This window comes from Brevundimonas sp., assembly GCF_046299535.1.
GTDB lineage: Bacteria > Pseudomonadota > Alphaproteobacteria > Caulobacterales > Caulobacteraceae > Brevundimonas.
Map to the genome: position 1 here is coordinate 1 of NZ_JBKBIB010000012.1, position 53,044 is coordinate 53,044.

A 53,044-nucleotide genomic window follows, 5' to 3' on the forward strand; every position below is an offset into this window, starting at 1 on the left:
CCCGATCCGCTGCCCCACGCCCATGTGGTGACGACCACGACGCACAAGACCCTGCGCGGCCCCCGTGGCGGCATGGTGCTGACCAACGACGGCGACATCGCCAAGAAGATCAATTCCGCTGTCTTCCCCGGCCTGCAGGGCGGGCCGCTGGAGCATGTGATCGCGGCCAAGGCCGTGGCCTTCGGCGAAGCGCTGAAGCCCGAGTTCAAGGGCTATGCGCAGCAGGTGGTCAAGAACGCCCAGGCCATGGCGGGCGTGCTGGTGGAGCGTGGCCTGGCCATCGTCTCGGGCGGCACCGACAGCCATCTGATGCTGGTGGACCTGCGGCCCAAGGGCGTGACCGGCAAGGCCACCGAGCACGAGCTCGAGAAGGCCCTGATGACCTGCAACAAGAACGGCGTGCCGTTCGACGACGCGCCCTTCACCATCACCTCGGGCGTGCGGCTGGGGACCCCGGCGGGCACCACGCGCGGTTTCGGCGAGGACGAGTTCAGGCAGATCGGCCACTGGATCGCCGATGTGGTCGTGTCCATGAAGGGCGGCGACGAGGCGGACACGGCGGTGGCGGCGGGCGTCGCGGCCCAGGTGCGGGAGCTGACGCACAGCTTCCCCATCTACCGGTAGGCCCCGGCCATGAAGTGCCCCTTCTGCGGAAACCCGGACACCCAGGTGAAGGACAGCCGCCCGTCGGACGACGGCGCGGCCATCCGGCGCCGCCGGGCGTGTCCGGGCTGCAGCGGACGCTTCACCACCTTTGAACGGGTGCAACTGCGCGAACTGGTCATCGTCAAGCGCAACGGGCGGCGCACCCCGTTTGATCGCATGAAGCTGGAGCGCTCGCTGGGCATCGCCCTGCGCAAGCGCCCTGTGGACCCGGACCAGATCGAACAGCTGGTCAGCCGCATCGTGCGCCAGCTGGAGAGCCTGGGCGAAACCGAGATCCAGTCCTCGACCGTGGGCGACTTCATCATGAAGGCGCTGAAGGGCGTCGATGAGGTGGCCTATGTGCGCTACGCCTCGGTCTACAAGGATTTCCGCCACACCGGCGACTTCGCGAAATTCCTGGGTTCTGAAGGATTCAGCGATCCCGACAAGGATCGGTGATGCGCGTCATCCTGAAACTGGCCACCTCGCTGGACGGCCGCATCGCCACGGCTACAGGCGAGTCAAAGTGGATCACCGGCGAGGCGGCGCGCGAGCAGGGCCACCGCCTCAGGGCTGCTCATGACGCCGTGCTCGCAGGCGTCCAGACGGTGCTGGCCGATGATCCGCAACTGACCGTGCGCCTGCCGGGACGACCGGTGGACCAGCCGCTGCGCGTGGTGCTGGACAGCCGCCTGCGAACGCCGGCGACGGCGAAGCTGGCGGGTGAGGGGACACTGATCCTGACGGCGGCCGAGCCTCGCCCGGTGGGCGGTGCAATGGTCGAGCAGGTCGAGGCCGGCGGGGACGGTCGTCCCGCCGTCGATGCTGTCCTGAAGGCGTTGAAGCGGCACGGCGTCGGCTCGGTCCTGATCGAGGGCGGCGGGCAGGTGGCGGCGTCGTTCATCGCGGCCGATGCAGTGGACGCCCTGGAATGGTTCCGGGCCCCGATCCTGCTGGGCGGCGACGGGCGGCCGTGCGTGGCGGCGTTGGCCATGGCGCAGCTTTCCGACGCGCCGCGCTTCCGGCGCCTTGCGGTTGAGCCTCTGGGCCCCGACCTGTGGGAGCGTTACGAGCGAGCGCGATAGAAATGTTCACTGGAATCGTCACCGATATCGGCCGCGTCAGGAGCGTCCGCCAGACCGAGCGCGACCGGCGCTTCGAGATCGCCACGGGGTGGAATCCGTCAACCATTGATATTGGAGCGTCCGTCAGTCACTCGGGCGTCTGCCTGACGGTGGTGGAGCGGGGCGACGACTGGTTCGCGGTGGAGGTGTCGGGCGAGACCCTGTCGAAGACGACCCTGGGTGGCTGGACCGAAGGGACCGGCGTCAATCTGGAGCGTGCGGCCCGACTGGGCGACGAGATGGGCGGCCACATCGTCTCGGGGCATGTGGACGGGGTCGGGCGCGTGGTCTCCATCACGCCGGAGGGCGGATCGCACCGGGTGGTGGTGGAGGCGCCGACGCCGCTGCATCGCTTTATCGCCGCCAAGGGCTCGATCACGGTTGATGGCGTGTCCCTGACCGTCAACGGCGTGGACGGACGGACCTTCGACCTGAACATCATTCCCCATACGTGGGAGGCGACCACCCTGGGGACGTTGTCGCCGGATTCCCCCGTTAATCTGGAAATCGACATGCTGGCGCGCTACTTGGCCCGCTGGCAGGAGACAGCGTGATGCACCCGGCGGCCAATGTGAACGACAGCCCCGTCAGTCCCATCGAGGACATCCTCGAGGACGCCCGCAACGGGCGGCCCTACATCCTGGTGGACGCCGAGGACCGTGAGAACGAGGGCGACGTCATCATCCCGGCCCAGTTCGCCACGCCGGACCAGATCAATTTCATGGCCAAGCATGCGCGCGGGCTGATCTGCCTGGCCATCACGGCCGACCGGGCGCGGAGCCTGCGTCTGCCGCCCATGTCGGCCGAGAACCGCGAGAGCATGGGCACCGCCTTCACCGTCTCCATCGAGGCGCGCGAGGGCGTGACCACCGGCATCAGCGCCGCAGACCGCGCCCGTACGGTGCAGGTGGCGGTGGACCCTAACCGGGGCCCTGACGATCTGGTGTCGCCGGGGCATGTGTTTCCGCTGGTGGCCCGGGACGGCGGGGTGCTTGTGCGCACCGGCCATACGGAGGCCGCGGTGGACATCAGCCGCATGGCCGGCCTGACGCCCGCCGGGGTGATCTGCGAGATCATGAACGACGACGGCACCATGGCCCGCATGCCGGATCTGGTCGCCTTCGCCCAACTGCACGGGCTGAAGATCGGCACCATCGCCGACCTGATCGCCTATCGCCGCCGCACGGAGCGGTTCGTGGAGCGGGTGCTGGAGACGCCGTTCGAAAGCGTGCACGGCGGGCCCTTCCGCCTGATGCTGTACCGCAACGCCATCGAGGGCGTGGAGCATGTGGCGCTGGTCCACGGTCAGGTCGACCCGAACAAGCCGACCCTGGTGCGGATGCATCAGGTGGACTTCGCCGCCGATCTGCTGGGCCATGTGGAGGCGCGCCAGAACTATGTGCCCAGCGCCCTGAAAGCCATCAGCGAGCCCGAGCGCTACGGCGCGGCCGCGGGCGTCACCGTGTTTCTGCGCGACCCCGAGCTGAAGGGGCTTGCCGAACGGCTGACGGATGGCGACAAGCCCGGCGCGAACGATCGCGCCCTCAAGGCTTACGGCGTGGGCGCCCAGATCCTGCTGGACCTGGGCGTGCGCGACATGATCGTGATGAGTTCGACCCGGCCCAACCCCACGGCCATTGAGGGTTACGGTCTGCGCATCGCAGGCTGGCGTGACATGGATGGAGAACCCCAGTCTTGACCGATCCCCTGCGTATCCTGATCGTCGAGGGACGGTTCTATGACGACCTGTCCGACGCGCTGCTTGAGGGGGCCAAGGAAGCCTTGAGCGCGCGGGGCGCCACGTTTGACGTGGCCACTGTGCCCGGCGCGCTCGAGGTGCCGCTCGGCATCGCCCAGGCTGAGGAGATGGGCCGCAGCCCGCTGGGCGTGCGCTACGACGGCTATGTGGGGCTGGGCGTGGTCATCCGCGGCGAGACCTATCATTTCGAGATCGTGGCGGATCAGTCCGCAGCGGGCATCATGCAACTGGGCCTGAAGGGCCTGGCGATCGGCAACGGCATCCTGACGGTGGAGGACGAGGACCAGGCCTGGACCCGCGCCCGCTTTACCGAGGGGGACAAGGGCGGCGGGGCGGCGCGCGCCTGTCTGGACCTGATCGACCTGCGTCGTCGTCTGAGGGAGGGCCGGCTGTGAGCGAGGCCAACAGCCTGAAGTCCGTCATGGCCCAGCTGGCCGAGGCCGAGAAGCAGCGGGCCGAGCCCGGCCTGACCTCGCGCCAGCGCCGGGCCCGCACCGTGGCGCGTCTGGCCGCCGTGCAGGCGCTGTACCAGATGGAGCTGGGCGGGCAGGGCGTGGACACGGTGGTGGACGAGTTCCTCAACCACCGCTTTGACGCCGACATGGACGGCGAGCCCCTGGCCGAGGCGGACGAGGTATGGTTCGCCGAGATCGTGCGCGGCGTGGTGGCGGGCCAGAAGGCCATCGACACCGCCGTGGTGACGCGCCTGGCCTCCGGCTGGCGCATCGAGCGGCTGGACGCCACCCTGCGGGCGCTGCTGCGCGCCGGGGCGTGGGAGCTGCGCGAGAAGCCCGAGGTGCCGCGCGAGATCGTCATCGACGAATATGTGGAGCTGGCCAAGGCGTTCTTCGATGCGGCCGAGGCCAAGTTCGTCAACGCCGCCCTGGACGGCGTCGCCCGCGATGCCCGGGGTTGATGCGGCGGACGAGTTCGAGACCATCGAGCGGCTGTTCCGGCCTCTGGCGCATCCGCAGTGGGGCCGCAGCCTGATCGACGACGTGGCGGCCCTGCCGTCGCGTCCGGGTCACGACCTGATCCTGACCAAGGACGCCATGGTCGAGAGCGTTCACTTCCTGCCGGACGACCCGATGGACACGGTGGCCAGGAAGCTGCTGCGGGTGAACCTGTCGGACCTGGCGGCCAAGGGGGCAGAGCCGTTCGGCTATCTGCTGGCCTGTTTCTGGCCCGAGGCTTCGGGCTGGTTGGAGCGGGAAGCTTTCGCGGCGGGTCTGGCCGAGGATCAGGCGAAATTCGGCGTGTATCTGCTGGGCGGCGACACGGTGGTCACGCCGGGACCGGCCAGCTTCAGCCTGACGGCCCTGGGCTGGATACCGCAGGGGCGCGCTGTGGCGCGCGCCGGCGCGGCGCCGGGCGATCTGATCGTCGTGACGGGCATGATCGGCGACGGCTTTCTGGGCCTGAAGGCGGCGCGGGGAGAGCTGGCGCTTGAGGACGAACGGATCGCAGCCCTGACCGCTCACTACCGGACGCCGGAACCGCGGGTGGACTTCGCACTGGCGGTGCGTGAGTACGCGGCGGCGGCGCTGGACGTGTCGGACGGCCTGATCGCGGACATGGGCCACATGGCCCAGGCGAGCGGGGTGGGCATCCTTATCGACCTCGAGAAGCTGCCCCTGTCCCGCGCCGCGACCGCCTGGCTCGAGACGCGGGTTGATCCCATCGCGGCCCTGACGGAGCTGGCTACAGGTGGGGACGACTATGAAGTGATCATGGCCGTCGCGCCAAACGCCATCGACGGGCTGAAGCGCGAGGCGGACGCCCGGCATTTGCGCCTGACGGTCCTTGGCGTCGTGACGGAGGGGGAGGGCGTGGTCGTACGCTACGGCGGCGAGATCGTCGAGGTCACGCAGACGGGCTGGCGGCACGGTTAGAGGCGCAGGAAACGGTTTCCTAACGCCGCTCGGCTAAACGGCTTGCATGCGCCGCCGTGACCTCATCGCCGCCGGAACCGTGCTCGCCGTCTCCGCGACGGCGGCCTCCGCCGCGCCGTCCAGCGACGCGCCGCCGGAAGCGGCGACCCTGAACCTGGTTCCTGTGGGCTTGCCGGTCATCAGCGAAGGGCGTCTGAGGAATTACGTCTTCCTCAATCTGCGTCTTCATCTGGCGGCGGGCAAGACGGCTGAAATGGCCCGTCCGCACGATCCCTTCATCCGCGACGCCCTGGTCAAGGCTGCTCACCGCGTGGATTTTTCCGCTGCAGGCGACTGGACCCGCCTAAACGAGCGGGCGGTGATCGCGGCGGCCTTCGCCGCGGCCCGGGTGGTCGCCGGCGAAGGCCTGGTCGCCTCGATAGAAGTGGTCAATCAGGCCCCCCGTCGCCGGACAGGCATGCGCGCCGACTAAACGCTGTTGCGCGAGTCGATCGCCTTTGGCACTTTCCTGCCGCAATTCCCGCGTGGCCGCAGCCAGCGGCCGGTGCGCACGGGGGGACCGGAAGGCGGACAAGTCCGGAAAGGACGCCGCGCCAAGGGTCCGCGCGCAGATACTGCATAAAGGGTTGAAACGCTTATGACGTCATATCTGTGGCTGGTCATAGCGGCGGGGCTTCTGGGGGTGCTGTATGGCGCCGTCCAGACCGCGTCGCTGCTCAAGGCCGACGCCGGCAACGACAAGATGCGCGAGATCGCCGCGGCGATCCAGGAAGGGGCCTCGGCCTATCTCAAGCGCCAGTACACCACCATCGGCATCGTCGGGATCGTGATCCTGATCGCCGCCTATCTGCTGATCGGCCCATATGCGGCCGTCGGCTTCGTCATCGGGGCGGTGCTGTCCGGCGCCGCCGGATATGCGGGCATGTTGATCTCGGTGCGGGCCAATGTCCGCACGGCCCAGGCGGCCTCCCGAAGCCTGGCGGGCGGGCTGGACCTTGCATTCCGCGCGGGCGCGGTGACCGGCATGTTCGTGGCCGGCGGCGCCCTGATCGGCGTGGCGGGCTATTACGCCTTCCTGACCGAGGGCATGGGTCTGGACCGCGTCGGGCGCGAGGTCATCGACGGTCTGGTGGCCCTGGGCTTCGGCGCCTCGCTCATCTCCATCTTCGCGCGTCTGGGCGGAGGCATCTTCACCAAGGGCGCCGACGTGGGCGGCGACATGGTGGGCAAGGTCGAGGCCGGAATTCCCGAGGATGATCCCCGCAACGCCGCCACCATCGCCGACAACGTGGGCGACAACGTGGGCGACTGCGCGGGCATGGCTGCGGACCTGTTCGAAACCTATGCGGTGACGACCGTGGCGACGATGGTGCTGGCCGCCATCTTCTTCCGCGAATCGCCGCTGGTGGAGGCCATGATGCTGCTGCCGCTGGCCATCGGGGGGGTCTGTATCGTCACCTCGATCATCGGCACCTTCTTCGTGCGTCTGGGCAAGTCCAGCAACATCATGGGAGCCCTCTACAAGGGGCTGATCGCCACGGGGGTGCTGTCGATTGCGGCCCTCTGGTTCGTGGTCGACCAGCTGGTCAGCGAGCCGGTCGTCACCTCCAACGGCCTGACCATCGAGGCCATGAGCCTGTTCTGGTCCGGCGTGGTCGGCCTGGCGGTGACCGCCGCCATCGTGGTCATCACCGAGTACTACACCGGCACCACCTATCGCCCGGTGAAGTCGGTGGCCAAGGCCTCCACCTCGGGTCATGGCACCAACGTGATCCAGGGTCTGGCGGTCTCGCTGGAATCCACGGCGCTTCCCGCCCTCACCATCATCGTGGGCATCGTCGCCACCTACCAGATGGCGGGATTGTTCGGCATCGCCATCGCCACGACCACCATGCTGGGCGTGGCTGGCATGATCGTGGCTCTGGACGCCTTCGGGCCCGTCACGGACAACGCCGGCGGCATCGCCGAGATGGCGGGTCTGCCTGCCGACGTGCGGAGCTCCACCGACGCCCTGGACGCGGTGGGCAACACCACCAAGGCCGTCACCAAGGGCTACGCCATCGGGTCCGCGGGCCTCGGCGCCCTTGTGCTGTTCGCAGCCTACACCGAGGATCTGAGGTATTTCTCGGCCAATCCGGCGGACTATCCGTTCTTCGCCGACATGGGGCCGGTCGCCTTTGACCTCTCCAACCCGTACGTGGTGGTGGGCCTGCTGTTCGGGGGGCTGCTGCCCTTCCTGTTCGGCGGTATGTCCATGATGGCGGTGGGCCGCGCGGCCGAATCGGTCGTGACCGAGGTGCGCCGACAGTTCCGCGAGAACCCCGGCATCATGACTTTCGAGGTCAAACCGGAGTACGGCAAGGCGGTCGACATCCTGACCAGGTCGGCGATCCGCGAGATGATCGCGCCGTCGCTGCTGCCGGTGCTGTCGCCCATCGTGCTGTTCGTTGCAGTCATGCTGATCCAGCCGGACAAGGCCAACGCCTTCGCCGCCGTGGGCGCCATGCTGATGGGTGTGATCGTCACCGGTCTGTTCGTGGCCATCTCCATGACCTCGGGCGGCGGCGCCTGGGACAACGCCAAGAAGCTGATCGAGGAAGGCTACACCAGCCCCGACGGCGTTCTGCACGGCAAGGGCTCGGAGGCGCACAAGGCCGCCGTGACCGGCGATACGGTGGGCGATCCCTACAAGGACACCGCCGGACCTGCGGTGAACCCGATGATCAAGATCACCAACATCGTGGCGCTTTTGCTGCTGGCGGTGCTGGCGACGGGAAACATCGGCTGACCGTTAAAACCCGGGCGGCTCGCCGCCCGGGACCTGCATTCAAAAAGCCCCGGAGAGCAATCTCCGGGGCTTCCTTTTGCATCAGGTGAAACGAAGCGGGCCTTGTCAGTCCGTCGGGCGGCGACGGCCGGGGTCGTCATCCTCGGTGCGCGGCAACTGGCCGCGGCCGACGTTGCCCAGCAGTTGCTCGATGACGCTGAGTTCGCGGCCCCGGGTCGGGGTTTCGCGACCGTTCATGGCGATCTGGCGGCCATCTTCCAGGCCGAGAAGGCGCACGCCCTGGACCTGGTCGCTGCCGTCCGCGAAGGTGATCTCGGTGATGCTGCGGCCGGCCACCTGGGTCGGGTTGTAGGTATACCGCTCGGTGGTCTGGCTGATGTAGTACCAGACGCTCTCGCCCTCGAAGGTGGATCGGGTGGACGGCGAGCCCAGCTTGGCCAGCACGGTTTCACGCGTGTCCACGCCCGCTTCGATCTCGTTGGGGGCGACGTCGATCATCTGAAAGCCGTGGCGTCCGATCTGGGGCGCACAGGCCGTGGCGCCGGCGGCGAGGGCCGCCGCGATCAGAACAGGAGTGAATCGGGACATGGAAACGGACCTCGAATGGATCGACGGCTTTGACCTAGCGGTCCCGGAGCATTAGTTCAACGCCGAGACCGGACAAGGGGCCAAGAGTTGCTGCGGAATTTGTTTAAATCCAGGCCGTCCAGACAAGCAGCTGAACGGCTGTACGCCACCTGCGCCGCCCAGGCCCGGAGTCCCGTGTTCTACACGGAAATGGGCGTGCCTGACCGCATAGACGCACGGTTCGAGCTCTACACCCTGCATGTGCTGCTGGTGCTGCTGCGGCTGAGGCGAGAAGGCCAGAAGGGCGCGGATACGGCCCAGGACCTGTTCGACACCTATGTGTCGGCCCTGGACAACACCCTTCGGGAACTGGGCGTCGGCGATGTGGCGGTGGGCAAGAAGATGCGCCGTCTGGGCGAGGCCATGTACGGGCGCATGACCGCCTATGAAAAGGCCATTGTGGCTGGCGATGAAGAGGCCTTGGCGACGGCGCTGGGTCGCAACATCCTGGAGGCCGGCGCGGCCACTCCGGAGACACGCCTCATGGCCGCCTACGCCATGCGGACGCGCGCATCCCTGGCGGACCAGCCATTCGAAGCCGTGCTGACCGCTCCGGCGTGGGCCAGTCCGACGCCGGCGGCCGCATGACCCTCCCGCCGCCGCCCTTCAGCGAGCCCTTGCGTCTGAACCAGATCGGCGCGGGGGTGACCCGCGACCTGGAGCCGGACGAGGCCGCGCGCGCGCGCATCGCCCGGACGCTGGATCTGATCGAACTGCCGGTTTTCAAGGCGCGCGTGACCGTGAAGCCCGCAGATACGGGCTGGACCCTGTCGGGGCAGGTCACGGCCCATGCGGTGCAGCGGTGCGGTCTGACGCTGGAGCCGCTGCCCGCTGACATCGACGAATCATTCGCCATCCACATGGTCGAAGCCGACCCGCGCGCGCCGCTGGAGGTGGACGTGGATCCCGAAGACGACGGTCCCGACGTGGTCGAGGACGGTGTGATCGATCTGGGCGTCTATGCAGTGGAGCACCTGGCCCTGGCGCTGGATCCGTTTCCCCGCAAGCCCGGGGCGGTATTCGAGCCGCCTGATCAGCCAGCCGAGGAATCGCCCTTCGCCGTCCTGAAACAGTTCAGGCAGCCGGACTCTTCCGGCGACACCTGACGTTACGTCAGGCGGTTTCCATCATCGAACGAGGCCGCTATCGTGGCGCGCCTCGAACCACGAAGCGCCGCCTGGCAGGGCGGGCGCACGGAGCGACATCCAAGTTGGCGTCATCATTGATCATCTCGCTTGACGGCATGGGCGGCGACCATGGACCGCCCGTGACCGTGGGCGGCGTCCGCGAATACCTCAAGCAGCACGGCGGCGAGGGGATTCGCTTCCTGCTGCACGGCGACGAAGCCGCTCTGGCCGCCGAGGTGAAAAAGGCGGGTCTCGGCGACGTCTGCGAGATCCGCGCGACGGACAAGGTCATCGCCATGGACGAGAAGCCCGCCCAGGCCATGCGTCGTGGCAAGGGCTCGTCCATGTGGAACGCCATAGAGGCGGTGAAGGACGGCGAGGCGGCGGGCGCGGTGTCCGGCGGCAACACCGGCGCTCTGATGGCCATTTCCAAGCTGCTGCTGCGCATGTCCGCTACGGGGCTGGAGCGGCCGGCCATCGTGGCCAGCTGGCCGACCCTGAACGGCATCACCGCCGTGCTGGACGTGGGCGCCAACATCACCTCGGACGCAGAACAACTGGTGGATTTCGCCATCATGGGCGAGGCGTTTCACGCTGCGGTCCATGGTTCGACCAACCCCTCCATAGGCATCCTGAATGTGGGGTCCGAGGACATGAAGGGCCACGAGGAGGTGCGCGAGGCCGCCGCCATCCTGAGGGATAATCCCTTCGGCCTGAATTACCACGGCTTCGTCGAGGGCGATGACATCGCCAAGGGGACCGTGGACGTCGTGGTCACCGACGGCTTCACCGGCAATATCGCGCTCAAGACCGCCGAGGGGACGGCGCGGTTCATCTCCCAGATCATGCGCGACGCGCTGACCTCCAGTCTTCAGGCCAAGGCGGGCGCGCTGCTGGCCCTGCCGGCGCTGAAGCAGATGCGGGCGCGGATCGACCCGGGCTCCATCAACGGCGGCCCGCTGCTGGGGCTGAACGGCATTGTGGTGAAGAGCCACGGCGGCGCTGACGCCCGGGGGTTCGGCAACGCCATCCGCGTGACCGTCGATCTGGCGCGCAGCGACTACACGGCCAAGGTGGGGGCCAATCTGAAACGGCTGGACGCGGTGCTCCACAGCGCCCCGCCAGAACCGGTGGAGACAGTTTCGTGAGCGTTACGCGCAGCGCCGTGACCGGCGTGGGTTCCTATTTGCCCGACAACATCGTCACCAATGAGGATCTGTCCAAATTCGTGGACACCACTGACGAATGGATCGTCGAGCGCACCGGCATCCGCCAGCGGCACAAGGCTGCAGACGACCAGCCCACCAGCGATCTGGCGGTCCAGGCGGCCCTTCGCGCGCTCGAGGCGGCGGGGCGCACGGCGGCGGACATCGATCTGATCGTGGTGGCCACCACCACCCCGGACATGACCTTCCCGTCGGTGGCTTCCATCGTCCAGCGCAAGCTGGGGGCGCCGGTGTGCAACGCCTTCGACATCCAAGCGGTGTGCTCTGGATTCGTCTATGCGCTCAGCGTGGCGGACGGCTTCGTGGCGCGGGGTCTGGCCCGATGCGCCCTGGTCATCGGCGCCGAGGAGATGACGCGCCTTATGGACTGGACCGACCGGTCCACCTGCGTGCTGTTCGGCGACGGGGCGGGCGCGGTGGTGCTGGAGCCCGTGGAAGGGCAGGGGACACCCGCCGACCGGGGCGTGCTGGGGTTCGCCCTGCGCTGCGACGGCAACAAGACGGACCTGCTTTACGTGGATGGCGGCCCGGCCTCCACCGGTACGGTGGGCCACCTGCGCATGGCCGGCAATCAGGTGTTCCGCCACGCGGTGGTGAACATCGCCGAGGCGGTCACCGCCGCCTGCAAGGCGGCCGATATCGAGATCGCCGACGTGGACTGGTTCGTGCCGCATCAGGCCAACCAGCGCATCATCAAGGGGGTGGGCGACCGTCTGGGTCTGGACGAGGCCAAGGTCATCCTGACCGTGGCCGATCACGCCAACACGTCTGCGGCTTCAATTCCGCTGGCGCTGGACACGGCGGTCAAGGATGGCCGGATCAAGCCCGGCGACCTGGTTCTGATGGAGGCCATGGGCGGCGGGCTGACCTGGGGCGCGGTGGCGTTAAGGATGTAAAACAGGCGGTTGCGCTTTGACTCTGGCGCATATTGTCGTCACATGGCGAACCACCCGGGGCCTGATGGAGGGGAGCAACCGATGGCCGAAACTGTGACGCGCGCGGATTTGTGCGAGGCGGTTCATGAGGAACTTGGCCTGTCGCGACAGGAGTGCTCCAACCTCGTCGAGCGGACCCTTGACCTGATCGTGGATTCCCTTGAGCGGGGCGAGACGGTCAAGTTGTCCGGGTTTGGCGTGTTCCAGGTGCGCGAGAAGCGCGCCCGCATGGGCCGCAATCCCAAGACCGGGGCCCCCGCAACCATTACGCCCCGTCGGGTCATCAGCTTCCGCGCTTCGCAGATCATGAAAACCAAGGTGGACGGCGCCGCCGCCGAGTGATCATGACCAAGGGCCCCAACGCCTTCCGCACCATATCGGAAGCGGCCGAAGAGGTCGGGGTTCCCCAGCATGTCCTGCGGTTCTGGGAGACGAAATTCGCTTTCGTGGCGCCCCTCAAGCGCGCCGGCGGACGCCGGTTTTATCGCCCCGACGACATTGCGGTGTTGAGGGGCGTCCGGCGTCTGCTGCATGAGCAGGGCCTCACCATCAAGGGGGTCCAGCGGCTTCACAAGGACCGGGGCCTCAAGGCGGTCGCTGGCTTTAGCGGCGAGGACGCCGCTTTCACGCCGTCGACCGAATCGAATCATGTCCCGGCCCGGCCCGCCGCGGGGCGCGACACGGCCCGCCTACGCGCCGTTCTGGCCGATCTGGAGGCCGCGCGGGCCCGTCTGGACCACGTGCTGCGGCGCTGACGGAATTCTTCTCGATTAGGGTTTGCGGGCGCGCGGCGGCCCGTCTATAGGGAGCGCCTTCGGAGCGTGGCGCAGCCTGGTAGCGCACTTGACTGGGGGTCAAGGGGTCGCAGGTTCGAATCCTGTCGCTCCGACCATTTCCTGAAAATGAAATGGATCGATCCGGGGCCGCTTTCGAGCGGCCCCGCGATTGCCTAACCTCGCTCAGCCCACTTCAGCAGAGGGATCAGGGGCACGCCCCACAGGGTTCCGGCCAGGGGGTAGAAGATCAGGTCGATCCAGAAACTGTCCGGCAGGGCGTCGGCCACCACCGTGGCCAGCCAGATGTAGAACGCCAGAAACGTCAGGGTGGCGAAGGCGGCGATGATGCGGCGGGTGCGTCCGGGCATGGCGGTCATCGCTTGTTCCGGGTCAGGAAATAGACCAGCAGCACGATCACCGATCCGGCCATGGCCCAGGCGACCCAGCGGATGTCGCCCATGGGGTGGGCGCCGAACACCCGAACCGCCAGGAACCAGCCGCAGGCCGCGCCGGTCAGGGACGCCAGCAGGGTGCGGGCGATGCCCCGTCCGCCGGTCAGCAGGTCGGCGACCCAGCCCAAGGCCAGGGCGCCCGTGACCGCCAGGATGATGTCCAGATACTGCACGTCTCGCTCCGTGATTGCGGCGATCGCCCGAAGCGACCGCATGTCGCTGTGCGGATTTGCGACTGGTCCTTACGCCATTCCGTGGGCATAGGGGAAACATCGGGTCGCACGGTCCGATCTTTACTCCTTTAGTGAACGACGGCTGTCCAATGAACCGTTTTTCCGCATGGGATCGCTCGCGTCCGGTAGCGATCTGGCTGTTCTGCGTGGCCGCCCTGGTGTTCGCCATGGTGGTGGTGGGCGGGATCACCCGGCTGACGGGCTCGGGCCTGTCCATCACCGAGTGGAAGCCCATCATGGGCGCGGTTCCCCCGCTCAACGAGGCGGACTGGAACGAGGCCTTCGCCCTGTATCGGGAAATCCCCCAGTACCAGCAGGTCAACGCCGGCATGACCCTGGGCGAGTTCAAGGGCATCTTCTGGTGGGAGTGGATCCATCGCCAGCTGGGCCGCCTGATCGGCCTCGCCTTCGCCCTGCCGTTCCTTGTGTTCCTGGCCCTGAAGATGGTCCCCGGCCGGCTGGTGCTGCGCTGCGTGGTGCTGCTGGCGCTGGGCGGGCTGCAGGGCCTGATCGGCTGGTGGATGGTGTCGTCCGGGCTTAGCGAGCGGGTCGACGTGGCGCCCGAGCGCCTGACGGTTCACCTGGGCCTGGCCTTCGTCATCTTCATGGGCCTGATCTGGACGGGGCTGGAGGCGTGGTTCGGCGAGGACCGCACGCGCTCGCCCGCCGGGTGGAGCCGGTTCGCAGCCGCCGTGCTGGGCGTGGTGTTCATCCAGAGTCTGCTGGGCGGGCTGGTGGCGGGGTCCAGGGCGGGCATGGTCTATACGGACTGGCCGCTGATGAACGGCATGGTCATCGCGCCGGTGAACTGGGGGCAGGGGGCGCTGGCGTTTTTGCACGATCAGGCGCTGGTCCAGTTCAATCACCGGATCATGGCCTACGGGCTGCTGGCCTTGACCACGGTCTATGCGGTGCAGGTGATCCGCGCGAAGCTGGCGCAGGGCGCCGGGGCCTCGGCCTGGGTGCTGCTGGCGCTGGTATGGGCCCAGGCGGTGCTGGGGATCGCCACCCTGATGCACGCCGTGCCGCTGTCGCTGGGCGTGCTCCATCAGGCGGGCGCGGCGGTTGTGCTGGGCGCCGCGACGGTGAATCTGTGGCTGGTGCGGCGGTCCCAGCCGCGAATGTTCGGCTGAATTGCCTGGTATTTTAATACCGTATCCAAAAAATTGATAGATTACAGATGTGTAGGCTGATTTGACGCTGAATAACGCCGTTGACGAACGCGGTCGCCCCCTCTATTGACCCCGCTTCCGAGCGGCGTCGGTCCCACGATCTGCGTCCGCGACCCGATTTCGCCTCAGGACACCTGACCATGTTGAAGACCACCACGGCTTCCCTGAAGCCGGCCGAGGTCGAGAAGAAGTGGATCCATATCGACGCCGAGGGCGTCGTTGTGGGCCGTCTCGCGACCTTCATCGCCAACCGCCTGCGTGGCAAGCACCGCCCGGACTACACCCCGCACGTTGACTGCGGCGACTATGTCGTCGTGACCAACGTCGACAAGGTGGTGTTCACCGGCAAGAAGTCGACCGACAAGGTCTACTACCGCCACACCGGCCACCCCGGCGGCATCAAGTCCACGACCCCGGAAAAGGTCCTGGGCGGACGCTTCCCCGAGCGGGTGCTGGAAAAGGCCGTCGAGCGCATGCTGCCCAAGGAAAGCCCCCTGGCCCGCAAGCAGATGACGCACCTGCGCCTGTTCGCCGGCGCCGAGCACACCCATCAGGCCCAGTCGCCCGAGACCATCGACTTCAAGTCGGCCTCGCCCAAGAACACCCGGAGCCAGTAATGACCGACGTGACCAACGAAACGACGGCCGCCACCGGCTTCGACGCCCTGAAGGGCATGGGAACCGCCGCGGAAGAGGCCATCATCCGCGAGCCCCAGATCGACGCCCAGGGCCGCGCCTACGCCACCGGCAAGCGCAAGAACGCCATCGCCCGCGTTTGGATCAAGCCCGGCTCGGGCAAGATCACCATCAACGGTCGGGATCAGGAAGTGTACTTCGCCCGCCCCGTGCTGCGCATGATGATCGTCCAGCCCATGCAGCTGACCGACCGTGAAGGCCAGTTCGACGTGATCGCCACGGTCGAGGGCTCGGGCCTGTCCGGCCAGGCCGGCGCCATCCGCCACGCCATCTCCAAGGCCCTGACTCACTACGAGCCGGACCTGCGAAAGGTGCTGAAGCCGCATGGCCTGCTGACCCGCGACAGCCGCGTGGTCGAGCGCAAGAAGTACGGCCGCGCCAAGGCCCGCCGCAGCTTCCAGTTCTCGAAGCGCTAAGCCGCTCACGCGGTTTGGATTTTGGGCGCTTCGGGGAGACCCGGGGCGCCCTTTTTCTTTGCTGGATCGACCATGACCCACACCATCTTCATCGACGGCGAGGCCGGGACCACGGGGCTGGAGATCCGGGAACGGCTGGAGGCGCGCTCTGATCTGGAGCTGCTGTTGCTCGGTGACCGGCGGCGGGATGTGGACGCGCGGCGCGAGGCGCTGAACGGGGCCGATGCGGTGATCCTGTGCCTGCCGGACGATGCGGCGCGGGAGGCTGTGGCCATGATCGAGAACCCGGCGGTGAAGGTGATCGACGCCTCCACGGCCCATCGGGTCGCGCCCGGCTGGACCTATGGCTTTCCCGAGATGGACGCGGACCAGCGCGCGGCGGTGGCGGGATCGACGCGGGTGTCGAACCCCGGTTGCTATCCTACCGGCTTCATCGCCCTGACGCGGCCGCTGGTGAGGGCCGGGCTGGTCCCGGCGGATCATCCGGTCAACGTCAATGCGGTCAGCGGCTATTCCGGAGGCGGCAAGGCCATGATCGCCGAGTTCGAAGGGGAGGGGGCGGCCACCGCCCACCGCGCCTACGGCCTGACCCTGACCCACAAGCATGTGCCGGAGATGACGCGGCATGCGGGGCTGAGCCGGCCGGTGCTGTTCGCGCCGGCCGTGGGGAATTATCGCCAGGGCATGCTGGTGGAGGTTCCGCTGCACCTGTCGGCCCTGCCGGAGACGCCGTCCATCGAGCGCCTGCACGGGGCGCTGGTGGAGGCCTATGCGGGGGCCCGGTTTGTGGAGGTGGCGGACCTGGAGACCACCGAGGCCATGACCGGCATCGAGCCCGAGGGCCTGAACGGCACCAACCGCCTGCGGCTGCACGTGTTCGGCGACCGCAGCGGGGCCCAGGCGCGGCTGGTCGCCCTGCTGGACAATCTGGGCAAGGGCGCCTCCGGCGCGGCGGTGCAGAACCTGAACCTGATGCTGGGGCTGGACGAGGGGACGGGCCTGTCCTGACCCGTCCTGTCTCCTTCTCATGGCGTGGGGAGGGGGACTGCCCGTCGAAGCGGGGTGGTGGAGGGGGCGGCGCAGGCGGTAAGAGTGTGGGATGTCCCTGGTTGAAATCGAGTCGCCACCTCCGTCACGGGCGCTGAGCCGCGCCCGCGCCACCTCCCCATCGCGCCGATGGAGAGGAGAGCTGTTCTGATGGAATTCCAGGACGACGCCTTTGTGCTGTCGGCGCGCGCGCACGGGGACACCGGCGTGGTGGTTGAGCTGTTGACCGAGCTACACGGGCGCCATGCGGCCTATGTGGCGGGCGGGGCGTCGCGGCGCATGAAGCCGTTCCTGCAGCCGGGCGCGCGTGTCGCAGCCGACTACCGGGCGCGGACCTCGGAGCATCTGGGCTCGGCGAAGCTGGAGCCGGTGGGCGAGGGGCCGGCGGCCCTGTTCGACGACCCGCTGGCCCTGACCGGGCTGAACGCGGCGGCGGCGGTGGCGCAGGGCTCGCTGCCCGAGCGCGAGCCGCATCCGGGGGCGTTCCTGGCCTTCGAGGCCCTGATGGCGTCGTTCGCCTTCCCCGACATCTGGCCCGCCGTGTTCGTTCGTTTCGAGGCCGGGCTGCTGGAGGAGTTGGGCTTCGGTCTGGACCTGTCAAAGTGCGCGTCGACCGGCTCGGCGGACGACCTGGTCTGGGTCAGCCCGCGCACGGGCCGGGCGGTCAGCCGCGCGGCGGGTGCGCCCTATGCCGACAAACTGCTGACCCTGCCGCCCTTCATGCTGGGGGCGCAGGCGGGGCTGGGCGCAGGCGATGTGAAGGCAGGCCTGGACCTGACCGGCCACTTTCTGGAGACCTTCGTGTTCCACCCGTTCAACAAGCCCCTGCCGCCCGCGCGCGTGTGGATGCTGGACAAGCTGGCCGAGGCCGGCCGGCTGTAGCCGGACTTCGGCGCCGGAAGGGCCCGACGGATCGATCCGCCGGGCCCCTTGAAACTACCAGTTCCAGGCGTCGTAGATCACCTCGATGATGTAGCCGTCATACTGGTCGATCAGATAGATGTGGTTGTCCACGTGCACCCACATGGTTCCGGCCGGCGGATAGCCGAGCCCGTAGAAGCGGTAGTCGTTGACCCGATAGCGCCAGAAGGTGCTGGGAAGATAATGACCCGCAGACCAACGCTGGCCCCAGTATTGTCGCGGCACCTGATAGTAGCCGTAGCTGGGCGCGAAATAGAAGCCGACGCGAAGGCCGGAGTATCCCCGGAACCACTGATGTTGCCGCCACCAGTTGGCGTGCTGGCGACGCTGCCAGTCCCGGCGCCACTGGTCACGGTTCCAGCGCTGGCGGAACTCGTTGTAATCGCGTCGGTCGCGTCGTGCGTCCGGACGCCCCCCGCGACGATCCTGTCCCCAGTCCCGCCGGTCATCGCGCCGGTTCTGCCCCCGGTCGTTCCGGTTGTCAGGACGGTTGCGATCCGAGTCGCGGCGATCGTCGCGCCGATCCGGCCGTCCCCCTCTCTGATCCGGTCGATCCTGACGCCACTGGGAGCCACCCTGACGAGGCTGGTTCGGGGTCGAGTCACGACGACCATCGCCCCGACCGTCCCGACCGGCCGGGTTTCCACCCGGGCGTCCCTGAGGGGTCGCGTCCGTCGATCGGGGCCGGGAGTCGGGCCTGGGCTGCGTGGGCGGCGTTTCACCGGTCCGGGGAGAAGGGCGACCCTCTGGCCGGGGTCCGCCGGACCTGTCGGGACGCCCTTGTGAGGACCTGGACTCCTGACGGGACTGTCGATCGGATTGGCTCGATTGCGGCCGGGAGTCCTGGCGCGCCTGCCCGCGCGTGGCGCCGGACGAATCGGGTCGGCGAGATTGTTCGCGACTGCTCTCGGCGTTTCGTGCGGAGCGGCGATCCTGGGCCACGGCCTCACCGGCGGTGGCCATGATCGGCACGACCAGTGAGGCGATCGCTGTGGCAACGATGAAGCGTTTCATGCTGTTCATCCTCGATCCGCCGGGGGCGGCGGCTTTTGACAAATGTGACGCCCTGGCCATGAACCTTAACTGAACGTATTTGTCAGTTTCGGCCCTACTTCTTGTTTTTGAAAAGAAAAGCCCCGCCGGTGACGGCGGGGCCTGAATTCGGTGAACTGAGCGATCAATAGACGTTCAGCACGATGTCAGCGATCAGCCCTGAGGCCAGGGCGATGAGGACGATATCGTTGTTGGCGTGCACCCAGCGATAGCCGCGAGGGGCAGGCCGCAGTCCATAGAAGTACGGGTCCCGCACATGGTAGCTTCGGTAGGCGGAGGGCAGGGTGTGCCCCCGTTGCCAGCGATAGCCATAATACCGCGGCTCGACCCGGTAGTAGCCATAGCTGGGCGCGAAGTAATAGCCGCGGCGCGGGCCGCTGTAGCTGCGAAACTCGGGACGGCCGCGCCACCAGTTGGGATTGCCGCGGTCCCAGCGATCGACGCGGGGCGGCGGCGAATGACGCCCGGCCGGCGGACGGGCGGGAGGCCGGGAGTTGCGCCGGTCCTGGCGCCATTCACGCTGATCCTGACGATTGTCGCGTCGGTAGTCCCGACGATCGTCGCGGCGATCCTGACGCCACTCACGGCCATCGCGACGGGACTGGGCCTCGGCCGCGAGGGGGGCGGAGACGGTGATGAGGCCGATGGCGATGGCGGCGGCCTTGGCGAGGGTTTTCATGGCGATCCTCTCGAAGGGGCCGCGACGGAATTCGCGTGAGCGGCCGTTGAACTGTGTCGCCAAGGTCTCGCCCTTGACATGAATTCACCCTGAACGAGAGGTTCAGGTTAATTCCGTGCGCCTGTTGCGACGCTGCACCATCCTTCCCAGATCGAACCGTGACGCTGGAAAGGATCATCATGACCAAGCCCCTGGAACTCTGGTACTGGCCCACGCCAAACGGCTGGAAGATCTCAATCGCGCTGGAGGAAATGGGGCTGCCCTATGAGGTGAAGCCGGTGAACATCGGCGCGGGCGAGCAGTTCACGCCCGTGTTCCTGGCCATCAGCCCCAACAACCGCATGCCGGCCCTGGTCGATCCCGAAGGGCCGGACGGCAAGCCGCTGTCGATCTTCGAGTCCGGCGCGATCCTGCAGTATCTGGGGAACAAGAGCGGCCGGTTTTATCCTGCGGACGTCCGGGCGCGGACCGAGGTGGATCAGTGGCTGTTCTGGCAGGTCGGTGGACTGGGACCCATGGCGGGCCAGACCCATCACTTCCGCCAGTACGCTCCGGCCCTGATCAGGGACCAGCGCCAGATAGCCTACGGGGTGCGCCGCTACACCGATGAGACCAACCGGCTGTACGGTGTGCTGAACACGCGACTGGCGGATCGGGATTATGTGGCGGGGGACTACTCCATCGCCGACATGGCGATATGGCCGTGGATCCTCCCGGGACCGCAGGGACAGGACCTTGAGGCCTTTCCGCACCTGAAGGTCTGGATGGAAAGGGTCGGCGCCCGTCCGGCGGTTCAGGCGGGCAGGGCGGTCGGAAACGACCTGCGCGGCGATCTGGGCGCCCCCGGAAAACAGGCCGAACAGGCGCGAAAGATGCTGTTTGGCCAGCGGGCCCGGTAAACGAGACCTTTCAACCGGATTGAGGAGTTCTGAATCAGGTTTCCAGTATTCAGAACTCCTTTACATAAAAGATTTTGAGAGCCCCTAGCCGTTAACTTTAACTTCAATAGCGCCGGTCTTTGATCGTGTCACAGGACGGGGCCAGAAAGGCCTTCGCAAGGAGATACGGTGATGATCGCGCAAGAACTGGCGCACGACTGTAAGGCCCAGATGGACAGCGCTCTGCCGCTGCCCACTCCGGACATGGACGGCGACGCCCTGTTCCGGCTGGGCATGATGTACTCGACCGGCCAGGGCGGCGCGCCCATGGATCGGGTCAGCGCCCACATGATCTTCAATCTGGCCGCCATGAAAGGCTCCATTGAGGCCCGCGCCTATCGCAAGGAACTGTCCGCAGAGATGGACCGCGAGGATCTGGCCGAGGCCCAGCGCGCCGCGCGCCGCTGGATCGATCAGGGCGCCGTCAGCCTGGCGGCCTAGAAGCGGGTGTAGACGCTGTCGTTGATCGAATAGCTGAAGCTGACCGGCAGCGAGTCGCGAATCTGGCTGAAGAACACCGCCAGCTCCGCCAGGGTGGTGCGGGGCACGTACAGGATGTCGGACCGGCGCAGGGCCACGGCCGTGGTGCGCGGTCCGCTCAGGTCCACCACCCGCATCATGCGCACATTGCCCGGTCCGCGGCGGATCAACGCCACCTGGGAGCGCCGCCCCGTGGGCAGGATGCCGCCGGCCATGATGATCGCCTGCCAGGCTTCGATGTCGCCGGGCATGTCGTAGACGCCCGGGGTGCGCACCTCGCCGTCCACCCACACCTTGAGCGGCCCCGCCTGGGTCAGGGTGACCTCCACCATCGGATGGCGCAGCTGGCTGGCGTAGGCCGTGGCCAGCGACGCCTCCAGTTCGGGCAGGGAGCGGTCCGCCGCCATGACCTGGCCGATCAGCGGCATGGAGATGCGCCCGTCAGGGCCCACGCGCACCGCCCGGTTCAGTTCGGGCGCTGTGGGTGTCTGGATGTCCAGTTCGTCGCCGGGATAAATCAGATACTCCGGCTCGGCGTCGGTCCAGTCGGCGAAGGCGATGTCGGGGAAGCCGGGCGTCTGCGCCGATCGGCCCAGACCCGCGCCGCCGGAACAGCCGGCCAGGGCGCCGGTGGAGGCCAGGGCGATCAGAAGATGGCGGCGATCCATGGACATCAACGACTCGTGCGGCGACTTCGGGCGTCAGGCTGACCCTCCAATCGTAACCGATGGTTAACGCGCAGGGGCGAAGTGTGGACCTGTTAACCCTGTTTGCCGGGATTCGCCGTTCATGCGCACGTCCGCCTACCTGTCGACCCGCCCGCGCTACGGGTTGCTGGACCTGGCGGCCCTGCTTTTCCGCGAGCTGTGGGTGATGGTGGCGGTGTTTCTGGCCATCTGCATTCTCGGCGTCATCCTCATTCTGACATCCATCAACAAGACCTATACGGCCCGGGCCGGGATCGTCGCCACGGTGGGGCAGGAGTACGTCTATCAGCCCACCGTGGGGCCTGAGCGGAACAGCACCAATGTGCCCCAGGTCAACGAGATCGCCCAGGCCGAGGCGGCCATCCTGAACAGCAGCGAGCTGAAGCGCCGGGTGGTCCAGGCCGTAGGCGTGGAGACCGTGGTTGGCGAACGGGCGGCGTCCCGCGCGGCCAGCGCCGAGGCGGCGGAGCGCAGCGCCCTGCGCACCATGATCCGCGATCTGGAAGTATCCACCGCGCCCCTCAGCGGAGTGATCCAGCTGAGCTATGAGGCGCGGGACGCAGAGACGGCGGCGGTGGTCCTGAACGGTCTGCTGGACCAGTATCTGATCTATCGCCGCGAGGTGTTTCAGGACCGCATGACGCCCGCGTTGCAGGAGCAGCGCCAGGTGTTCGAGGATGAGCTGGAAGACGCGGACCACGCCTATGAGACCTTCCTGCGCACCAACGCCATTGGAGACTTCAACACCGCCCGGCAGACGCTGGGGGCGACCTATCAGTCGGTCTTCACCGAGCGGCTGGGGGTGGACGCCCAGTTGAGCCAGGTGTCGAACCGGCTGGCCCGGCTGCGGGTCGAGCTGGGCTCAGTGCCTGCCGAGATCGTGTTGAACCAGCAGCTGAACGTGGCGGCCCAGGACCAGGTGCTGCTGCTGCGCACCGAGCGGGAGAACCTGCTGGCCCGCTATCAGCCCGACGCCCAGCCCGTGCGGGACATCGAGGAGCGGATCGCACAGATGCAGGCCTTCGTGAACACCGGCACGGCGGTGGGGCCGCGCGAGGTGCAGACCGGGCCGAACCCCATCTGGGTTTCGCTGGACACCGAACGGATCCAGCTGACCGCCGAGCGGGACTCCCTGATCGCGCGGCGGTCGGTGCTGGAAGCCCAGCTGAACGACCTGCGCAACCGCCAGTCCCGCCTGACCGAGCTGGAATCCCGCAACGCCACCCTGTCGGCGGACCGGGAGGTGCTGACCAGCAACATCCGCGAGTTCGCCCTGCGTGAAAGCCAGAGCCGTGCGGCCACGTCGCTGGCGCAGAGCGGGGCGGACAACATCCGCATCGTGGAGCGCGCCTCGCCGCCCACGCGGGGGACCAGCCTGCGCATGCCCGGCATGCTGCTGGTGATCCTGTTCGCCGGGTTCACGGCCCTGTGCGTCGGGCTGATCCGCATCTTCCTGCGGCCCGGCTTCACCACCCCGGGATCGGCCGGGCGGACGCTGGAACTGCCGGTGCTGGCGGTGGCCCCTCTGAAGGCCCGCTAAGCGTTCCCCTGAGGGTTGTGATAGCTTCGGCCAAACAGGTGCGCGTAGCGATTCGATGGTCGACCTCACTGCGGAAATGGCGGGACTTTGGGCGGCGCTGGGTCCGGCGTCGGGCCATCGCGGCCGCGTGATCCAGTTCGTCTCCGCCAACCACGGGGAGGGGACCTCCACCGTGGCGCGCGAGTTCGCCCGTCTGGCCGCCGTGCGCGCCCGTCGCCCGGTCTGGCTTGTGGACGCCGACCTGAACGCCCAGCAGCAGATGGAGGCCGTCGGGGCCCAGCCGGACCGCTTCGGCAAGCTGGGCAAGACCGCCTACGCTTCGCCAGACGGCTCCTGCTTCTTCACCGTGTCGCCGCGCCTGACGGCCAGGGACGGACGCCCGGTCGCCCCGGCCCGACTGCTGATCGCCCAGCCCTGCCTGGGCGGCCGGCTGTGGATCACCCGGTTCCGGGGCGAGGTGCTGAAGTCCGGCCAGAGGGTCGAGGCCCTGCACGACGCCGCCTACTGGGACGCCATGCGCAAGCACGCCGAGACCGTGGTGGTGGATGCGCCGTCCGCCGACCGCTCCGACATGGCCGTCAACCTGGCCCCCTATGTGGACGCCACCGTTCTGGTGGTCGCCGCCGAGACCACCCGGGCGTCCGAGCCCATCGCCCTGCGCGACGAGATCGAGGCGGTGGGCGGCCGCATCGCCGGGGTGGTCATGAACCGCTCCACCTACCAGCCGCCGGGCTTCCTGAAGAAGGTGCTGGGTTAGACACTCGGCGAGAAAAAACAGTGCAACGGGAGTGCAACGGCGGCGGAATTGTTGAGCGAAAACAGTTGTGGGCTTGCACTTGTCATCCCGGCCGACGCGAAGCGGAGAGCCGGGACGCGGGCGCTGAACTGTTTTCCGCCCGGACAGCCGCAGGGCTGAGCCGGGCGACTGGCGGTGATTTTCCAGCCCTTGGCCCGGCTCGTCGCACAGCGCCGTCCGGGCCTCCTCGAGCACGATTGGCCGTCCCGTCCCGGATAGCGCCTGCGGCGCTTCCGGGATGACAAGGAGGGCCCCCGGGTGGGCCGGCGGTGCACTCCGCTACGAAAAAACAGTGCAACTGGAGTGCAAGGTCGCCGGAATTGTTCAGCGAAAACAGCGGGGGATGAATTTCGAGTGCAATGAAGCGCCTCCCTTGGGTTTGGCGGCCCGGGGCCGATGGGGAGGCATTGTAGGGGGGCTGGAAAGCAGGCGGTCGAAATCGGGGCGTCAGGGGCGCTGATCCGTTGTGGCGCAAGGGAGTAGGCGCGGGAGATGCGGGATTCAGGCCCGGTTGAGGCGTTTGAGTTCGCTGGCGCCGTAGAACTGGGGCTCGAGGCCCGGCATCCAGGCGAGCTTGCCGAGGCCGCGAACGGCGCGGTCCATCCAGAAGGCGCGGCGGGAGTGGCCGATCAGGGTCATGATCAGGGCCGCGACGCCGAACACGGCGGCCTGTCCGGCCCCGACGATCATCCAGCGGGCGAGGGCGGGCCAGTTCTTCTCTTTCGCCGCCGTCTGGGACGGGCCCTGACCGTAGGCGAAGGCGCGGGTCAGGGCGTAGCTCAGGGTGGCGCGGTGGGGCGGGGCGAACTCCTCAACCCAGGCGTCGGCGGCCCAGCCGAAGCGGCCGCCGCGCGCGGCCAACCCCGCGAACAGGGCGTCGTCCTCGCCGCCGGACTGATCCGCCGAGACATCGAAGGGCGCGGCGCCGGGCAGGGCGATCGCGCGGGTCATCAGGGAGGCGCCGCAGCCGTAGGCGTGGTCGATCAGGCCGCTTCTGGCAGGGCCCTCGCGCCCGAAGAACCGCTCCAGATAGGGCTTGAGCCAGACAGGGGCGCCTTCGGCCCGGCCGTGGATGGGGCTGAAGGTGACGTCAGCGCCCAAGGCTTCGTGGGCCGAGAGGATGCGGGCCAGCCAGTCGGGGGCCGCGGCCTCGTCATCGTCGAGGAAGGCGATCAGGGAGGCTTCGGTGGCGCGCAGGGCGGCGTTGCGGGCCGTAGCCACGCCGGGGGTGGGGACGTGGATATAGACCAGCCGCCACGGGCTGTGGGCGCGCAGGGCCTCGACCCGGTCGCGGGCGGAGCCCTGGGGGTCGTTATCGGCGATGACGATCTCGCACAGCCGGTCGGCGACGCGCGTCTGGGCGAACAGGGAGCGCAGGGCCCGCTCCAGACTGTCCGGACGGCGCAGGGTGGGGACGATGACGGCGACATTGGCGATCATGCCAGCACCTCGCCCACGGTCCTGATGGCCACGCCGCGCGCCTGTGCGTGGGCGACGATGCGCGCCAGCGCGGCGGGGGTGCAGCCGTATTTCGACGGGTTTTCGCGCACATCGTGGGTGTAGAGGATGACCCAGGCGCCCTGATCCACCGCGCGGTCGATCCAGCGCAGGGCCTCGGCCTCGCCGTCCGGACCCTCGATGCCCACGGCGGGCAGCTGGTTCAGGTCCGAGCCGTCCCTGATGATGCCCGAGTGCACGGCGCGCAGGGAGCCGTAGCGGCCCTTCAGCGCCTTCTTGGCCTGTGGCGAGACCTCGCCGTACGGATAGGCGAAATGGCGGGGCGGCGCGCCGAAAGCGGTCAGGACCTCGGCGTTGCGGTCGGCGTCGGCGCCGATGGCGGCTTCATCGGACAGGCCGCAGTCCAGATGGGAATGTGTGTGGCAGGCGATCTCGTGGCCTGCGTCGGACAGGCGCGCGATCTCCGACTGGTTGGCGTAGCGGCCCATGTCGCCCGGCTGATCGAACAGGCCGGCGCAGACATAGTATGTGCCGCGCGCCCCGGCGGTCTCGAGTGTGGCGGCGCCCGCCTCGGCGCCCGAAATCGGCACATCGTCGAAGGTGAAGCTGACCACCGGCCCGTTGTGGGACAGGCGGGCGGGGCGGCGGTGCATGAGGCGCACGACCCGGCGGCGCACCTTGCCGAACAGGCTGGAGTCGGCGTTGTAGGGCTGGGCCTGGGGTTGCTGCATCAGACGGCCTCCGCATAGAGGGCGGCCCGGTAGAGCCGCAGCGAGAAGGCGCGCGGCCCGGCGGGCAGCCAGTCGGTCATCGCCACGGTCTTCAGCAAGGGCCGGGCCAGGCCCATGCCCGGCGCGCGCTTGAGCAGGCGGGCGGCCTTGTAGCTGGGGTAGGTGGAGACGATGTCGGGGTGGCGGGCCACCACCCGGGCGAAATTGGGGGCGGACTGTTCGTATTTGGCGGCCAGGGCCCCGGCGGTGTCCAGACCCATGTGGGTGGCCGGATTGTCCAGATGGACGACGCGGAACCGGCGCGACACGCGCATGGCCCATTCCACATCCTCCCAGCCCCAGCCGGTGAAGGCGCTGTCGAAGGCTTCGGCCGCGAACACGTCGCGGCGGACCAGCAGGTTGGAGGTGTAGACGTATTTCTCAGGCTGGCGGGCGCGTTCCTGATACGGCACGCACTCGGATCGCGCCGCCAGGGCCCGGTGGACGGCGAAGCGGGGCTCGTCCGGGGCCTGCAGCAGGGAGAAGCCGCCGAAGGCGACGGGCGGATCCTCCGTGGCCGCCAGATCGGCCCAGACCTGAAGAAAGCGGCGATGATCCGGCCGCATGTCGCTGTCCAGAAACAGGAAGCTGCCGCCCCGTGCGGCGGCGGCCAGACGGTTGCGGCCTCTGGATCGGCCCTCGTTGGTCTTCAGGTCGATGAGGCGGGCGGGCAGGGCCATGGTCGTGATGGCGGCCTCGACCCGGGCGACCAGATCGGCGTCGCCGCCGCCGTCGGACAGGACGATGACCTCCACCGAGCGGCCGAGCTGGCCCGCCTCGTCGTTGAGGTCGCGCAGCAGGTCGCAGGGGTCGTCCCGGTAGAAGGGGATCAGGACCGACAGGGCCGGGCGCTTGCCCCGCCAGCGGGCGTTGGCGACGGTGCGGCTCATGCTTCGGCTCCGCGGGTTCTCCAGGCGTTCAGGAGGCGGCGGCCGGTGTCGCGCACCCCGGCGGCGTTCACGGTCACGGCGACGACGGCGTAGACCGCGCCGCCGATGGCCGCCTTGGCGATCAGCTCCACGGGGCCGCCGAGGGCCGGGATCAGGGACACCACGCCCGCCATCACCGCGCAGGCGACACCGCAGCGGATCAGGGCCTCCCACGGAATGGGCAGACGCATGACCGTGCGGCCGATGAGGATGGAGGCGGCGAGGCCCAGGGTGAAGCTGGCCGCCGTGGCCCAGGCCGCGCCCAGCACGCCGAAGCGGGGTATCAGGATCAGGTTGAGGAGGACGTTGGCGACGGCCGGGACCGCCATGGTCAGCAGCATGCGGTCGGTGCGGTGGCCGAGGGTGAAGACCTGATTGAAATAGTAGACCGTCACCCCGGACAGGGCAGCGCCCAGGGCGATCCAGGGGGTGATGAGGGCGGCGGCGGAGCGCAGGTCCTGACCGATCAGCACCTCGGCCAGCGGGCGGGCCACCAGCATGACGCCCACGGCGGCGGGCAGGCCGACGAGGACGAACAGGCCCGCCTGTTCCCGGGCGGCGTCCTGAAGGGCGGTGCGGCCGCCGCGCTCCAGCGCCATGACCATGGCGGGCGCCCCCGCGGCGCCCAGCCAGATGAACATGACGTCCAGGGTGCGGTTGGCGATGGAATAGCCCGCATGATAGGCGCCCACCGCCGCCTCGTTCAGGAACACCGCCAGCAGGAAGCGGTCGGTGGAGGCCAGCACCAGCGACAGGATCAGGGACGCGGCGATGGGATAGCCGAAGGTCGCATAACGCTTGAGCCGGGCCGGGTCGGGCCGTCCGCCGCGGGCGTGCTTCAGCTCGCCGGGCAGGATGAAGGGCAGGGCGAACAGGGGGGCGAGCAGCAGGCCCAGCAGGGGCGCCGCGCCGCCGAGACCGGCGAGGGCGAAGATGACGCCGATCAGGAAGCCGCCGATGACGGTGGCCATGTCGAGGCCGGCGGCCTTGGCCACCTCGCCCGAGGCGCGGAACCGCTCCTGCGCCAGCTTGGCGAAACAGCGGACCGGCACGCCGATAAGGGCGACGCCGAGGGCCAGGCGGAAGGCGGGCTCCACCGGCCACAGCATGACGCCGAGGACGACCAGCGGGATGAAGGCGGCGGACAGCCAGAAGGCCGCCCGGTAAAGGCTGGCGAAATGGTCGGCGAGGCCGGTCTCGGGCGTCTCGGCGGCCCAGTAGCGGGCCATGGCCGCCTCGAGCCATGTGAACACCGCCACATGGGCCAGGGTGAACACCGAATAGGCCAGGGCGTAGCGGCCGAAATCCTCGGGGCTGAGCAGGCGGGTGAAGACCACGATGGCCAGAAAGCCCACCACCCCCTGCACGATGTTGGCGGGCAGATAGCCCCAGACGCCGCGCCAGAACATCAGCGCACCGCCACCCGGTCGCCCAGCAGCACGGGCACGGTGACGGCCATGATCCACAGGTCCAGCCAGAAGGACTGGCGCTCCACATAGTCCACGTCCAGCTGCACCCGGCGGCGCACCTCGGCGGCGGTGTGCAGGGGGCCGCGCGAGCCCTTGATGGCGGCCCAGCCGGTCATGCCGGGCTTGATGCGGTGGCGGTGGGCGTATTCGGCGACAAGGCGGGCGGATTCGATCTGGCCGGTCTTCATGCCGATGGCGTGGGGGCGCGGGCCGACCAGCGACATCTCGCCCTTCAGCACATTGATCAGCTGGGGCAATTCATCGAGGCTGGTGGCGCGCAGGAAGCGGCCGACGCGGGTGATGCGGTCGTCGTCGGCGGTGACCTGTCGTGAGGCGGTGGCGTCGGCGGCCTCGTGGCGCATGCTGCGGAATTTCCACACCACGATCTCTTCGTTGTTGAAGCCGTGCCGGCGCTGGCGGAACAGGATCGGGCCGGGGCTGTCCAGCCGCACCATCAGGGCGACGACGGCGAACACGGGCATGAGGCCGACCAGCATCAGGCCGCCGATGATCAGGTCCTGCAGCCGCTTGTTGAAGGCGGCGCGGTCGGGGTCGGGGTTGCTGAGGGAGGCCAGGGGCGCGCGGGCCAGCTTCTCCAGGGCGGCGTTGCGGTCTTCGGCGGCCCTGGGGTCCACCAGCAGGGTGACCTCGTTGGGCAGGCCGCCGAGGCGGCGCATGAGGTCGCGCACCCGCTCGCGGGCGGCGGGGTCCACGGCCAGGACGATGTGGTCCACATAGGGCGTCATGCGATGGGTCAGCAGGGCCTCGGTGTCGCCCAGCACCGGCACGCCCTCGACGCTGTCGGGGGCGCGGGCCAGCCGGTCGTCGAACACGCCCAGCACGTTCAGGTCGCGGCGCCTGAGCGCCTCGCGGATCAGCTTTTCGGCGTGCTTGGTGGCGCCGACCACCACCACATTGGGGGTCAGGGTCCCGTCGGCGCGCCAGACCCGGACCCGCTCGCACCAGATCATGTGCAGGGCATACAGGACAATCAGATTGAGACCGCTCCACACCAGCACCGGGCCGATCAACGGGACGGGCGACAGCATGGCCAGACCGGCGGCGATCAGGCCGGCGCCGGCCGCCGAGGCGCTGACCAGACCCATATGGATCACAAGGCGCCGGTCGCGGGAGAAGCCATAGACGCCCGACCCCTTCAGCATCGCCAGCAGGGCCGCCGCGCCGACCGCGAACGGCAGGACGGCGGACAGGGGCGCGCCGAGCAGGCCGGAGTGACTGGCGGCGGCGGCGCACAGCAGGGTCAGGGCGATCACTGCGAGGCCGTCGATGGCGCGGAACCAGTGAGCGGCCAGGCGCGAGGCGTGGCGCTGGCGCGCGTTCAGCCAGACCTCGGGCCGGAAAGGACCGCGCCGGGCGCGGGCGTCGGTCTTGCCCGCCCCACGCGCCACGGCGCCCGAAGCCAGGGCCTGAAGCCCGGCGGCGTCGAGGGTCGCGGGCGCATCCGCGGCGGGTGCGTCATCAGGTCTGGTCTGGGTCGAGAGCATGGCGGCCATTCTGGTCTGGCCGTCATCAAAACATTCCGCCGTGGATTTCGCGTTAACGTCGCAAACCCGGATTGCGTCGGCGCGCCCGAGCCGCTATCGGAGCCGAACCGGAGACGTGGCCGAGTGGCTGAAGGCAACGGTTTGCTAAATCGTCGTACCCTGTAAGGGGTACCGAGGGTTCGAATCCCTCCGTCTCCGCCACCCTACGCCTTCGGCTTCGGATGGCAGGCCACGCAGTGGTTTGCCGAACGAAGGCGATCTCAGGCGTAGGTGTGTCCCCCGAAGCCTTGGCGAAGGGGGACTGTTCGCTTCATGCTCATTCCCATGTCGGCTCGGGTCTCGGGATCGATTTGGTACGTCTATTTTCTCAAGCTTAGTAATGGCGATATCTACGTTGGATCGACAAATGATCTGAAACGGCGTTTCGAGTCGCACCAGCAGGGGCAGGTAATCTCGACCAGGGCGTACGCGCCGATGACGCTGTTGACCTATGTGGCCGTAAATTCGGAGACGACAGCACGGTCGCTCGAACAGTACTTCAAGTCCGGGTCCGGAAAAGCCTTCGCCCGGAAACGCTTCTGGTGAACATTGTGGCAGCAGGAAAGTGAACCTCTTTCCCCCGCCGCTGTTGAAGCGGCATGACCATTCTCAACCTGCTCCCTTCCGTCCTCATCGGCGCCGTCGCCAGCGCGCGATCCATGACGCCCATGGCCGCCATCGCGGGGGCGCGGCTGACGCAGCGCAGGACGCCGGGGCGGCTGTTGCTGCTGGATCATCCGCTGTTCAAGGTCGGAGCCCTGTTCATGGGTGTGGGCGAACTGCTGGGCGACAAGATGCGCTCGGCGCCGGACCGCACGGTGTTTCTGGGCCTGCTGGCCCGGGTGATGAGCGCGGGTATCGCCGGGGCCGCCCTGGCGCCGCGCGGCCATGAGCGGCTGGGCGCGGGGCTGGCGGTGGGAACCGCCGTGCCGCTGGCCTACGCCACGCTGGCGGGACGCAAGGCCGGCATGCGGCGCATCGGGCAGACCCGCAGCGGGCTGATCGAGGATGCGCTGATCGTCGCGGCCGGCGTGGCCGTGGTGGCCCTTGCGGTGCGGGGCGGGCGGCGAGGATAGACCCGCCGCCGCGTCGCTACTTCACCGGCGGGGCGACGTAGGCGTCCACGTCGATCTCGTTTTCCCATTTGCCGACCACGGTGGCGACGGCCAGGTCGCTGATGACGTTGGTCACGGTGCGGGTCATGTCGAGGATGCGGTCGAACGGCAGGACGAAGCCCACCAGCAGGGCGGTCTGCATCGGGTCGACGCCGATTCCCTGAAGCACGGCCGCCAGCATGAACAGCGAGGCCGAGGGGACCGGGGCGGTGCCGATGGAGACCAGCAGGGTCGTAACCACGATCAGGGCGTAGTCGGACAGGCTGAGGGTGATCCCGAAGGCCTGGGCGGCGAAGACGGCGAGGATGCCGATGTACAGGGCGGTGCCGTCCATGGACACGGTCATGCCCAGCGGCAGGACGGTGGAGAAGACCGGCTTCTTGATGCCCAGATTCTGCTCGGCCACCGCCATGGTCACCGGCAGGGTGGCCGAGGACGAGGAGGTGGAGAAGGCCACCAGCCCCGCGTCGGTCACGTCGCGGAAGAACGGCCAGGCGGGGAGCCGGGCGAACATCTTGATGATCCCCCCATGGAAAACAAGGATCTGGATCATACAGCCGACCACGACGCACAGGGCCAGCAGGGCCACATTGACGAAGGCGGACAGGCCCGTGGTGCCCATGACCCAGGCGATCAGGGCGAAGACGCCGAAGGGCGCCACCTCCATGATGAAGCCGACCAGCTTGAGCATGGCTTCGGACGCGGAGTTGAACACGTCGGCCAGCGGCTTGCCCGCCTCGCCGGAAACCAGAATGGCCGCGCCCAGGAGCAGGGCGAAGAAGATCACCGCCAGAATCTGGCCCGAGGCCAGGGCCGCGATGGGATTGGTCGGCACGATCATCTCGATCATGCCCGCGAACGGCTGGGCCGCCTCAAGACCTTCGCGGGGAATCGCGTCCGAGAAGTCCACACCGGCGCCGGGCTGGATGAGGAGCGCCAGGGTTATGCCGACCGTGATGGCCGTCAGGCTGGTGAGCACGTAAAGCGACACCGCCTTCACCCCGATGGAGCCCAGACGTTTGGGGTCGCTGAGGCTGATCACGCCGGAGACGATGGTGACAAACACCAGGGGCGCCACGACCATCTGGATCAGACGCACGAACAGGTCGCCCAGCCAGCGGATCTGGCCGGCGCCTTCGCCCCAGATCAGGCCGACGATGACGCCCAGGACCAGCGCCAGCAGGATGCGCTTCCACAGCACGACCCCGAACCAGTAGCGGTGTGCAAGGCTGCGCGGACGTTCGTCAACGGAGTCGCTGTCCAGGGTCATGCAGTCGTCCTGAGTCTTGAAACCATGGTGAGGAGAAGGGCGGCGCGCCTCAGCCCTCCGGCGGCTGCGCGGCCTTCACGGATGCCCCGACGTCAGCAAGGACGACGGCCCCCGAACGCATCCAATGCGGTCATGAAGCAGATGTGACCGCCCGAACGCAAGACGGACTGTGTGGCGACTGGAACAAAGGAAGAACACGTGACATTGTCCCCGCATGGACGAGAAGCTCTCGAAAAAACTCAGAATTCTGGCTGACGCCGCCAAGTACGACGCCTCGTGTGCGTCGTCTGGGGCGAAAAAGCGCAAGGCGGCGCCGGGCGGGCTGGGGTCCACGACCGGGGCGGGAATCTGCCACGCCTATACGCCGGACGGACGCTGCGTCTCGCTGCTCAAGGTGCTGCTGACCAACTACTGCCTGTTCGACTGCGCCTATTGCATCAACCGGCGCTCCTCCAACACGCCCCGCGCGCGGTTCACGGTGGAGGAGGTGGTGCGGCTGACGGTCGAGTTCTATCGCCGGAATTACATCGAGGGGCTGTTCCTGTCGTCGGGCATCATCCGCTCGCCGGACCACACCATGGAGGAACTGGTGCGGGTGGCCAAATCGCTGCGTCAGGACCACGGATTCGCCGGCTATATCCATCTGAAGACCATTCCTGAGGCCAGCCCCTGGCTGATCGAACAGGCGGGGCTTTGGGCGGACCGGCTGTCCATCAATGTGGAGCTGCCCACCGATGCGGGACTGAAGGCCTTCGCGCCGGAAAAGGACAGCGGGACCATCCGCCGGGCCATGGGCCAGATGCGCGAACGGATCACCGAGGCGAAGGAGGAGCGGCGTCGGTTCTCGCCCGCCGGACAGAGCACCCAGGTGATCGTGGGCGCCGATGCGGCGACGGATGCGGACGTGCTGCAGTCCTCGGCGCGCATGTATGGGGATTATGGACTCAAGCGGGTCTATTATTCGGCCTTCAGCCCCATTCCGGAGGCCAGCGCCGCCCTGCCCATCAAGGCGCCGCCGTTGCAGCGGGAGAACCGGCTGTATCAGGCGGACTGGCTGCTGCGGTTCTATGGCTTCACGCCGCTTGAGGCAGCCTCGGGCGGGGACGGCGGGATGCTGGATCTGGAGATCGATCCCAAGCTGGCCTGGGCGTTGAAGAACCGGGACCGCTTTCCCGCCGATGTGAACACGGCCGACCGGGAATTGCTGCTGCGGGTGCCGGGGTTGGGGGTGCGGGCGGTGGACCGCATTCTGAAGGCGCGGCGGCACACGCGGCTGGGCATGGCGGATCTGGCGCGGCTGTCGCCGGCGCTGAAGCGGGCGCGGCCCTTCCTGATCGCCTCGGACCACAGCCCCCTGAAGCTGACCGACCGGGCCGACCTGCGCGAAATGCTGACGCCGCCGGCGCGGCAGCTGAGCCTGTTCTGATGGACTGGGCCGTGGCTCTGGCGCCGGGGGCTGATCTGGACGGGTTTCGCCGGGCGGCGCGCGGGCTGGTGGCCGCGGAGGCGGCGCCCGGGGCGGTGGACTGGAGCGGGAGCGCCCTGTTCGGCCAGCCGCCGCCGGACGGGCCGCCGCTGATCCTGCCGCGCCGGGCCGGGGGCCTGATCCAGTCGTGCGTGCGCCACGCGGACCCGGAGCGGTTCGCCCTGTTGTATCAGCTGGTCTGGCGCATCCATCGGGGCGAGCGGGCCCTGGCCGAGATCGCCAGCGATCCGCTGGTCCACCGGCTGGAGCAGATGGACAAGGCGGTGCGGCGCGAGATCCACAAGATGCACGCCTTCGTGCGCTTTCGCCGGATCGACGGGGAGGGGGGCGAGCGGTTCGCGGCCTGGTTCGAGCCGGAGCATTTCGTGCTGGAATCGGCGGCGCCGTTCTTCGTGGACCGGTTTCGCTCCATGCGGTGGTCGATCCTGACGCCGCTGGGGTCGGTTTGCTGGGACGGGGCGGCGCTGAGCTTCGGTCCGCCCGCGCGGCGGGAGGATGCGCCCGACGGCGACCCGTTCGAGGATGGCTGGCGGGCCTATTACGAGAGCACCTTCAACCCGGCGCGGGTCAATCCGCGCATGATGGCCTCGGAGATGCCCCGCCGCTACTGGCGCAATCTGCCCGAGGCCGCGTCCATCCCCGAACTGATCCGGGGGGCGCCGGCGCGGGTGCGCGAGATGATCGAGCGGGACGCGTCGACGCCCGTCAAGCGCAACCCGGAAAAGGCTGTGGCCGCCATGGCGGACCAGACGCCGACCACGCTGGAGGCGCTGAACCGCATCATCGCGGCGGCGGACCCGTTTGTTGTTGGGGGCACGCGGGCGGTGCTGGGCGAGGGGCCGCTGACCCCCGCCATCGCCCTGGTGGGCGAACAGCCGGGGGATCAGGAGGATGTGCAGGGACGGCCGTTCGTGGGGCCGGCGGGGCAACTGCTGGACCGCGCGCTGGCCGAGGCCGGGCTGGATCGGGCGGACCTCTATGTCACCAATGCGGTGAAGCATTTCAAGTTCGTGCAGGACGGCAAGCGGCGGCTGCACAAGTCGCCCACGGCGGGGGAGGTGAAGCACTATCGCTGGTGGCTGGACAAGGAGCTGGAGCTGGTGCGGCCGCGGGTGATCGTGGCCCTGGGCGCCACGGCGGCCCTGGCTCTCACGGGCAAGCCGCAGCCGATCACAAGGTGCCGGGGCGAGACCAGCTTCGACAACCGGCGCGGGGTGATCACCTACCACCCGTCCTACCTGCTGCGCGCGCCGGACCCTGCGGTGAAGGCCGAGGCGCGCGCCCGGTTTGTTGACGACCTGCGTCTGGCCCGGACGCTGGCCGGGTGAGCGGCCTCACGAAACTGTTGCGGTCTTGACGCTAGGTGATCTTGTGGCCCGCCGCGCCGGGGGCTACCCATCGCATCAAATCTGGAACAAGGGAGACGACCATGGCCGATCTGGCTTCCGTTACCGAACACATCCGCAGCGCCGTCGGCGAGAACTCGGGTCTGGGAAAGACCGTCAAGATCGACCTGGGCGACACCGGCCAGATCTATATCGACGGCGCCTCGGTCCCGAACACGGTGACCAATGAGGACAAGCCCGCCGACGCCGTGGTGTCGATCAGCTGGGACGACTTCATGGCCCTGTCGGAAGGCAAGCTGGATCCGATGATGGCCTTCATGCAGGGCAAGCTGAAGATCGCCGGCGACATGATGATCGCGCAGAAGCTGGCCCCGCTGCTGAAGCGCTAAGGCTTAAGCGCCAGAACATTCTCCCTCCCCGTACGGGGAGGGCGGTCGCGAAGCGACCGGGTGGGGAGGGCTCGGCGAAAGGCCCGCGCTTTTTCGCTTGAGGCGCCCCCACCCCGTCATCGCTCCGCGCTGACGACCCTCCCCCGCAGGGGGAGGGAGATAACGGAGCCTGACCTATGCATTTCCAGCATTCCGACCGCGCGCTTGAATGGCAGGACCGCCTGAAGCGCTTCATGGACGCGCGCGTCCTGCCCGCCGCCGCCGACTACTGGGCGGAGGTGCGGGCCGAGCCGAAGACCCAACCGCCCACCATGGAACGGCTCAAGGCCGAGGCGAGGGCCGAAGGGCTGTGGAACCTGTTCCTGCCCGGCGAGCACGGCGCAGGCCTGACCAACATGGAATATGCGCCGCTGGCCGAGATCATGGGACGGGCGCTGTGGTCGGCGGAGGTGTTCAACTGCAACGCCCCCGACACCGGCAACATGGAAGTGCTGCACATGTTCGGGGACGCGGCCCAGCAGGACCGCTGGCTGAAGCCGCTGATGGCGGGCGAAATCCGCTCGGCCTTCCTGATGACCGAGCCCGAGGTGGCCTCGTCGGACGCCACCAACATCCAGACCCGCATCGAGCGGGACGGCGACCACTACGTCATCAACGGGCGCAAGTGGTGGTCCACCAACATGGCGCACCCGAACCTGGCCGTGACCATCGTCATGGGCAAGACGGACCCGGAGGCCTCCACCCACGCCCAGCAGTCCATGGTCATCGTACCGGCGGATACGCCCGGTTTCCGGGTGGAGCGGATGCTGACGGTGTTCGGCTATGACGAGGTTCCCATCGGCCACGCCGAGGTGGTGCTGGAGAACGTGCGCGTGCCGGCCGAGAACCTGATCGCGGGCGAGGGCCGGGGCTTCGAGATCGCCCAGGGGCGTCTGGGGCCGGGCCGCATCCACCACTGCATGCGCACCATCGGGTGTGCGGAGGCGGCGCTGGAGCTGATGGTCGGTCGCCTGCAGACCCGCACCGCCTTCCGCAAGACCATAGCCGAGCATTCGGTGTGGGAGCAGCGGGTGGCGGAGGCGCGCACCAATATCGAGATGTGCCGCCTGCTGGTGCTGAAGGCCGCCTGGATGATGGACGAGGTGGGGGTCAAGAACGCCCGCTCCGAGATCGCCCAGATCAAGGTGGCGGCGCCGCGCATGGCGCTGAAGGTGATCGACGACGCCATCCAGGCGTTCGGCGGCGCCGGGGTGTCGGGCGACACCGAGCTGGCCGCCATGTACGCCATGGTGCGCACCCTGCGCATCGCCGACGGCCCGGACGAGGTCCACAACCGCACCATCGCGCGGCTGGAATACGCCAAACACGCCGTGAAGTGATCCGTCCGCGTCGCGCATCCTGCGCGCGACACGCGGGACGGATCATGGCAAGCTTGGCCTTTGCAGCACGTCGGGGGACGGATTGGCCAAGGATTCAGACAAGCGTGGAAAGACCGCGCCGAAGCGCGCTGACGCGATTCTGAAGGCTGCGGTCCGCCGGATTGAGTCCGAGGGTGTTCCCGAGACGCTGGAGGATCAGGTCCGGCGCATCAGCGGTGCGCCGTCGACCAGAGGCGACAAGCGGAACTAGGCGGCGTCTCCGGTGGACGGCTCGCGGTCCATGCCCATGATCTGGGCCAGGCGATTGCGGGCCCGGTTGACCCGGCTCTTAATGGTGCCCAGGGCGCAACCGGCGATCTCGGCGGCCTCTTCGTAGGACAGCCCCGCTGCGCCCACCATGATCAGCGCCTCCCTGTGTTCGGGCGGCAACTGGTTCAGGGCGGCCTGAAGTTGATGGAGTTCGACGGACCATTCCTGAGACGGCGGGCTGGTCATGGCGGCGGCCATCTTGCCATCCTCGTCCGCCGTCTCGCGGCGGTGCCTGGACAGGGCCGTATACCAGCTGTTGCGCAGAATGGTGAAAAGCCAGGCGCGCAGATTCGTGCCGGGCTGGAACTTGTCGCGGTGGGTCCAGGCCTTGGTCAGTGTTTCCTGGACCATGTCGTCGGCGTCCGACGGATCACGCGACAGGGACCACGCGAAGGCGCGCAAGGAAGGGATCAGGGCGATGACCTGTTCTCGCCACACCGCCGGCTCGACGATGCCGGTGTCGGCGAACCCTTCAGGGCGCGAATCAGCGACAGACGCGCGAGCGGGCATGGGCGCAACCTTGCGAACGGGAACCGGGACCGCCACATGGAGCGGGCGATGCTGAGAACGCGAGGACAAACAGAGCGTTCCGGCGACCGGACACATTTGGGAACGGCTCTGAACCGGGGGTGTTAGGCTCCATGCGGAAGGGCGAATGAACGGTCAGGACACGGGGGCGTCACGCCATGAATATCGCCAGCATGATTGACGGCGTCGCCCGTCAGGACACGGATCGATACCGTGCCGTGCGCGCGCGCATGACCGATCTGGCCGCCCGGCTGTCGGCCGAGGATCTGGGCGCCCAGTCCATGGCCGACGCCAGTCCAGGCAAATGGCATCTGGCGCACACAAGCTGGTTCTTCGAGGTCATGCTGCTGTCACGGCGGGCAGGCTATCAGCCCGTGGACGAACGTCTGGGGCGGCTGTTCAACTCTTACTATGAGGCGCTGGGCGCGCGGGTGGCGCGGCCCGACCGGGGGCTGATGACGCGCCCGTCGCTGGACGAGGTGCTGGCCTATCGTCGCGAAATCGACCGCCGCATGGTCGCCTTTCTGGGCGAGGGGCTGGACGACCCGCAGGAACGCTATCTGTTCGACCTTGGGCTGAACCACGATCAGCAGCATCAGGAGTTGTTCCTGACCGACCTGCTGCATCTGATGTCGTGCTCGCCGCTGGAGCCGGCGGCCTATGAGCTTGAACCGGATGGACCGCCCGCGGCCAGCGCGGATCGGGGATGGACGGATTTCGACGGCGGGCTCGCAAGGATCGGCCATGACGGCGCAGGGTTCGCCTTCGACAACGAGGGGCCGGCTCATCCGGTGATGCTGGCGCCGTTCCGGATCGCGCGGTCCCTGGTGACCAACGGGGACTGGCTGGCCTTCATGGCGGACGGCGGCTATCGGCGGTCCGAGCTGTGGCTGTCCGACGGCTGGGCGGCGGTTCAGGAACACGGCTGGACGGCGCCCGGCTACTGGCGCGGGGAGGGGCAGGACTGGCGTGTCTTCACCCTGGCCGGCCCGCAGAAGATCGATCCGCACGCGCCGGTGCGTCACGTCAGCTTCTATGAGGCCGACGCCTTCGCCCGCTGGTCCGGCAAGCGGTTGCCCACCGAGTTCGAGTGGGAGCATGCGGCGGGGCAGGGCGCGCTGGACAACGCGTTCGATCATGTCTGGCAATGGACCGGCAGCGCCTATCTGCCCTATCCGGGCTTCCGCGCCACCGAGGGCACGGCGGCGGAGTACAACGGCAAGTTCATGGCCAACCAGATGGTGGCGCGCGGCGCCTCCTGGGCCACGGCGGCGGGGCATTCGCGGGCAACCTATCGCAACTTTTTCTATCCGCACCAAAGGTGGCAATTCATGGGACTGAGACTGGCCGAGGACGCGCCCGTGCGGCGTTCGCAAGGGACCGATGATCTGGAGCCGTTCGCCCAGGCGCTGGTCGAGGGACTGTCCGCCAGTCCGAAAGCCATGTCGCCCAAGTGGTTCTATGATGCGGCGGGGTCTCGCCTGTTCGAGGACATCACTCGCCTGCCGGAATACTATCCGACCCGGCAGGAGGCGGCCCTGCTGAACGAGGTCTCGCCCCGACTGGCCGAGGCCATGGGCGAGGACGCGGTGCTGGTGGAGTTCGGCAGCGGCGCCAGTGAGAAGACCGAGGTGTTGCTGGACGCCGCACCGGGCGTCGCCGCCTACGTGGCCATCGACATCAGCGAGACGGCGCTGGAGGAGGCGGCGGTTCGCATCCGGGCGCGCTATCCCCGGCTGGACGTGCGTCCCGTGGTCGGCGATTTCCTGCACCCGGCGGCCCTGCCGCAGGGCCTGCCCGGCGGGTGTCGCGTCGGCTTCTTTCCGGGCTCCACCATCGGCAATCTGGATCCGGGGGAGGCGAAGGCTTTCCTGACGGACGCGCGCGCCATGCTGGGCCAGGGGGCCCTGTTCATTCTGGGGGTTGATCTGGTCAAGGATCCCGCTGTGCTGATCGCGGCCTATGACGATTCATCCGGCGTAACGGCGGCGTTCAACCTGAATTTGCTGGAACGAGCCAATGCGGAGGCAGGAGCGGACTTCGATCTGTCCGCCTTCGAGCATCAGGCCCTGTGGAATGCGGATGAGGCGCGCATCGAGATGCATCTGCGCGCGCGTCGGGATCAGGTTGTCGAGGTGTCCGGTCGGCGGTTCCGGTTCGGGGAGGGAGAAACCCTTCACACCGAGAATTCGCGCAAATTCACACCGGAGCGTGTGACGGCCCTGGCCGAGTCGGCGGGCTGGCGGGTTCGCGATCTGTATGTCGGCCCCGAGCCCAGCGTGGCGCTGGTGCTGCTCGGGGCCTGATCGCAGATTCAGCTTTGGGCGTTCTTGTCGGGCTTGCGGGCGCCATGAGACGCTTCTCCGCCCTTGCGTCCGGCCTGGGCGGCCAGACTGCGGTCCTGGGAGAAGCTGCGCTTCTCGCTGGGCACGCTGGCGCCGCCCTTGCGGGCGATTTCGCGCTGACGTTCGGGATCCATGGACGCGAAGCCGCGCTTGGATACGCCGGATGCGCGCGGGGTCTGTCCTTCAGCCATGTCGGGGCTCCTTTCGGTTCGCCTGATAGGTGAGCTATGCGGTTGAAAACTGAACCCCGGCGCTCCGCCATGGTTCCGCTTGCGGATCGTAATTCGCGGTTCGTCAGTCGTGGGGACGCGAGTCGCCCTCATCACCACCGCCCGGCTCAAGCGGAGGCATTTCCGTGGGCGTGTCAGCGGGGTCGATTTCGGGACCAGGCGTGTTGCCAGGCTGGATTTCCGGCGACGGTCCGCCGGGAGGGGTGGGTTCGATGTAGGTCATGATTGATCTCCTTGTCAGGGAGGCAACGCCCCTGCCCCCTGCATGTTCACGGCCAAGCTGGAACCGGCGTCCGCAGGCCGGGTTGAAGGGGTCCACCCCCTTCAGGAGATCGCCATGACCGACGTGACCGCCCGCACCGACACCACCACCCCCGAAACCGGATCTTTCGACACGACCCTGTCGCCCCGTCCTGATCTGCGTATGGACGCCGATGAAGGATCGTCGCCCATGACAGCCAGGATTGAACGTGGGCTGCGTGAAAGCCGTTCATGGGCTGAAGAGCGCACCCAGCGCGCCGGTGAAACCATCCGCGCCCATCCCGTCCGCAGCAGCCTCGGCGCCGTGGGTGTCGGCGTTGTCCTGGGCATGCTTCTCCGCCGCTAGGGCGCCAGGCGCCCAAGCGCCGCATCTGACACGAACGGGTTGGTCCGGCGCTCCTCGCCGAGCGTCGAGACCGGCCCGTGGCCTGGAGCGAAGGTGACGTCGTCGCCCAGCGGCCAAAGCTTGGTCACCACCGAATTCAGCAAGGTCTGATGATCGCCGCGCGGGAAATCCGTGCGGCCGATGGAGCCCTTGAACAGCACGTCCCCAACCTGGGCGAACTTCGCCGCCCGGTTGAAGAAGATCACATGGCCGGGCGTGTGTCCGGGACAGTGGCGAACCTCCCAGGTGGTTTCGCCCAGCGTCATCACATCGCCCTCGTCCAGCCAGCGGTCCGTCTCGAAGGACCGCGCCTCGGGCATGCCGTACATCTGGCCCTGGGCGGCCAGGCCGTGGATCAGGAATTGGTCTTCGGGGTGAGGCCCCTCAATGGGGACGCCGGACTTCGCCTTCATCTCGGCCGCGCCGCCCGCATGGTCGATGTGGCCATGGGTGATCCAGATCTGGTCCAGCGTCAGGCCGCGCCGCTTCACCTCCGCCAGGATCATGTCGACCCCTCCGCCTGGATCGATCACAGCCGCCTTGTTGGTCTGCGTACACCAGACCACGGTGCAGTTCTGCTGCAGCGGGGTGACAGGGGCGATGAAGACGCCGATGGGCGATCTGGGCGGGGAGGCGGTCTGGGTCATGGGCTTCAGATAGCCACGCGCGGCGCCAAACGAAACCCGGTCGTTGACCTGAACCGCCCTTGCCGACATAAGGGCGGGCTTCGAGGAGCCGCTCCCGCACGGGGCGGCCCTTTTCGCATTTTCCACCTGCGCGCGCTCGCTCCATAGCGCCGCCACAGAGCGTCAGACACGTCCATGCAAGTCGTCGAAAAGTCCGCCGAAGGTCTCAGCCGCGTGATCGCGGTCACCATCCCCGCTTCCGAGCTGAACGCCAAGCTGGACGCCAAGGCGGCCGAAGTCGCCCCGCAGATGAAGCTGAAAGGCTTTCGTCCCGGGAAGGTGCCGGTGTCGCACGTGCGCAAGGCCTATGGCCGCGACCTGATGGGCGAGATCGTCAACGACGCCCTGAACCAGTCCAGCCAGAAGGCGCTGGACGACGCCAAGCTGCGCCCGGCCGCCCCGGCCGAGATGAAGCTGGTGTCCGACATGGACAAGGTGGTCGCGGGCCAGGAAGACCTGTCCTACGAAATGGCGCTGGAAGTCATGCCCGACTTCAAGCCGGTGGACCCCAAGTCGCTGAAGCTGACCCGCCCGGTCTACGAGGCGTCCGACGCCGACCTGGACGAGGCGCTGAAGGAACTGGCCGGTCAGGCCAAGACCTATGAGGACAAGGGCGGGAAGGCCCCCAAGGCCGCCGACGGCGACCAGCTGACCATCGATTTCGTCGGCAAGATCGACGGCGAGGTGTTCGAGGGCGGCTCGGCCGAGGACGCGGACCTGATCATCGGCTCGGGCCGCTTCATCCCCGGCTTCGAGGAACAGCTGACCGGCGCCAAGGTCGGTGACGAGAAGACCATCGAGGTCACCTTCCCCGAAGAGTATCAAGCCGCCCATCTGGCCGGCAAGGCCGCGACCTTCGACGTCACGGTCAAGGCCCTGAAGGCCCCCAAGGACAGCGAGATCGACGACGATTTCGCCAAACGCCTTGGTCTGGAGTCCATCGACAAGCTCAAGGAGCTGCTGCGCGACAACCTGAACCAGCAGTACAAGGGCGCCGCCCGCTTCAAGCTGAAGCGCGCCCTGCTGGACCAGCTGGACGAGCAGCACTCGTTCGACCTGCCGCCCAAGATGGTCGAGGCCGAGTTCGACGGCATCTGGCAACAGGTGGAGGCCGACAAGGAAGCCGGCCGGCTACCCGAGGCCGACGCCAAGAAGTCGGACAAGAAGCTCAAGGAAGAGTACCGCAAGATCGCCGAGCGCCGCGTGCGTCTGGGCCTGGTGCTGGCCGAGATCGGCCGCGAGAACAACGTCACCGTGACGGACCAGGAACTGAACAACGCCATCATGGCCGAGGCCCGCAACTATCCGGGGCAGGAGCAGGCGGTGCTGAACTTCTATCGCCAGAACCCCAACGCCGCCGCGGGCATGCGCGCCCCGATCTATGAGGAAAAGGTCTGCGACCTGATCTTCGACCAGGCGGAAGTGAAGGAAGAGCCCATCAGCAAGGAAGACCTGCTGAAGGACGACGAGGAGTAGGAACGGCCCAAAATTCCGATCCAGTGGAAATAGAGATTGCCCCCGGCGAACGATCGCCGGGGGTTTTTTCATTGCTTTCCTGAGTCACGCGCCGTTGATTTCGCAGGAAGTCGGCAGCCTGGTTGTTCCAGCCTTCATTAACTCGGGTTCAGAAAGTCGATAAGCGTTTGACGCTCCGACATCCGCTCTCCACAACGCACTCGTGCTTGCGGTTTTGGAGAGACTTTCAATGAAGTGCGACCGGATTTACTCTGGACTCTTCACGCTGCTGGTCGCGGCGGGTCTCTGTTTTTCGACCGGCGGCGCCCTCGCCCAGGAGGCCCCGGGCGAGCCGGAAGCGACCCAGGTGGCCCCGGTGACGGTCGAGGGACGCCGTCTGGCGGACCAGGTGCGCAACTTCGTCGGCGAGGTCGCGGCCGCACCTCGTGGGCAACAATTGGCGCGCTGGGATGGCCGGGTCTGTGTGGGCACCGTGAATCTCGACCCGCGCTACGGTCAATTCATGATTGACCGCGTCGTGCAGACGGCTGTCTCGGTGGGGCTGGAGTCCGGCGAACCGGGATGTCGGCCCGACATCCTCATTATCGCCACCAATGACGGCGACCAGTTGGCCCGGAGCCTGGTGCAGGACAGCCCTTCCGGTTTTCGACCCGCGCGTGGTGGCACCGACCTGGGGCGTGCGGCCCTGCGCAGATTTCAGAACACGGACGCACCGGTGCGCTGGTGGCATGTCAGTCTGCCGGTCAGTGTAGACACAGGGGAGATCGCGGCTGCGCTGGACGGAGAGGAATACACGACGATCAGCGTCCGGGACGCCTCACGCCTGCGTTCAAACACCCGTGACGAACTGCGCAGGGTCATCATCATTCTCGATGTGAGTCGGATCGGCGTGGTGTCGTTCGGCGCCCTCAGCGACTATGTGGCCATGATCGCGCTGGCCCAGGTTGATCCTCAGGCCGATACCAGTTCCTATCCCAGCGTTCTGAACCTGTTCAATGACCTGGCCGAGGGGGCGGAAGCCGGGGGCCTTACGGATTGGGACAGGGACTATCTGACCGGTCTTTACCGCGCCCGTGATGATCGGGCCCGGTCAAGTCAGCAAGAGCGCGAGATCGCTCGGGAAATGATGCGGGCGTCTGACGGGAACGAAGACTAGCTCGCGTCTTGCAACCGCCGCTTCGGGACGCGATATCATGAGGCAACGATGCGCGGCGCCCGAGTCGCGCACGCACGCAGCTTCGAGAAGGCCTTCATGCGCGATCCGATCGACTACATCCAGAGCAACCTCGTCCCCATGGTGGTGGAGCAATCCAGCCGGGGCGAGCGCGCCTTCGACATCTTCTCGCGCCTGCTCCGCGAGCGCATCATCTTCCTGACCGGCCCGTTCGACGACGGCATGGCCAGCCTGATCTGCGCCCAGCTTCTCTTCCTGGAGTCCGAGAACCCCAAGAAGGAAATCTCCATGTATATCAACAGCCCCGGGGGCATTGTGACCTCGGCGCTCGCGATCTACGACACCATGCAGTACATCAAGTCGCCGGTTTCCACCGTCTGCATGGGCATGGCCGCCTCGGCCGGTTCGCTGATCCTGACGGCAGGCGCGGCGGGTCAGCGGGTGTCTCTGCCCAACGCCCGGATCATGGTTCACCAGCCTTCAGGCGGGTTCCGCGGCCAGGCCTCTGACATCGAGCGCCACGCCGAGGACATCATCAAGACCAAGCGCCGCCTGAACGAAATCTATGTCCAGCATACGGGGCGGACCTATGAGGAAGTCGAGCGCACCCTGGACCGCGACCACTTCATGAGCGCGCAGGAGGCCAAGGACTGGGGTCTGGTGGACCACGTCTATGAGCAGCGCGAGGAAGCGCCCGGCGAAGAGCCCAAGAAAGGCTAGGGTCTGGCCGTGAACACCTGAAATCCGGGCTGGTCAGCGATGGCCAGCATTTCGGTGTCGCCCGAGGTGTCGCCGTAGGCGGCGGTGAGATGGACATCGTCGCCGTAAGCCGCCTTCAGGCGCGTCACCTTCTCGCCGCCCCGGCAGTTTTCGCCCGCGAAGGCGCCGGTGATGCGGTCATCGTGATCGAAGGCCAGTCGGGTGCCGAGCAAGGCCTCGGCGCCCAGGCGGCGGGCGAAGGGAGCCACGGTGATCTCGGGCGAGGCGGTGACAATGACCCGGTGGGCGCCCCGGGCGCCCCAGTCGTTCCAGCAGGCCAGGGCGTCGGGACGCATCAGCCGGTCCCACGCCTGCCCGGCGAAGGTTTCGGCAAGGCCCTTGAGCGTCTTGCGGTCCACGCCATCGAGGAATTCGGCCACCGCCGCAGCCTTGATGGCGCCGCGATCCTTCGTGCGCAGGTACGAAAGGGCGGCGGGCGTCAGGCGGGCCATGCCGAACAGGTAGCCCACCGCGCCCACGCGCCAGCGCAGGAAGTCGGTGAAACTGTCCCTGACGGTCATGGTCCCGTCGAAATCGAAGGCGACAAGAGGCTGGCCCGGCGCGGGAGCCGAAACCTGGGGCTGGCGGAGTGGTGCGAGATTTCCCATCTGGGATGACCGTAACGACCTTTCACCCGCCTCGTCCATCCCGCGAAAACCCGGCGCCGGTTCGCCTCGTCGGGGTTGTGATGGACCGTCGGATGGGTGATTGTCATATTTTGAAGACCTTCCGGCGCAGGATTTGCGAATCGTGACGGAAGGATGCGCGCCCGGACCTTTTCGGGACGCGAGAGTGAGAAGGCCGATGACCAAAGCCGCCAGTGGCGACGCCAAGAGCACCCTGTACTGCTCCTTCTGCGGAAAGAGCCAGCATGAGGTGCGTAAACTCATCGCCGGACCGACCGTGTTCATCTGCGATGAATGCGTCGAGCTCTGCATGGATATCATCCGTGAAGAGCACAAGATCGCCTTCGTGAAGTCCAAGGACGGCGTGCCGACGCCCAAGGAAATCCGCGAAGTCCTTGACGATTATGTGATCGGCCAGAGCCACGCCAAGAAGGTGCTGAGCGTCGCCGTCCACAACCACTACAAGCGCCTGAACCACGCCACCAAGAACAACGACGTGGAACTGGCCAAGTCCAACATCATGCTGATCGGGCCGACCGGCTCGGGCAAGACGCTGCTGGCCCAGACCCTGGCGCGCATCATCGACGTGCCGTTCACCATGGCCGACGCCACCACCCTGACCGAAGCCGGTTACGTGGGCGAGGATGTGGAGAACATCATCCTGAAGCTGCTGCAGGCGTCCGACTACAACGTCGAGCGGGCCCAGCGCGGCATCGTCTACATCGACGAAATCGACAAGATCAGCCGCAAGTCCGACAACCCCTCCATCACCCGCGACGTGAGCGGGGAGGGCGTGCAACAGGCACTGCTGAAGATCATGGAAGGCACCGTGGCCTCCGTGCCGCCGCAGGGCGGCCGCAAGCATCCGCAGCAGGAATTCCTGCAGGTGGACACCGCCAACATCCTGTTCATCGTCGGCGGCGCCTTCGCCGGGCTGGAGAAGGTGATCTCGGCGCGCGGCGTGGGGGCCTCCATCGGCTTCGGCGCCAAGGTCAAGGAAATCGACGAGCGCCGCATGGGCGACATCCTCAAGGAGGTCGAGCCCGACGACCTGATGCGCTTCGGCCTGATCCCCGAGTTCATCGGCCGTCTGCCGGTTCTGGCGACGCTGGAGGATCTGGACGAAGCGGCCCTGGTCACCATTCTGACCGAGCCCAAGAACGCCCTGATCAAGCAGTACGGCCGTCTGTTCGAGATGGAGAACGTGGGTCTGACGTTCACCGACGATGCGCTGTCGGCTATCGCCAAGAAGGCCATTACGCGCAAGACGGGCGCGCGCGGTCTGCGCTCGATCATGGAGGGCATCCTGCTCGAGACCATGTTCGAACTGCCCACCTACGAGGGTGTGGAAGAGGTGGTGGTAAACGCCGAGGTGGTCGAGGGCCGCGCCCAGCCGCTGCTGATCTACGCCGAAAAGCCCAAGAAGCAGCAGGACGGCGCCGCCTGATCGGTGTGATGTGGAAAATCAAAGGGCGGGTCATGAGACCCGCCCTTTTTTTATTGCTGAAGGCCTCAGGTTTCACTCACGAAGAGGCGGGCGGGGCCAGCATTGCGGCTGCAAGCGTCCCGCGCCGTTTACTGGCTATCCGTGCCGGGGGCCGTCGTCGCTGTGGGGTCAGCAGGGGGGACCTCGCTGTCCTGCATGGCTGAGTCCACCACGGGTGCGCCCTCGGGACCCGGCTCGACCGGTCTCGGGCTGACCGCCACATCCTCGGCGGCGACGGTTTCGTCCAGAGGACGGGTGTCTTCCTGCTGGTTGCAGGCCGTCAGGCCCAGAACAGCGGCGCTCGCCGCGACGATCATCAAACGCATGTCATCCTCCTGGTGAGATTTATGAACGGCTATGCCGCCGTTCAGTTGCGCGTTGACCGGGGGCCGTCGCGGGGTCCGGCGTTACGAAAGGGGCCCTGCGGTTGGCGTCGGGCCCCGTGACCTCAGAGAAGCTCGTCCATGACCTGGGTCGCCAGGCGCCGCGTGACCGGACGGTGCAAGGCGTCGAGGCGTTCCACGACGGCTTCGGCGGCGGCGGCGGACCGTTCGATGCGGCGCACCAGATAGGGGATCACGTCGGGTTGGGGCCGGATGCTGCGGCGGGCGAAGGCGCGCTCCAGAATGGCGCCCAGTACGGCGTCGTCGGGTTCATCAAGCACCACGGTGCGGATGGCGTTCAGGCGGGAGTGCAGATCCGGCAAGGTCACGGGCCACAGGAAGGGCGCCTTGCGTGACACCAGCAGCAAGGCGCCGCCGTGGCCTTGCGCAAGATTCAGGAGGTGGAACAGGGTCTCGTCGTCGGCTTCCGGCGCCCGGTCCAGCAGCACCGGTCGTCCCTCCAGTTCCATGGGATCGGCCAGGGCCGCCTCGGCGCCGTCCAGGGGAACCGCGCTCACCCGCTCGGCCCACAGGGCGGCCAGATGGCTCTTGCCCGATCCGGCCGGCCCGCACAGGGACAGCACCCCGCCGCCCAGCCCGGCCGCCGCATCGGGCCAGCCGGCGAGGCTGAGCGCGGCCGCACGGTTGCAGTCGGAGACCACGAAATCATTCGCCCGGAACGGCGTCTCGCGCTCCAGCTCCAGTTTCAGCTGCTCGGTCCGGTCGGCGGTCATGTCCGCCCTATATCAGAACGGCGCCGCTGCCGCGCCAGAATGCAACCGGACGGCGTGGTGGACGGCGGTCAGTCCCCTGTGGATGACTGCTGCGCCATCTGCGCCTGCATCTCGCGTCTCCGGTCCTCCTGCTCGTCCAGCGTGGGCACGCCAGCCGCGCCACGAAGGGAGTCGGGCAGTAGCTCACGGTCATACTCGCCCCGGATCACCTCGCCAGCAGCCGCGCGAAGCTGGAATTGCGTGCCGTAAATTTGCGGGCGGCCGATATGTTGCAGATAGCGGTCAAGGGTCGCCGCCGCGATCCAGGAGGCGTGAGAGTGGCCCTTGCTGACGGCGGTCACCGCCAGAACGTGGGCGAGAAGAAAGTCATCGGGCTGGTTGCCGTGCTGGAAAATGAAGGCGGCGTGGAAATAGTCCTGAGCAGTATTGATCTGGTTGGCATCCAGCATCGCGCGGGTACGGACGCGACGTTCGGCGTCCTGCATGCTCACCAGGACTCCGTTTGAAATCATGCCGCCCGTTCTGGCGGCCTGATCTGCGGCGAACATGGCTGCAAGTTCTTCGTTATGTGCCGCTGTCTCCGCTTGGGCGGTTGGCGTGTCGGGGGGCGGCTTGACGATAGTGTTTGTCGATTCTGTGCAGGACATTAGGGCGAGAGCGGCGACGAATGCAGTCAGGCGAATGGCCACGGGTTAAGCTCCAGAATGGCGCCGAGCCGTCTCGACGGGCGGTTGTCCTTCTGACACGAGCCGGACGTGTGAAAACGACATAAGTACAAAATGTCTTCGCCGCACGTGGAACAGCCTCCAAACCTTGACTTTCCGGGGGGATAATGCGCCCTTCCGCGCCTTCCTTTTCTGCTGATTTTCGGCCCCGGATACCACCATGCACGCCTATCGCTCACACACCTGCGGCGCCCTTCGCGCGACTGACGCAGGCTCCACCGTCCGCCTGTCCGGCTGGGTGCACAGAAAGCGCGACCATGGCGGCCTGCTGTTCATCGATCTGCGCGACCATTACGGCCTGACGCAGCTGGTGCTGCACCCCGCGACGCCGGGCTTCGAGGCGGTGGAGCGTCTGCGCGCCGAGAGCGTCATCTCTGTCGATGGCGAGGTGGTGAACCGCACGCAGGAAACCGTGAACTCCAACCTGCCCACCGGCGAGATCGAGGTGCAGGTCAAGGCGGTGCAGGTGCTGTCCGAGGCCGCCGAGCTGCCGCTGCCGGTGTTCGGAGAGCCGGAGTATCCCGAGGAAATCCGGCTGAAGCACCGCTATCTGGACCTGCGCCGCGAGACCCTTCACCGCAACATCGTGTTGCGGTCGAAGGTGATCCACTCGATCCGTCAGCGCATGGTCGGGCAGGGCTTCCTGGAGTTCCAGACGCCTATCCTGACGGCGTCGTCGCCCGAGGGCGCGCGGGACTTCCTGGTGCCCAGCCGCCTGCATCCGTCGAAATTCTATGCGCTGCCGCAGGCCCCGCAGCAGTTCAAGCAGCTGCTGATGGTGTCGGGCTTCGACCGCTATTTCCAGATCGCGCCGTGCTTCCGCGACGAGGACCTGCGGGCGGACCGGTCGCTGGAGTTCTACCAGCTCGACGTGGAGATGAGCTTCGTCACGCAAGAGGATGTTTTTGCAGCGATCGAGCCCGTCATGCACGGGGTGTTCGAGGAATTCTCCAACGGCAAGGCTGTCGACCCCTATCCGTTCGTGCGCATCCCCTACCGGGAATCCATCGCCAAGTACGGCACCGACAAGCCGGACCTGCGCAACCCCATCGAGATGCAGGACGTGTCCGACCACTTCCGGGACGGCGGGTTCGGCCTGTTCAACAAGATCCTCGCCGCGGACGCCAAGAACGCGGTCTGGGCCATCCCGGCGCCGGGCGGCGGCTCGCGCGCCTTCTGCGACCGCATGAACTCGTGGGCGCAGGGCGAGGGCCAGCCGGGTCTGGGCTACATCTTCTGGTCCGAGGACCAAGGCGCCTGGGGCGGCCCCATCGCCAAGAATCTTGGCGCCGAGGCGACCGACGCCCTGATGACGGCGCTGGGTCTGGGGCAGGGGGACGCGGTGTTCTTCGCGGCCGGCGATCCGGCCGCGTTCCACAAGTTCGCGGGCAATGCCCGGATCAAGCTGGGTCTGGACCTGAACCTGGTCAAGGACGACGCCTTCCGCTTCTGCTGGATCGTGGACTTCCCCATGTTCGAGTGGTCCGAGGAAGAGAAGAAGGTCGACTTCAGCCACAACCCCTTCTCCATGCCGCAGGGCGAGCTGGAGGCGCTTCAGAGCAAGGACCCGCTGGATATCCTGGCCTATCAGTACGACATCGTCTGCAATGGCTATGAGCTGTGCTCGGGCGCCATTCGGAACCACAAGCCGGAGATCATGCTCAAGGCGTTCGAGATCGCGGGCTACGGGCCGGAAGTGGTCGAGGCCGAGTTCGGCGGCATGCTGAACGCCTTCCGCTACGGCGCGCCGCCCCACGGCGGTCTGGCGCCGGGCATCGACCGCATCGTCATGCTGCTGGCGGGCGAGCAGGCCATCCGCGAGGTCATCGCCTTCCCGCTGAACCAGCAGGGGCAGGATCTGCTGATGAATGCGCCGTCCGAGGTGGAGGAGCGTCAGCTCAAGGAACTGCACATCCGCCTGGCCCCGCCGATCAAGGTCTGAGGCCTATTCGCCGCCGAAAGCGATGATGTTGCGCGGCGCCGGGGCGACCGGCGGGCGGGGCGGCACGGGCACGCGCACATGCCGACGGACGCCGGTGCACGCTCCGGTATTGCTCAGCCGCGATGGAAGGCGGGTCGTGGCGTCGGCGCAGGCTTCATCCGCCTGGGACTGGGTCAGGTTTCGCACGCCGGAGAGATCCGCCCCCCGGATGTCGGCGCGGGCCAGATTGGCCCCTGAAAAGTCAGCTCCGCCAAAGCGTCCGCCGCCCAGTTGAGCGGCGCTGAGGTTGGCGCCGCGGAAGTTTGCGTTCCGGAAATCGCCGCCACGCAAGTTGGACGCGGTCATCTGGGTGTTGCTGAAGTCGGCCCGGGGGGCCACCGCATGGCTGAAATCGGCGCCGAAGAGTTCGCTGCCGCCCAAACGGCTGCCGGCCAGCTCCGCCCCGCGGAAGTTCACGCCAACCAGTTCGCCGTCGGTGAGAACCGCGTTGTTCAGGCTGGCGCCCGTGAACAGGGCGCCCTGAGCCGTGGCGCCGGTCAGATTGGCGTTGTCGAAGGCTGCGCCGGTGAAATTGGCCCCGACGATGGTCACGCCGCGCAGGTCGGCGCGGGTGAAATCCGCGCCGCTGAAATTCGAGCCCACCAGCTGCGCTCCGCGCAGATTGGCGCCTACCAGGGCTGCGCCCGAGAAATTTGCGCCTGTGAAGCTGGCGCCGCCCAGATCCCGACCGGACAATTCGCAGCCCCGGCACGCTCCGCCCAGAGAAACCAGGCGGGCGACGTCACGATCCTGCAGGTTCATCTCTGCGGCGGCGCTGGTCGCGGCAATGCCGGCAGCCACGCCTGCAAAGGCGGCGGCGAAGCGGAGAAGGGGGCGGGCGGCGGGTTTCATCACGCCTCATCCATGCCGCTTAAGTGCATGAGGAACCACTTAAATCGCGGTAACGTCGGCGCCCTGCGCGCGTCCTCAGCAAGGCGGAATGTGAAGACCGGCAGGCAGGTTGGTCGTGGCGTCGCCACAGGCGCGGTCCAGTTGCCCCTGGGTCAGGCCGCGGGCGCCGCTGAGGTCTGCGCCTGACAGATTGGCGCCGGTCAGGGTCGCGCCCGCGAAGTTGGCCCCGCGCAGGTGCACACCCACAAGGCTGGCGTTGGTCAGATCAGCGCCGGCGAAATTGGCCGACGAAAACACGCCGCCGTACGCCTCGATGTCGCGCAGATCCGCGTTGGCGAAGTTGGCGCGGTTCAGAACGGTCAGGCTCAGGTCGGCCTGACGCAGGCGCGCGCGGCTGAAATTCAGTCCGGATCGTTCCAGGCCATTGAAATTCGCCTGGAAAAGGTTGCAACCGGGGCAGCTGGAGCCGGACACGGCGCGAGCCACCTGGCCAGCATTCTGGGCCATAACCGGCGAGGCGAGGCCCACGATGGCGAGGGCGATGAGGATGGTTCTCATGACGGGACTCCGCGAATGTCGTCCCGTGTATGCAAGAACAGGGCCTAACGGCCCGTTTCATTCATCTGAGGTGAGGCGCCGCAGGAGTCGCACTCGAGACCTGCGCCCTTGCGTTGGAGGGCGAAATCGCCGCACGCCGGGCAGGCGGCGGCCAGAGGGGGTGTCGCGGGATCTGCGGAAAGCTGCGCTTCCCGCTTCTGGCCGAACGGCAGCACCACCAGATTGTCCGGGGCGGCGCCCCGGGCGAAGCCCTTGGAGATGAAGCGGGCGGCGGGCACGGTCTCCGGCCCGTCGCCTGCGCCCAGACCATCCGCGTTCAGGGCGTCGGGATCGGCGTTGGCCAGCTCCGACCGGTCCAGATAG

The 53,044-nt window shown here is 67.6% G+C and carries 61 protein-coding genes, 2 tRNA genes and 1 pseudogene (1 of these 64 cut by a window edge); 41 read left to right on the forward strand and 23 right to left on the reverse strand.

Annotated features, from left to right (window positions below; genetic code table 11):
- The 10 genes and pseudogenes from glyA to ACK4FB_RS10975 form a co-directional block, all read left to right on the forward strand.
- Positions 1-624: pseudogene (gene glyA / locus ACK4FB_RS10930) on the forward strand (serine hydroxymethyltransferase); the annotation flags it as partial.
- A gap of 9 nt (positions 625-633) precedes the next feature.
- The gene (nrdR, locus tag ACK4FB_RS10935; protein WP_409751895.1) at positions 634-1,104 is read left to right on the forward strand and encodes a transcriptional regulator NrdR; all 471 of its coding nucleotides are present in this window, start codon (positions 634-636) and stop codon (positions 1,102-1,104) included.
- Positions 1,104-1,730, forward strand: a complete 627-nt coding sequence (locus ACK4FB_RS10940; protein ID WP_409751898.1) for a RibD family protein — start codon at positions 1,104-1,106, stop codon at positions 1,728-1,730. Before nrdR ends, ACK4FB_RS10940 begins: the two co-directional genes overlap by 1 nt.
- Before the next feature lie 2 nt (positions 1,731-1,732).
- Positions 1,733-2,323 carry a riboflavin synthase gene (locus tag ACK4FB_RS10945; protein WP_409751901.1) on the forward strand — a complete coding sequence of 197 codons (591 nt, stop codon included), beginning with the start codon at positions 1,733-1,735 and terminating at the stop codon, positions 2,321-2,323.
- Positions 2,323-3,468 carry a 3,4-dihydroxy-2-butanone-4-phosphate synthase gene (gene ribB, locus ACK4FB_RS10950; protein WP_409752159.1) on the forward strand — a complete coding sequence of 382 codons (1,146 nt, stop codon included), beginning with the start codon at positions 2,323-2,325 and terminating at the stop codon, positions 3,466-3,468. Before ACK4FB_RS10945 ends, ribB begins: the two co-directional genes overlap by 1 nt.
- Complete coding sequence (ribH, locus tag ACK4FB_RS10955; RefSeq protein WP_409751905.1) at positions 3,465-3,923, forward strand: 6,7-dimethyl-8-ribityllumazine synthase; 459 nt, start codon at positions 3,465-3,467, stop codon at positions 3,921-3,923. Before ribB ends, ribH begins: the two co-directional genes overlap by 4 nt.
- Complete coding sequence (gene nusB, locus ACK4FB_RS10960; RefSeq protein WP_409751908.1) at positions 3,920-4,444, forward strand: transcription antitermination factor NusB; 525 nt, start codon at positions 3,920-3,922, stop codon at positions 4,442-4,444. Before ribH ends, nusB begins: the two co-directional genes overlap by 4 nt.
- Entirely contained in the window at positions 4,380-5,420 is a 1,041-nt protein-coding gene (gene thiL / locus ACK4FB_RS10965) for a thiamine-phosphate kinase (protein ID WP_409751910.1), read from the forward strand. Before nusB ends, thiL begins: the two co-directional genes overlap by 65 nt.
- 46 nt (positions 5,421-5,466) lie before the next feature.
- Positions 5,467-5,892 (forward strand): hypothetical protein, encoded by a 426-nt coding sequence (locus tag ACK4FB_RS10970; RefSeq protein WP_409751911.1) that lies wholly within the window; start codon positions 5,467-5,469, stop codon positions 5,890-5,892.
- Between the two features lie 165 nt (positions 5,893-6,057).
- The gene (locus tag ACK4FB_RS10975; RefSeq protein ID WP_409751914.1) at positions 6,058-8,208 is read left to right on the forward strand and encodes a sodium-translocating pyrophosphatase; all 2,151 of its coding nucleotides are present in this window, start codon (positions 6,058-6,060) and stop codon (positions 8,206-8,208) included.
- A gap of 105 nt (positions 8,209-8,313) precedes the next feature.
- Here the strand turns inward: ACK4FB_RS10975 and bamE are convergent, their stop codons facing one another.
- Positions 8,314-8,796, reverse strand: coding sequence for an outer membrane protein assembly factor BamE (bamE, locus tag ACK4FB_RS10980; protein ID WP_409751917.1), 483 nt, complete (start codon positions 8,794-8,796; stop codon positions 8,314-8,316).
- Positions 8,797-8,970: 174 nt separating this feature from the next.
- Between bamE and ACK4FB_RS10985 the strand changes: the two genes are divergently transcribed.
- The 7 genes from ACK4FB_RS10985 (at position 8,971) to ACK4FB_RS11015 (ending at position 13,015) form a co-directional block, all read left to right on the forward strand.
- A complete protein-coding gene (locus ACK4FB_RS10985) occupies positions 8,971-9,423 on the forward strand; it encodes a ubiquinol-cytochrome C chaperone family protein (RefSeq protein ID WP_409751920.1) in 453 nt (150 codons plus the stop codon).
- Positions 9,420-9,941, forward strand: a complete 522-nt coding sequence (locus ACK4FB_RS10990; RefSeq protein ID WP_409751923.1) for a YceD family protein — start codon at positions 9,420-9,422, stop codon at positions 9,939-9,941. Before ACK4FB_RS10985 ends, ACK4FB_RS10990 begins: the two co-directional genes overlap by 4 nt.
- Before the next feature lie 119 nt (positions 9,942-10,060).
- Positions 10,061-11,110, forward strand: coding sequence for a phosphate acyltransferase PlsX (gene plsX, locus ACK4FB_RS10995; protein ID WP_409752162.1), 1,050 nt, complete (start codon positions 10,061-10,063; stop codon positions 11,108-11,110).
- A complete protein-coding gene (locus tag ACK4FB_RS11000) occupies positions 11,107-12,084 on the forward strand; it encodes a beta-ketoacyl-ACP synthase III (protein WP_409751926.1) in 978 nt (325 codons plus the stop codon). Before plsX ends, ACK4FB_RS11000 begins: the two co-directional genes overlap by 4 nt.
- 81 nt (positions 12,085-12,165) lie before the next feature.
- Positions 12,166-12,465 (forward strand): integration host factor subunit alpha, encoded by a 300-nt coding sequence (locus ACK4FB_RS11005; RefSeq protein ID WP_409751929.1) that lies wholly within the window; start codon positions 12,166-12,168, stop codon positions 12,463-12,465.
- Between the two features lie 2 nt (positions 12,466-12,467).
- Entirely contained in the window at positions 12,468-12,878 is a 411-nt protein-coding gene (locus ACK4FB_RS11010; protein WP_409751932.1) for a MerR family transcriptional regulator, read from the forward strand.
- Positions 12,879-12,938: 60 nt separating this feature from the next.
- Positions 12,939-13,015, forward strand: a tRNA-Pro gene (locus ACK4FB_RS11015).
- Positions 13,016-13,072: 57 nt separating this feature from the next.
- On the opposite strand, the gene ACK4FB_RS11020 is transcribed toward ACK4FB_RS11015, so the two are convergent.
- Positions 13,073-13,276 carry a DUF2842 domain-containing protein gene (locus ACK4FB_RS11020; protein ID WP_409751934.1) on the reverse strand — a complete coding sequence of 68 codons (204 nt, stop codon included), beginning with the start codon at positions 13,274-13,276 and terminating at the stop codon, positions 13,073-13,075.
- A complete protein-coding gene (locus ACK4FB_RS11025; protein ID WP_409751937.1) occupies positions 13,273-13,524 on the reverse strand; it encodes a transglycosylase in 252 nt (83 codons plus the stop codon). Before ACK4FB_RS11025 ends, ACK4FB_RS11020 begins: the two co-directional genes overlap by 4 nt.
- 149 nt (positions 13,525-13,673) lie before the next feature.
- Between ACK4FB_RS11025 and ACK4FB_RS11030 the strand changes: the two genes are divergently transcribed.
- The 5 genes from ACK4FB_RS11030 to recO all read left to right on the forward strand — a co-directional run bounded on the left by ACK4FB_RS11030 (position 13,674) and on the right by recO (position 17,796).
- Positions 13,674-14,717, forward strand: a complete 1,044-nt coding sequence (locus ACK4FB_RS11030) for a COX15/CtaA family protein (RefSeq protein ID WP_409751940.1) — start codon at positions 13,674-13,676, stop codon at positions 14,715-14,717.
- Positions 14,718-14,899: 182 nt separating this feature from the next.
- Positions 14,900-15,373 (forward strand): 50S ribosomal protein L13, encoded by a 474-nt coding sequence (rplM, locus tag ACK4FB_RS11035; RefSeq protein WP_409752165.1) that lies wholly within the window; start codon positions 14,900-14,902, stop codon positions 15,371-15,373.
- A complete protein-coding gene (rpsI, locus tag ACK4FB_RS11040) occupies positions 15,373-15,867 on the forward strand; it encodes a 30S ribosomal protein S9 (RefSeq protein WP_409751943.1) in 495 nt (164 codons plus the stop codon). The genes rplM and rpsI overlap by 1 nt, the downstream gene beginning before the upstream one ends.
- Before the next feature lie 72 nt (positions 15,868-15,939).
- Entirely contained in the window at positions 15,940-16,875 is a 936-nt protein-coding gene (gene argC / locus ACK4FB_RS11045; protein ID WP_409751946.1) for an N-acetyl-gamma-glutamyl-phosphate reductase, read from the forward strand.
- A gap of 189 nt (positions 16,876-17,064) precedes the next feature.
- Positions 17,065-17,796, forward strand: a complete 732-nt coding sequence (gene recO, locus ACK4FB_RS11050) for a DNA repair protein RecO (protein ID WP_409751949.1) — start codon at positions 17,065-17,067, stop codon at positions 17,794-17,796.
- A gap of 54 nt (positions 17,797-17,850) precedes the next feature.
- On the opposite strand, the gene ACK4FB_RS11055 is transcribed toward recO, so the two are convergent.
- On the reverse strand, positions 17,851-18,060 hold the full coding sequence (locus ACK4FB_RS11055; RefSeq protein WP_409751952.1) for an RcnB family protein: 210 nt from the start codon (positions 18,058-18,060) through the stop codon (positions 17,851-17,853).
- A gap of 736 nt (positions 18,061-18,796) precedes the next feature.
- Between ACK4FB_RS11055 and ACK4FB_RS11060 the strand changes: the two genes are divergently transcribed.
- Complete coding sequence (locus tag ACK4FB_RS11060; protein ID WP_409751955.1) at positions 18,797-18,922, forward strand: hypothetical protein; 126 nt, start codon at positions 18,797-18,799, stop codon at positions 18,920-18,922.
- A gap of 90 nt (positions 18,923-19,012) precedes the next feature.
- Here the strand turns inward: ACK4FB_RS11060 and ACK4FB_RS11065 are convergent, their stop codons facing one another.
- Positions 19,013-19,567 carry an RcnB family protein gene (locus ACK4FB_RS11065; protein WP_409751958.1) on the reverse strand — a complete coding sequence of 185 codons (555 nt, stop codon included), beginning with the start codon at positions 19,565-19,567 and terminating at the stop codon, positions 19,013-19,015.
- Between the two features lie 179 nt (positions 19,568-19,746).
- Here ACK4FB_RS11065 and ACK4FB_RS11070 point away from each other — a divergent pair, with 179 nt between their 5' ends.
- Positions 19,747-20,466 carry a glutathione S-transferase N-terminal domain-containing protein gene (locus tag ACK4FB_RS11070; RefSeq protein ID WP_409751961.1) on the forward strand — a complete coding sequence of 240 codons (720 nt, stop codon included), beginning with the start codon at positions 19,747-19,749 and terminating at the stop codon, positions 20,464-20,466.
- Between the two features lie 171 nt (positions 20,467-20,637).
- Positions 20,638-20,946 carry a sel1 repeat family protein gene (locus ACK4FB_RS11075; RefSeq protein WP_409751964.1) on the forward strand — a complete coding sequence of 103 codons (309 nt, stop codon included), beginning with the start codon at positions 20,638-20,640 and terminating at the stop codon, positions 20,944-20,946.
- Here the strand turns inward: ACK4FB_RS11075 and ACK4FB_RS11080 are convergent.
- A complete protein-coding gene (locus tag ACK4FB_RS11080) occupies positions 20,943-21,659 on the reverse strand; it encodes a polysaccharide biosynthesis/export family protein (protein WP_409751967.1) in 717 nt (238 codons plus the stop codon). The genes ACK4FB_RS11075 and ACK4FB_RS11080 overlap by 4 nt on opposite strands.
- 115 nt (positions 21,660-21,774) lie before the next feature.
- Between ACK4FB_RS11080 and ACK4FB_RS11085 the strand changes: the two genes are divergently transcribed.
- Both ACK4FB_RS11085 and ACK4FB_RS11090 read left to right on the forward strand, forming a co-directional pair.
- Positions 21,775-23,232, forward strand: coding sequence for a GumC family protein (locus tag ACK4FB_RS11085; RefSeq protein WP_409751970.1), 1,458 nt, complete (start codon positions 21,775-21,777; stop codon positions 23,230-23,232).
- A 55-nt stretch (positions 23,233-23,287) separates the two neighbouring features.
- Complete coding sequence (locus ACK4FB_RS11090) at positions 23,288-23,989, forward strand: hfsB (protein WP_409751973.1); 702 nt, start codon at positions 23,288-23,290, stop codon at positions 23,987-23,989.
- A gap of 540 nt (positions 23,990-24,529) precedes the next feature.
- On the opposite strand, the gene ACK4FB_RS11095 is transcribed toward ACK4FB_RS11090, so the two are convergent.
- From ACK4FB_RS11095 to ACK4FB_RS11115, 5 genes are read right to left on the reverse strand one after another with little or no spacing between them, the layout of a single operon-like run.
- Positions 24,530-25,468 carry a glycosyltransferase gene (locus ACK4FB_RS11095; RefSeq protein WP_409751976.1) on the reverse strand — a complete coding sequence of 313 codons (939 nt, stop codon included), beginning with the start codon at positions 25,466-25,468 and terminating at the stop codon, positions 24,530-24,532.
- Positions 25,465-26,217: a polysaccharide deacetylase family protein gene (locus ACK4FB_RS11100; protein ID WP_409751979.1), complete on the reverse strand. Its 753-nt coding sequence runs from the start codon at positions 26,215-26,217 to the stop codon at positions 25,465-25,467. Before ACK4FB_RS11100 ends, ACK4FB_RS11095 begins: the two co-directional genes overlap by 4 nt.
- Complete coding sequence (locus ACK4FB_RS11105; RefSeq protein WP_409751982.1) at positions 26,217-27,146, reverse strand: glycosyltransferase family 2 protein; 930 nt, start codon at positions 27,144-27,146, stop codon at positions 26,217-26,219. The genes ACK4FB_RS11100 and ACK4FB_RS11105 overlap by 1 nt, the downstream gene beginning before the upstream one ends.
- The gene (locus tag ACK4FB_RS11110; protein ID WP_409751985.1) at positions 27,143-28,594 is read right to left on the reverse strand and encodes a lipopolysaccharide biosynthesis protein; all 1,452 of its coding nucleotides are present in this window, start codon (positions 28,592-28,594) and stop codon (positions 27,143-27,145) included. The genes ACK4FB_RS11105 and ACK4FB_RS11110 overlap by 4 nt, the downstream gene beginning before the upstream one ends.
- The gene (locus tag ACK4FB_RS11115) at positions 28,594-30,168 is read right to left on the reverse strand and encodes an exopolysaccharide biosynthesis polyprenyl glycosylphosphotransferase (protein WP_409751988.1); all 1,575 of its coding nucleotides are present in this window, start codon (positions 30,166-30,168) and stop codon (positions 28,594-28,596) included. Before ACK4FB_RS11115 ends, ACK4FB_RS11110 begins: the two co-directional genes overlap by 1 nt.
- A 100-nt stretch (positions 30,169-30,268) precedes the next feature.
- Here ACK4FB_RS11115 and ACK4FB_RS11120 point away from each other — a divergent pair.
- From ACK4FB_RS11120 to ACK4FB_RS11130, 3 genes are all read left to right on the forward strand, one after another.
- Positions 30,269-30,360: transfer RNA gene (locus ACK4FB_RS11120), tRNA-Ser, on the forward strand.
- A gap of 111 nt (positions 30,361-30,471) precedes the next feature.
- Positions 30,472-30,744: a GIY-YIG nuclease family protein gene (locus ACK4FB_RS11125; RefSeq protein WP_409751991.1), complete on the forward strand. Its 273-nt coding sequence runs from the start codon at positions 30,472-30,474 to the stop codon at positions 30,742-30,744.
- 53 nt (positions 30,745-30,797) lie between these two features.
- Positions 30,798-31,274, forward strand: coding sequence for a hypothetical protein (locus tag ACK4FB_RS11130; RefSeq protein ID WP_409751993.1), 477 nt, complete (start codon positions 30,798-30,800; stop codon positions 31,272-31,274).
- Positions 31,275-31,290: 16 nt separating this feature from the next.
- Here the strand turns inward: ACK4FB_RS11130 and ACK4FB_RS11135 are convergent, their stop codons facing one another.
- Positions 31,291-32,583, reverse strand: coding sequence for a dicarboxylate/amino acid:cation symporter (locus ACK4FB_RS11135; protein WP_409751996.1), 1,293 nt, complete (start codon positions 32,581-32,583; stop codon positions 31,291-31,293).
- 214 nt (positions 32,584-32,797) lie between these two features.
- On the opposite strand from ACK4FB_RS11135, the gene ACK4FB_RS11140 reads away from it, so the two are divergent.
- The 4 genes from ACK4FB_RS11140 to ACK4FB_RS11155 all read left to right on the forward strand — a co-directional run bounded on the left by ACK4FB_RS11140 (position 32,798) and on the right by ACK4FB_RS11155 (position 37,183).
- Positions 32,798-34,009: a putative DNA modification/repair radical SAM protein gene (locus tag ACK4FB_RS11140; protein WP_409751998.1), complete on the forward strand. Its 1,212-nt coding sequence runs from the start codon at positions 32,798-32,800 to the stop codon at positions 34,007-34,009.
- A complete protein-coding gene (locus ACK4FB_RS11145; protein WP_409752000.1) occupies positions 34,009-35,397 on the forward strand; it encodes a UdgX family uracil-DNA binding protein in 1,389 nt (462 codons plus the stop codon). The genes ACK4FB_RS11140 and ACK4FB_RS11145 overlap by 1 nt, the downstream gene beginning before the upstream one ends.
- A 101-nt stretch (positions 35,398-35,498) precedes the next feature.
- Entirely contained in the window at positions 35,499-35,804 is a 306-nt protein-coding gene (locus tag ACK4FB_RS11150) for an SCP2 sterol-binding domain-containing protein (protein ID WP_021698076.1), read from the forward strand.
- A 176-nt stretch (positions 35,805-35,980) separates the two neighbouring features.
- Complete coding sequence (locus tag ACK4FB_RS11155; RefSeq protein ID WP_409752004.1) at positions 35,981-37,183, forward strand: acyl-CoA dehydrogenase family protein; 1,203 nt, start codon at positions 35,981-35,983, stop codon at positions 37,181-37,183.
- 246 nt (positions 37,184-37,429) lie between these two features.
- Here the strand turns inward: ACK4FB_RS11155 and ACK4FB_RS11160 are convergent, their stop codons facing one another.
- On the reverse strand, positions 37,430-38,002 hold the full coding sequence (locus ACK4FB_RS11160; protein ID WP_409752007.1) for a sigma-70 family RNA polymerase sigma factor: 573 nt from the start codon (positions 38,000-38,002) through the stop codon (positions 37,430-37,432).
- Positions 38,003-38,178: 176 nt separating this feature from the next.
- On the opposite strand from ACK4FB_RS11160, the gene egtB reads away from it, so the two are divergent.
- The gene (gene egtB / locus ACK4FB_RS11165) at positions 38,179-40,326 is read left to right on the forward strand and encodes an ergothioneine biosynthesis protein EgtB (RefSeq protein ID WP_409752010.1); all 2,148 of its coding nucleotides are present in this window, start codon (positions 38,179-38,181) and stop codon (positions 40,324-40,326) included.
- 8 nt (positions 40,327-40,334) lie between these two features.
- Here egtB and ACK4FB_RS11170 read toward each other — a convergent pair whose 3' ends face one another.
- Positions 40,335-40,556, reverse strand: a complete 222-nt coding sequence (locus ACK4FB_RS11170; RefSeq protein WP_409752013.1) for a general stress protein — start codon at positions 40,554-40,556, stop codon at positions 40,335-40,337.
- A gap of 103 nt (positions 40,557-40,659) precedes the next feature.
- Positions 40,660-40,818 (reverse strand): hypothetical protein, encoded by a 159-nt coding sequence (locus ACK4FB_RS11175; RefSeq protein ID WP_409752016.1) that lies wholly within the window; start codon positions 40,816-40,818, stop codon positions 40,660-40,662.
- A 114-nt stretch (positions 40,819-40,932) separates the two neighbouring features.
- Between ACK4FB_RS11175 and ACK4FB_RS11180 the strand changes: the two genes are divergently transcribed.
- The gene (locus tag ACK4FB_RS11180) at positions 40,933-41,202 is read left to right on the forward strand and encodes a hypothetical protein (protein ID WP_409752019.1); all 270 of its coding nucleotides are present in this window, start codon (positions 40,933-40,935) and stop codon (positions 41,200-41,202) included.
- On the opposite strand, the gene ACK4FB_RS11185 is transcribed toward ACK4FB_RS11180, so the two are convergent.
- Positions 41,199-41,888 carry an MBL fold metallo-hydrolase gene (locus ACK4FB_RS11185; RefSeq protein WP_409752022.1) on the reverse strand — a complete coding sequence of 230 codons (690 nt, stop codon included), beginning with the start codon at positions 41,886-41,888 and terminating at the stop codon, positions 41,199-41,201. The two genes, ACK4FB_RS11180 and ACK4FB_RS11185, sit on opposite strands and share 4 nt — an antisense overlap.
- Before the next feature lie 174 nt (positions 41,889-42,062).
- Between ACK4FB_RS11185 and tig the strand changes: the two genes are divergently transcribed.
- The 3 genes from tig to ACK4FB_RS11200 all read left to right on the forward strand — a co-directional run bounded on the left by tig (position 42,063) and on the right by ACK4FB_RS11200 (position 45,297).
- On the forward strand, positions 42,063-43,403 hold the full coding sequence (tig, locus tag ACK4FB_RS11190) for a trigger factor (RefSeq protein WP_409752025.1): 1,341 nt from the start codon (positions 42,063-42,065) through the stop codon (positions 43,401-43,403).
- A gap of 229 nt (positions 43,404-43,632) precedes the next feature.
- Complete coding sequence (locus tag ACK4FB_RS11195; RefSeq protein ID WP_409752028.1) at positions 43,633-44,559, forward strand: hypothetical protein; 927 nt, start codon at positions 43,633-43,635, stop codon at positions 44,557-44,559.
- Between the two features lie 96 nt (positions 44,560-44,655).
- Complete coding sequence (locus tag ACK4FB_RS11200; RefSeq protein ID WP_409752031.1) at positions 44,656-45,297, forward strand: ATP-dependent Clp protease proteolytic subunit; 642 nt, start codon at positions 44,656-44,658, stop codon at positions 45,295-45,297.
- Here ACK4FB_RS11200 and ACK4FB_RS11205 read toward each other — a convergent pair.
- Positions 45,294-45,944: an HAD-IB family hydrolase gene (locus tag ACK4FB_RS11205; RefSeq protein ID WP_409752034.1), complete on the reverse strand. Its 651-nt coding sequence runs from the start codon at positions 45,942-45,944 to the stop codon at positions 45,294-45,296. The genes ACK4FB_RS11200 and ACK4FB_RS11205 overlap by 4 nt on opposite strands.
- 196 nt (positions 45,945-46,140) lie before the next feature.
- On the opposite strand from ACK4FB_RS11205, the gene clpX reads away from it, so the two are divergent.
- Complete coding sequence (gene clpX / locus ACK4FB_RS11210) at positions 46,141-47,409, forward strand: ATP-dependent Clp protease ATP-binding subunit ClpX (protein ID WP_292104506.1); 1,269 nt, start codon at positions 46,141-46,143, stop codon at positions 47,407-47,409.
- A gap of 128 nt (positions 47,410-47,537) precedes the next feature.
- Here clpX and ACK4FB_RS11215 read toward each other — a convergent pair whose 3' ends face one another.
- From ACK4FB_RS11215 to ACK4FB_RS11225, 3 genes are all read right to left on the reverse strand, one after another.
- Positions 47,538-47,774: a hypothetical protein gene (locus ACK4FB_RS11215; protein WP_409752037.1), complete on the reverse strand. Its 237-nt coding sequence runs from the start codon at positions 47,772-47,774 to the stop codon at positions 47,538-47,540.
- A 122-nt stretch (positions 47,775-47,896) separates the two neighbouring features.
- Positions 47,897-48,565, reverse strand: a complete 669-nt coding sequence (locus ACK4FB_RS11220) for a chromosomal replication initiator DnaA (RefSeq protein WP_409752040.1) — start codon at positions 48,563-48,565, stop codon at positions 47,897-47,899.
- Positions 48,566-48,633: 68 nt separating this feature from the next.
- The gene (locus ACK4FB_RS11225; RefSeq protein ID WP_409752043.1) at positions 48,634-49,254 is read right to left on the reverse strand and encodes a hypothetical protein; all 621 of its coding nucleotides are present in this window, start codon (positions 49,252-49,254) and stop codon (positions 48,634-48,636) included.
- Positions 49,255-49,450: 196 nt separating this feature from the next.
- On the opposite strand from ACK4FB_RS11225, the gene aspS reads away from it, so the two are divergent.
- A complete protein-coding gene (gene aspS / locus ACK4FB_RS11230) occupies positions 49,451-51,232 on the forward strand; it encodes an aspartate--tRNA ligase (protein ID WP_409752046.1) in 1,782 nt (593 codons plus the stop codon).
- 3 nt (positions 51,233-51,235) lie between these two features.
- Here the strand turns inward: aspS and ACK4FB_RS11235 are convergent, their stop codons facing one another.
- The 3 genes from ACK4FB_RS11235 to ACK4FB_RS11245 form a co-directional block, all read right to left on the reverse strand.
- Positions 51,236-52,123, reverse strand: coding sequence for a pentapeptide repeat-containing protein (locus ACK4FB_RS11235; protein ID WP_409752168.1), 888 nt, complete (start codon positions 52,121-52,123; stop codon positions 51,236-51,238).
- 75 nt (positions 52,124-52,198) lie between these two features.
- Positions 52,199-52,681 carry a pentapeptide repeat-containing protein gene (locus tag ACK4FB_RS11240; protein ID WP_409752048.1) on the reverse strand — a complete coding sequence of 161 codons (483 nt, stop codon included), beginning with the start codon at positions 52,679-52,681 and terminating at the stop codon, positions 52,199-52,201.
- A 44-nt stretch (positions 52,682-52,725) separates the two neighbouring features.
- A protein-coding gene (locus ACK4FB_RS11245; RefSeq protein WP_409752051.1) for a TSCPD domain-containing protein crosses the window boundary here: on the reverse strand, positions 52,726-53,044 show its 3' portion. Its footprint extends 2,465 nt past the window's final position; only the last 319 of its 2,784 coding nucleotides appear in the window; the start codon falls outside the window, past its right edge — the gene reads right to left on this strand; it ends in the stop codon at positions 52,726-52,728.

What these genes read in the sequence shown, in the direction of transcription:
- ACK4FB_RS11140 (WP_409751998.1), top strand. Translation starts at nt 32,798, where the DNA reads ATGGACGAGAAGCTCTCGAAAAAACTCAGAATTCTGGCTGACGCCGCC.
- thiL (WP_409751910.1), top strand. Translation starts at nt 4,380, where the DNA reads ATGCGGCCGAGGCCAAGTTCGTCAACGCCGCCCTGGACGGCGTCGCCC.
- ACK4FB_RS11240 (WP_409752048.1), bottom strand. Translation starts at nt 52,681, where the DNA reads ATGAGAACCATCCTCATCGCCCTCGCCATCGTGGGCCTCGCCTCGCCG.
- aspS (WP_409752046.1), top strand. Translation starts at nt 49,451, where the DNA reads ATGCACGCCTATCGCTCACACACCTGCGGCGCCCTTCGCGCGACTGAC.
- ACK4FB_RS11060 (WP_409751955.1), top strand. Translation starts at nt 18,797, where the DNA reads ATGATCGGCACGACCAGTGAGGCGATCGCTGTGGCAACGATGAAGCGT.
- ACK4FB_RS11125 (WP_409751991.1), top strand. Translation starts at nt 30,472, where the DNA reads ATGCTCATTCCCATGTCGGCTCGGGTCTCGGGATCGATTTGGTACGTC.
- ACK4FB_RS10975 (WP_409751914.1), top strand. Translation starts at nt 6,058, where the DNA reads ATGACGTCATATCTGTGGCTGGTCATAGCGGCGGGGCTTCTGGGGGTG.
- ACK4FB_RS11220 (WP_409752040.1), bottom strand. Translation starts at nt 48,565, where the DNA reads ATGACCGCCGACCGGACCGAGCAGCTGAAACTGGAGCTGGAGCGCGAG.
- ACK4FB_RS10970 (WP_409751911.1), top strand. Translation starts at nt 5,467, where the DNA reads ATGCGCCGCCGTGACCTCATCGCCGCCGGAACCGTGCTCGCCGTCTCC.
- ACK4FB_RS11185 (WP_409752022.1), bottom strand. Translation starts at nt 41,888, where the DNA reads ATGACCCAGACCGCCTCCCCGCCCAGATCGCCCATCGGCGTCTTCATC.
- ACK4FB_RS11095 (WP_409751976.1), bottom strand. Translation starts at nt 25,468, where the DNA reads ATGATCGCCAATGTCGCCGTCATCGTCCCCACCCTGCGCCGTCCGGAC.
- ACK4FB_RS11070 (WP_409751961.1), top strand. Translation starts at nt 19,747, where the DNA reads ATGACCAAGCCCCTGGAACTCTGGTACTGGCCCACGCCAAACGGCTGG.
- tig (WP_409752025.1), top strand. Translation starts at nt 42,063, where the DNA reads ATGCAAGTCGTCGAAAAGTCCGCCGAAGGTCTCAGCCGCGTGATCGCG.
- ACK4FB_RS11135 (WP_409751996.1), bottom strand. Translation starts at nt 32,583, where the DNA reads ATGACCCTGGACAGCGACTCCGTTGACGAACGTCCGCGCAGCCTTGCA.
- ACK4FB_RS11215 (WP_409752037.1), bottom strand. Translation starts at nt 47,774, where the DNA reads ATGCGTTTGATGATCGTCGCGGCGAGCGCCGCTGTTCTGGGCCTGACG.
- ACK4FB_RS10990 (WP_409751923.1), top strand. Translation starts at nt 9,420, where the DNA reads ATGACCCTCCCGCCGCCGCCCTTCAGCGAGCCCTTGCGTCTGAACCAG.
- ACK4FB_RS11080 (WP_409751967.1), bottom strand. Translation starts at nt 21,659, where the DNA reads ATGTCCATGGATCGCCGCCATCTTCTGATCGCCCTGGCCTCCACCGGC.
- ACK4FB_RS11150 (WP_021698076.1), top strand. Translation starts at nt 35,499, where the DNA reads ATGGCCGATCTGGCTTCCGTTACCGAACACATCCGCAGCGCCGTCGGC.
- ACK4FB_RS11090 (WP_409751973.1), top strand. Translation starts at nt 23,288, where the DNA reads ATGGTCGACCTCACTGCGGAAATGGCGGGACTTTGGGCGGCGCTGGGT.
- clpX (WP_292104506.1), top strand. Translation starts at nt 46,141, where the DNA reads ATGACCAAAGCCGCCAGTGGCGACGCCAAGAGCACCCTGTACTGCTCC.
- bamE (WP_409751917.1), bottom strand. Translation starts at nt 8,796, where the DNA reads ATGTCCCGATTCACTCCTGTTCTGATCGCGGCGGCCCTCGCCGCCGGC.
- ACK4FB_RS11235 (WP_409752168.1), bottom strand. Translation starts at nt 52,123, where the DNA reads ATGAAACCCGCCGCCCGCCCCCTTCTCCGCTTCGCCGCCGCCTTTGCA.
- ACK4FB_RS11030 (WP_409751940.1), top strand. Translation starts at nt 13,674, where the DNA reads ATGAACCGTTTTTCCGCATGGGATCGCTCGCGTCCGGTAGCGATCTGG.
- ACK4FB_RS11130 (WP_409751993.1), top strand. Translation starts at nt 30,798, where the DNA reads ATGACCATTCTCAACCTGCTCCCTTCCGTCCTCATCGGCGCCGTCGCC.
- ACK4FB_RS11085 (WP_409751970.1), top strand. Translation starts at nt 21,775, where the DNA reads ATGCGCACGTCCGCCTACCTGTCGACCCGCCCGCGCTACGGGTTGCTG.
- ACK4FB_RS10940 (WP_409751898.1), top strand. Translation starts at nt 1,104, where the DNA reads ATGCGCGTCATCCTGAAACTGGCCACCTCGCTGGACGGCCGCATCGCC.
- ACK4FB_RS11105 (WP_409751982.1), bottom strand. Translation starts at nt 27,146, where the DNA reads ATGAGCCGCACCGTCGCCAACGCCCGCTGGCGGGGCAAGCGCCCGGCC.
- ACK4FB_RS11010 (WP_409751932.1), top strand. Translation starts at nt 12,468, where the DNA reads ATGACCAAGGGCCCCAACGCCTTCCGCACCATATCGGAAGCGGCCGAA.
- ACK4FB_RS11145 (WP_409752000.1), top strand. Translation starts at nt 34,009, where the DNA reads ATGGACTGGGCCGTGGCTCTGGCGCCGGGGGCTGATCTGGACGGGTTT.
- ACK4FB_RS11005 (WP_409751929.1), top strand. Translation starts at nt 12,166, where the DNA reads ATGGCCGAAACTGTGACGCGCGCGGATTTGTGCGAGGCGGTTCATGAG.
- recO (WP_409751949.1), top strand. Translation starts at nt 17,065, where the DNA reads ATGGAATTCCAGGACGACGCCTTTGTGCTGTCGGCGCGCGCGCACGGG.
- ACK4FB_RS11195 (WP_409752028.1), top strand. Translation starts at nt 43,633, where the DNA reads ATGAAGTGCGACCGGATTTACTCTGGACTCTTCACGCTGCTGGTCGCG.
- nrdR (WP_409751895.1), top strand. Translation starts at nt 634, where the DNA reads ATGAAGTGCCCCTTCTGCGGAAACCCGGACACCCAGGTGAAGGACAGC.
- ACK4FB_RS11170 (WP_409752013.1), bottom strand. Translation starts at nt 40,556, where the DNA reads ATGGCTGAAGGACAGACCCCGCGCGCATCCGGCGTATCCAAGCGCGGC.
- ACK4FB_RS11100 (WP_409751979.1), bottom strand. Translation starts at nt 26,217, where the DNA reads ATGCAGCAACCCCAGGCCCAGCCCTACAACGCCGACTCCAGCCTGTTC.
- egtB (WP_409752010.1), top strand. Translation starts at nt 38,179, where the DNA reads ATGAATATCGCCAGCATGATTGACGGCGTCGCCCGTCAGGACACGGAT.
- ACK4FB_RS11115 (WP_409751988.1), bottom strand. Translation starts at nt 30,168, where the DNA reads ATGGCCGCCATGCTCTCGACCCAGACCAGACCTGATGACGCACCCGCC.
- rpsI (WP_409751943.1), top strand. Translation starts at nt 15,373, where the DNA reads ATGACCGACGTGACCAACGAAACGACGGCCGCCACCGGCTTCGACGCC.
- ACK4FB_RS11160 (WP_409752007.1), bottom strand. Translation starts at nt 38,002, where the DNA reads ATGCCCGCTCGCGCGTCTGTCGCTGATTCGCGCCCTGAAGGGTTCGCC.
- ACK4FB_RS11155 (WP_409752004.1), top strand. Translation starts at nt 35,981, where the DNA reads ATGCATTTCCAGCATTCCGACCGCGCGCTTGAATGGCAGGACCGCCTG.
- ACK4FB_RS11065 (WP_409751958.1), bottom strand. Translation starts at nt 19,567, where the DNA reads ATGAAAACCCTCGCCAAGGCCGCCGCCATCGCCATCGGCCTCATCACC.
- ACK4FB_RS11075 (WP_409751964.1), top strand. Translation starts at nt 20,638, where the DNA reads ATGATCGCGCAAGAACTGGCGCACGACTGTAAGGCCCAGATGGACAGC.
- ACK4FB_RS11180 (WP_409752019.1), top strand. Translation starts at nt 40,933, where the DNA reads ATGACCGACGTGACCGCCCGCACCGACACCACCACCCCCGAAACCGGA.
- argC (WP_409751946.1), top strand. Translation starts at nt 15,940, where the DNA reads ATGACCCACACCATCTTCATCGACGGCGAGGCCGGGACCACGGGGCTG.
- ACK4FB_RS11200 (WP_409752031.1), top strand. Translation starts at nt 44,656, where the DNA reads ATGCGCGATCCGATCGACTACATCCAGAGCAACCTCGTCCCCATGGTG.
- ACK4FB_RS10945 (WP_409751901.1), top strand. Translation starts at nt 1,733, where the DNA reads ATGTTCACTGGAATCGTCACCGATATCGGCCGCGTCAGGAGCGTCCGC.
- ribB (WP_409752159.1), top strand. Translation starts at nt 2,323, where the DNA reads ATGCACCCGGCGGCCAATGTGAACGACAGCCCCGTCAGTCCCATCGAG.
- ACK4FB_RS11020 (WP_409751934.1), bottom strand. Translation starts at nt 13,276, where the DNA reads ATGACCGCCATGCCCGGACGCACCCGCCGCATCATCGCCGCCTTCGCC.
- ACK4FB_RS11205 (WP_409752034.1), bottom strand. Translation starts at nt 45,944, where the DNA reads ATGGGAAATCTCGCACCACTCCGCCAGCCCCAGGTTTCGGCTCCCGCG.
- ACK4FB_RS11110 (WP_409751985.1), bottom strand. Translation starts at nt 28,594, where the DNA reads ATGTTCTGGCGCGGCGTCTGGGGCTATCTGCCCGCCAACATCGTGCAG.
- ACK4FB_RS11175 (WP_409752016.1), bottom strand. Translation starts at nt 40,818, where the DNA reads ATGACCTACATCGAACCCACCCCTCCCGGCGGACCGTCGCCGGAAATC.